Source organism: Actinophytocola algeriensis, assembly GCF_014203735.1.
In the GTDB taxonomy this organism is placed as follows: Bacteria; Actinomycetota; Actinomycetes; order Mycobacteriales; family Pseudonocardiaceae; genus Actinophytocola; species Actinophytocola algeriensis.
The window spans coordinates 1-52,150 of sequence record NZ_JACHJQ010000018.1 but is presented as its reverse complement, the minus strand read 5'-3'; the positions used below and the strand labels follow the sequence as shown (position 1 = coordinate 52,150).

Annotated in this window: 47 protein-coding genes; 18 read left to right on the top strand and 29 right to left on the bottom strand. The window is 71.1% G+C overall.

Features of this window, described 5'->3' with window-relative positions:
* Positions 1-589: 589 nt before the first annotated feature.
* From FHR82_RS45010 to FHR82_RS44995, 4 genes are all read left to right on the top strand, one after another.
* Complete coding sequence (locus FHR82_RS45010; RefSeq protein ID WP_184816846.1) at positions 590-1,288, top strand: GAF and ANTAR domain-containing protein; 699 nt, start codon at positions 590-592, stop codon at positions 1,286-1,288.
* A 47-nt stretch (positions 1,289-1,335) separates the two neighbouring features.
* Positions 1,336-2,115: a GAF and ANTAR domain-containing protein gene (locus FHR82_RS45005; RefSeq protein ID WP_311771604.1), complete on the top strand. Its 780-nt coding sequence runs from the start codon at positions 1,336-1,338 to the stop codon at positions 2,113-2,115.
* 281 nt (positions 2,116-2,396) lie between these two features.
* Complete coding sequence (locus FHR82_RS45000) at positions 2,397-2,552, top strand: DUF6307 family protein (RefSeq protein WP_184816845.1); 156 nt, start codon at positions 2,397-2,399, stop codon at positions 2,550-2,552.
* Positions 2,553-2,656: 104 nt separating this feature from the next.
* On the top strand, positions 2,657-3,175 hold the full coding sequence (locus FHR82_RS44995) for a DUF5994 family protein (RefSeq protein ID WP_184816844.1): 519 nt from the start codon (positions 2,657-2,659) through the stop codon (positions 3,173-3,175).
* A gap of 130 nt (positions 3,176-3,305) precedes the next feature.
* On the opposite strand, the gene FHR82_RS44990 is transcribed toward FHR82_RS44995, so the two are convergent.
* The 9 genes from FHR82_RS44990 to FHR82_RS44950 all read right to left on the bottom strand — a co-directional run bounded on the left by FHR82_RS44990 (position 3,306) and on the right by FHR82_RS44950 (position 7,740).
* A complete protein-coding gene (locus tag FHR82_RS44990; RefSeq protein ID WP_221465121.1) occupies positions 3,306-3,866 on the bottom strand; it encodes an alkaline shock response membrane anchor protein AmaP in 561 nt (186 codons plus the stop codon).
* A gap of 5 nt (positions 3,867-3,871) precedes the next feature.
* Positions 3,872-4,414 (bottom strand): DUF6286 domain-containing protein, encoded by a 543-nt coding sequence (locus FHR82_RS44985; RefSeq protein WP_184816842.1) that lies wholly within the window; start codon positions 4,412-4,414, stop codon positions 3,872-3,874.
* Positions 4,411-4,812, bottom strand: a complete 402-nt coding sequence (locus FHR82_RS44980; RefSeq protein ID WP_184816841.1) for an Asp23/Gls24 family envelope stress response protein — start codon at positions 4,810-4,812, stop codon at positions 4,411-4,413. The genes FHR82_RS44985 and FHR82_RS44980 overlap by 4 nt, the downstream gene beginning before the upstream one ends.
* Before the next feature lie 3 nt (positions 4,813-4,815).
* Positions 4,816-4,998: a hypothetical protein gene (locus FHR82_RS44975; RefSeq protein ID WP_184816840.1), complete on the bottom strand. Its 183-nt coding sequence runs from the start codon at positions 4,996-4,998 to the stop codon at positions 4,816-4,818.
* A 139-nt stretch (positions 4,999-5,137) separates the two neighbouring features.
* Entirely contained in the window at positions 5,138-5,644 is a 507-nt protein-coding gene (locus FHR82_RS44970; protein ID WP_184816839.1) for an Asp23/Gls24 family envelope stress response protein, read from the bottom strand.
* Between the two features lie 123 nt (positions 5,645-5,767).
* Positions 5,768-6,091 (bottom strand): hypothetical protein, encoded by a 324-nt coding sequence (locus tag FHR82_RS44965; RefSeq protein ID WP_184816838.1) that lies wholly within the window; start codon positions 6,089-6,091, stop codon positions 5,768-5,770.
* Positions 6,088-6,543 (bottom strand): Asp23/Gls24 family envelope stress response protein, encoded by a 456-nt coding sequence (locus FHR82_RS44960; RefSeq protein ID WP_311771603.1) that lies wholly within the window; start codon positions 6,541-6,543, stop codon positions 6,088-6,090. Before FHR82_RS44960 ends, FHR82_RS44965 begins: the two co-directional genes overlap by 4 nt.
* A 4-nt stretch (positions 6,544-6,547) precedes the next feature.
* Positions 6,548-7,144: an Asp23/Gls24 family envelope stress response protein gene (locus FHR82_RS44955; RefSeq protein ID WP_184816837.1), complete on the bottom strand. Its 597-nt coding sequence runs from the start codon at positions 7,142-7,144 to the stop codon at positions 6,548-6,550.
* Positions 7,135-7,740: an RNA polymerase sigma factor gene (locus FHR82_RS44950; RefSeq protein WP_184816836.1), complete on the bottom strand. Its 606-nt coding sequence runs from the start codon at positions 7,738-7,740 to the stop codon at positions 7,135-7,137. The genes FHR82_RS44955 and FHR82_RS44950 overlap by 10 nt, the downstream gene beginning before the upstream one ends.
* 466 nt (positions 7,741-8,206) lie before the next feature.
* Here FHR82_RS44950 and FHR82_RS44945 point away from each other — a divergent pair, with 466 nt between their 5' ends.
* Entirely contained in the window at positions 8,207-9,169 is a 963-nt protein-coding gene (locus tag FHR82_RS44945; RefSeq protein WP_225943858.1) for an acyl-CoA desaturase, read from the top strand.
* A 126-nt stretch (positions 9,170-9,295) separates the two neighbouring features.
* On the opposite strand, the gene FHR82_RS44940 is transcribed toward FHR82_RS44945, so the two are convergent.
* Positions 9,296-10,729, bottom strand: coding sequence for a flavin-containing monooxygenase (locus tag FHR82_RS44940; RefSeq protein WP_184816835.1), 1,434 nt, complete (start codon positions 10,727-10,729; stop codon positions 9,296-9,298).
* 322 nt (positions 10,730-11,051) lie between these two features.
* On the opposite strand from FHR82_RS44940, the gene FHR82_RS44935 reads away from it, so the two are divergent.
* Together FHR82_RS44935 and FHR82_RS44930 are read left to right on the top strand one after the other, a co-directional pair.
* Positions 11,052-12,038: a S41 family peptidase gene (locus tag FHR82_RS44935; RefSeq protein ID WP_311771602.1), complete on the top strand. Its 987-nt coding sequence runs from the start codon at positions 11,052-11,054 to the stop codon at positions 12,036-12,038.
* A gap of 547 nt (positions 12,039-12,585) precedes the next feature.
* Positions 12,586-13,020, top strand: coding sequence for an SRPBCC family protein (locus FHR82_RS44930; RefSeq protein WP_184816834.1), 435 nt, complete (start codon positions 12,586-12,588; stop codon positions 13,018-13,020).
* A 299-nt stretch (positions 13,021-13,319) separates the two neighbouring features.
* Here the strand turns inward: FHR82_RS44930 and FHR82_RS44925 are convergent, their stop codons facing one another.
* Positions 13,320-13,628: a hypothetical protein gene (locus FHR82_RS44925; protein WP_184816833.1), complete on the bottom strand. Its 309-nt coding sequence runs from the start codon at positions 13,626-13,628 to the stop codon at positions 13,320-13,322.
* A gap of 242 nt (positions 13,629-13,870) precedes the next feature.
* Between FHR82_RS44925 and FHR82_RS44920 the strand changes: the two genes are divergently transcribed.
* Positions 13,871-14,848, top strand: coding sequence for an alpha/beta fold hydrolase (locus tag FHR82_RS44920; protein WP_311771601.1), 978 nt, complete (start codon positions 13,871-13,873; stop codon positions 14,846-14,848).
* Between the two features lie 119 nt (positions 14,849-14,967).
* On the opposite strand, the gene FHR82_RS44915 is transcribed toward FHR82_RS44920, so the two are convergent.
* The 5 genes from FHR82_RS44915 to FHR82_RS44895 all read right to left on the bottom strand — a co-directional run bounded on the left by FHR82_RS44915 (position 14,968) and on the right by FHR82_RS44895 (position 20,234).
* A complete protein-coding gene (locus FHR82_RS44915; protein ID WP_184816832.1) occupies positions 14,968-15,975 on the bottom strand; it encodes an ArsR/SmtB family transcription factor in 1,008 nt (335 codons plus the stop codon).
* A gap of 198 nt (positions 15,976-16,173) precedes the next feature.
* Complete coding sequence (locus tag FHR82_RS44910; RefSeq protein ID WP_184816831.1) at positions 16,174-18,033, bottom strand: AfsR/SARP family transcriptional regulator; 1,860 nt, start codon at positions 18,031-18,033, stop codon at positions 16,174-16,176.
* 240 nt (positions 18,034-18,273) lie between these two features.
* Positions 18,274-18,420 (bottom strand): hypothetical protein, encoded by a 147-nt coding sequence (locus FHR82_RS44905; protein ID WP_184816830.1) that lies wholly within the window; start codon positions 18,418-18,420, stop codon positions 18,274-18,276.
* Between the two features lie 117 nt (positions 18,421-18,537).
* Positions 18,538-19,110 carry a DUF3558 family protein gene (locus FHR82_RS44900; RefSeq protein ID WP_311771605.1) on the bottom strand — a complete coding sequence of 191 codons (573 nt, stop codon included), beginning with the start codon at positions 19,108-19,110 and terminating at the stop codon, positions 18,538-18,540.
* Between the two features lie 176 nt (positions 19,111-19,286).
* Positions 19,287-20,234 carry a helix-turn-helix transcriptional regulator gene (locus FHR82_RS44895; RefSeq protein ID WP_184816828.1) on the bottom strand — a complete coding sequence of 316 codons (948 nt, stop codon included), beginning with the start codon at positions 20,232-20,234 and terminating at the stop codon, positions 19,287-19,289.
* 60 nt (positions 20,235-20,294) lie between these two features.
* Here FHR82_RS44895 and FHR82_RS44890 point away from each other — a divergent pair, with 60 nt between their 5' ends.
* The gene (locus tag FHR82_RS44890) at positions 20,295-21,428 is read left to right on the top strand and encodes an epoxide hydrolase family protein (protein WP_184816827.1); all 1,134 of its coding nucleotides are present in this window, start codon (positions 20,295-20,297) and stop codon (positions 21,426-21,428) included.
* Positions 21,429-21,475: 47 nt separating this feature from the next.
* Here FHR82_RS44890 and FHR82_RS44885 read toward each other — a convergent pair whose 3' ends face one another.
* From FHR82_RS44885 to FHR82_RS44825, 13 genes are all read right to left on the bottom strand, one after another.
* A complete protein-coding gene (locus FHR82_RS44885; RefSeq protein ID WP_184816826.1) occupies positions 21,476-21,766 on the bottom strand; it encodes a hypothetical protein in 291 nt (96 codons plus the stop codon).
* A 390-nt stretch (positions 21,767-22,156) separates the two neighbouring features.
* The gene (locus FHR82_RS44880; RefSeq protein ID WP_184816825.1) at positions 22,157-23,122 is read right to left on the bottom strand and encodes a GNAT family N-acetyltransferase; all 966 of its coding nucleotides are present in this window, start codon (positions 23,120-23,122) and stop codon (positions 22,157-22,159) included.
* A gap of 12 nt (positions 23,123-23,134) precedes the next feature.
* Positions 23,135-24,070 carry an ATP-grasp domain-containing protein gene (locus FHR82_RS47910; protein ID WP_184816824.1) on the bottom strand — a complete coding sequence of 312 codons (936 nt, stop codon included), beginning with the start codon at positions 24,068-24,070 and terminating at the stop codon, positions 23,135-23,137.
* A gap of 16 nt (positions 24,071-24,086) precedes the next feature.
* Positions 24,087-25,325 (bottom strand): MFS transporter, encoded by a 1,239-nt coding sequence (locus FHR82_RS44870; RefSeq protein ID WP_184816823.1) that lies wholly within the window; start codon positions 25,323-25,325, stop codon positions 24,087-24,089.
* Positions 25,326-25,332: 7 nt separating this feature from the next.
* The gene (locus FHR82_RS44865) at positions 25,333-26,655 is read right to left on the bottom strand and encodes an ATP-grasp domain-containing protein (protein WP_184816822.1); all 1,323 of its coding nucleotides are present in this window, start codon (positions 26,653-26,655) and stop codon (positions 25,333-25,335) included.
* Entirely contained in the window at positions 26,652-27,929 is a 1,278-nt protein-coding gene (locus tag FHR82_RS44860) for an ATP-grasp domain-containing protein (RefSeq protein ID WP_184816821.1), read from the bottom strand. Before FHR82_RS44860 ends, FHR82_RS44865 begins: the two co-directional genes overlap by 4 nt.
* Positions 27,930-27,966: 37 nt before the next feature.
* The gene (locus tag FHR82_RS44855; RefSeq protein WP_184816820.1) at positions 27,967-28,800 is read right to left on the bottom strand and encodes a GNAT family N-acetyltransferase; all 834 of its coding nucleotides are present in this window, start codon (positions 28,798-28,800) and stop codon (positions 27,967-27,969) included.
* 20 nt (positions 28,801-28,820) lie between these two features.
* Positions 28,821-29,573 carry a thioesterase II family protein gene (locus FHR82_RS44850; protein ID WP_184816819.1) on the bottom strand — a complete coding sequence of 251 codons (753 nt, stop codon included), beginning with the start codon at positions 29,571-29,573 and terminating at the stop codon, positions 28,821-28,823.
* 26 nt (positions 29,574-29,599) lie between these two features.
* Positions 29,600-31,384 (bottom strand): non-ribosomal peptide synthetase, encoded by a 1,785-nt coding sequence (locus tag FHR82_RS44845; protein WP_184816818.1) that lies wholly within the window; start codon positions 31,382-31,384, stop codon positions 29,600-29,602.
* Positions 31,381-34,284, bottom strand: coding sequence for a type I polyketide synthase (locus FHR82_RS44840; protein WP_184816817.1), 2,904 nt, complete (start codon positions 34,282-34,284; stop codon positions 31,381-31,383). Before FHR82_RS44840 ends, FHR82_RS44845 begins: the two co-directional genes overlap by 4 nt.
* A complete protein-coding gene (locus FHR82_RS44835) occupies positions 34,281-37,670 on the bottom strand; it encodes a non-ribosomal peptide synthetase (RefSeq protein ID WP_184816816.1) in 3,390 nt (1,129 codons plus the stop codon). Before FHR82_RS44835 ends, FHR82_RS44840 begins: the two co-directional genes overlap by 4 nt.
* A 37-nt stretch (positions 37,671-37,707) precedes the next feature.
* Entirely contained in the window at positions 37,708-38,964 is a 1,257-nt protein-coding gene (locus FHR82_RS44830; RefSeq protein ID WP_221465117.1) for an ATP-grasp domain-containing protein, read from the bottom strand.
* Positions 38,965-38,973: 9 nt separating this feature from the next.
* Positions 38,974-40,605: an MBL fold metallo-hydrolase gene (locus FHR82_RS44825; RefSeq protein ID WP_221465116.1), complete on the bottom strand. Its 1,632-nt coding sequence runs from the start codon at positions 40,603-40,605 to the stop codon at positions 38,974-38,976.
* A 488-nt stretch (positions 40,606-41,093) separates the two neighbouring features.
* On the opposite strand from FHR82_RS44825, the gene FHR82_RS44820 reads away from it, so the two are divergent.
* Genes FHR82_RS44820 through FHR82_RS44780 form a run of 9 tightly spaced genes read left to right on the top strand, consistent with a single transcriptional unit; the run spans position 41,094 to position 52,059 of the window.
* Positions 41,094-42,425 (top strand): ATP-grasp domain-containing protein, encoded by a 1,332-nt coding sequence (locus FHR82_RS44820; protein WP_184816815.1) that lies wholly within the window; start codon positions 41,094-41,096, stop codon positions 42,423-42,425.
* Positions 42,416-43,654 carry an MFS transporter gene (locus FHR82_RS44815; RefSeq protein WP_184816814.1) on the top strand — a complete coding sequence of 413 codons (1,239 nt, stop codon included), beginning with the start codon at positions 42,416-42,418 and terminating at the stop codon, positions 43,652-43,654. Before FHR82_RS44820 ends, FHR82_RS44815 begins: the two co-directional genes overlap by 10 nt.
* Before the next feature lie 36 nt (positions 43,655-43,690).
* Entirely contained in the window at positions 43,691-44,263 is a 573-nt protein-coding gene (locus FHR82_RS44810) for an aspartyl/asparaginyl beta-hydroxylase domain-containing protein (protein WP_184816813.1), read from the top strand.
* Positions 44,264-44,307: 44 nt separating this feature from the next.
* Positions 44,308-45,561: an ATP-grasp domain-containing protein gene (locus tag FHR82_RS44805; RefSeq protein WP_184816812.1), complete on the top strand. Its 1,254-nt coding sequence runs from the start codon at positions 44,308-44,310 to the stop codon at positions 45,559-45,561.
* A 28-nt stretch (positions 45,562-45,589) separates the two neighbouring features.
* Complete coding sequence (locus FHR82_RS44800) at positions 45,590-46,834, top strand: ATP-grasp domain-containing protein (protein ID WP_184816811.1); 1,245 nt, start codon at positions 45,590-45,592, stop codon at positions 46,832-46,834.
* On the top strand, positions 46,831-47,832 hold the full coding sequence (locus tag FHR82_RS44795) for an enolase C-terminal domain-like protein (RefSeq protein ID WP_184816810.1): 1,002 nt from the start codon (positions 46,831-46,833) through the stop codon (positions 47,830-47,832). The genes FHR82_RS44800 and FHR82_RS44795 overlap by 4 nt, the downstream gene beginning before the upstream one ends.
* A 45-nt stretch (positions 47,833-47,877) precedes the next feature.
* Positions 47,878-49,806, top strand: coding sequence for a S9 family peptidase (locus FHR82_RS44790; protein WP_184816809.1), 1,929 nt, complete (start codon positions 47,878-47,880; stop codon positions 49,804-49,806).
* A gap of 49 nt (positions 49,807-49,855) precedes the next feature.
* Positions 49,856-51,100: a fatty acid desaturase family protein gene (locus tag FHR82_RS44785; RefSeq protein WP_184816808.1), complete on the top strand. Its 1,245-nt coding sequence runs from the start codon at positions 49,856-49,858 to the stop codon at positions 51,098-51,100.
* On the top strand, positions 51,100-52,059 hold the full coding sequence (locus FHR82_RS44780) for a proline dehydrogenase family protein (RefSeq protein WP_184816807.1): 960 nt from the start codon (positions 51,100-51,102) through the stop codon (positions 52,057-52,059). Before FHR82_RS44785 ends, FHR82_RS44780 begins: the two co-directional genes overlap by 1 nt.
* Positions 52,060-52,150 lie beyond the last annotated feature (91 nt).

Below are 52,150 nucleotides of genomic sequence, written 5' to 3'. Positions count from 1 at the left end.
CACCTGGTCCATGTCGGGGCTGAGCCAGCGGGTCACCTCGGGGTGCCCGTAGACGTCCAGCGCGGCCTGGGCGTCCTCGACGTGCCAGGGTCTCACCGTCAGCCGCTCGGTGGTGAACGCACCGGTGTTGGATGGGTTCGTGCGCATGTCGGTGCTCTTCAGGACGAACGAGGGCGACACGACCGGCCCGTTGACTGGTAGCGACGACGTACCGGGGTCTCGGGCATCTCCCCATGGTACGCGCACGCTAGGAGCATCCTCCCCGTCTCTCGCGGTGGATTCTCCGGCAGGCCATGACCCCGCGGCCAGTGCTCGGCCGGGCGCTGGAGTTCGACGGCGAGGTCCAGAAAGTGCCGGGCGGGGGGAGTCGGCGGTGTCCGGTAGGCGAGACCGACCCGTGCGCACGGCGCCGGCGTCACGAACCGGCGGTACACGACGCCTCGCGTGACCGGGAGGTTCGCCCGTCGGCGTCGTCGCGCGATCGTGACGTCCGGTCCGGTGTCGGAAAGGTGTCCGGGTGGTACCCGGAGTACGGTGAACGGTCATACCTCGCCGGCGGTGGGGTCGCGTGTGCGGAAGGGGCGGAGAGGTGAGCGCGGACCGGCGCAAGCATCTGCAAACTCTGCTCGCGGAGCACGACAACGCGGCGGATCTGCTGCGGGGCATCTGCGAGCTCTGCGTGATGGAGCTCGCCGTCTCGGGTGCGCGGGTGCGGGTGCTGGGCGGCACGAACGCGGACGGCGGGGGCGCGTTGGTCTACTCGTCTGACGAACTCGGTACGCGGCTGGACGATCTCGCCATCACCGCGGGCTCGGCGCCGTGCATCGACGCCTACGAGTTCGGGCGGCCGGTACTGATCCCGAACCTGACCGCGGACGGCGTGCGCTGGCCCGGGTTCACCGCGGACGCGATCACCGCGGGCGCCGCGGCGGTGTTCTCCTTCCCTCTGCAGGTCGGTGGCGTGCGGCTGGGGGTACTGGAGATGCACCGGCTGTCGGCCGGGTCGCTGACGCCGGCACAGTTGACTGACGCACTTCTGCTCGCGGACGCGGCCACCGAAACGATCTTCGACGACGTGCACGCGGTGGCGCCGTTGACGCTGTCCGGGCTGGTCGACATCCAGGCCGAGGTGCACCAGGCGACGGGTATGGTCGCAGCGGACATACGGGTGAGCCTGGCAGACGCGCTGCTGCGGATCCGAGGGCACGCCTTCGCTCATCACATGACCCTGGCCGAGGTCGCGAAGGACATCATCGAGCGCCGTTTGCGGCTGGACAGCGGAGAGTGAGCAGGTTGGAACGCGAACCACGAGCTAAGCCCATGCTTTCCGACACGGTGCGATCCGTCGATGCCGGCAGCGAGGGTGGTGCGGCCGCGCTGCGGGATCAGCGGATCGGGCAGGCTTTCGTGAACCTCGCCGACACGATGGTCGCCGATTTCGATCTCACCGAGTTCCTGCACATGCTCGTCGACCACTGTGTGGATCTCCTCGACGTGGACGCCGCCGGTGTGCTGCTTTCCGACCAGCGCGGTGGGATCCGGATGGCGGCCGCCTCGTCGGAGAAATCCGAACTGCTCGAAATGTTCGCCGCGGAAACCGACGGCGGTCCCTGCGTGGAGTGCGTGCGGACCGGTGAAGCCGTGGTCAGCACCGACCTGAGCGCCGACACCGATCGGTGGCCACGCTATGTCGCCGCGGCCGAGATCTGCGGGTTCCGCGCCGTGCACGCGCTGCCGATGCGGCTACGCCGCGACGTGATCGGTGCCCTGTCGCTGCTCAACGCCGATGCCGATGGCGTTCGGCCGGTGTCCAGCCAGAGCCAGCTCGGCCAAGCCCTGGCGGACGTCGCCACCATCGGCATCCTGCAGCAACGCACCATCGACCACGCCACCATCGTCACCGAGCAGTTGCAGACCGCCCTCAACTCCCGCGTCATCATCGAACAGGCCAAGGGCATGCTCGCCGCTCACAGCGGCACCCTCACACCCGAGGAGGCATTCACCGCCCTGCGTGGTTACGCACGTACCCACCACCACCGCCTGTCCGACCTCGCGCGGCAGGTCATCGACGGCATCGCCGACGTCGACGCCATCACCGCACACCGCACTCACTGATGCAGCCCGCCGCGGACCACCCGGGAGGCACAGGACGGAAGGGGTATCGGTCCGGGCGGTCGATATCGACACTCATAGCCGATTCTCAGCACTTCGGTGATCAGCAGGCGTAAGATGAAGACATCCGGACCGATGACACCCACATTGTGAGGTGCCGGTTCCGGCAAAGCCTCGAATTCGGTGCGTCTCCAGACCCTTTCGTGCCGCGTCCACAACTCGTCAGCCACGCGCGCGTCACCCTTCTGGTTCGCGAGAAGCGCGGCCGGCACAAGGAGAACGACATGACGGACATCAGTTTCATCTCCCGCTACGACCGGCGAGTCTCTTTCGTGCAGGATGTACTCGCGAAGAACTCGGCGCTCGGTGACCAGGCGGCCCGCGAACTCGCCGTGCAGGTCGTCTACGCGATCGACCACATTCCGGAGCCGACCCGCTGAACTCCCTCAGCGGTCGGGTGCCATCAGGGCACCAGCGTGCGGTACCACCTCCAGGCCGCGGCGCATCGCCGCGGCCGGCCGCCTCTGACGACGGGAACACGGGCATGACATCGAACTCACAGGCACACACCCAGCCCCCTCCGGCACGGCACACGCCGCTCCGGTTGCGGCTCAAGCCGAAGGCTCCGGCCACCGGTTACGTCGACGGTGGCTGGTGGCCGAGGTCCCGCGACCTCACCGCGGAACTGGCCGCACTGGCCGAGGTCCTCGCGGTCCGGCTCGGCCGGATCGAACGAGTCTCCTATGGACTGTCCGCGTGGGACACCGCGCCACGCAGGGTCGATGTGGACGGCGTCCCGGTCCGCCTGGAGGGATTCACCTACCAGGCCCAGAACATCATCCACGTGACCGGCTCCAAGGCGGGCCGCATCAGTCTGCTCGTCGTCCCACCCGGGATGACCGACACCGCCGGCCACGACGCCATGATGACCGCGGGACACCGAGGCAACGCCGACCGGCCAGAGGAAATCCTCGCCGCGGTCACCCTCCCCGCGCCCCGGCAGGCCGAGTACTCCTCGGAACGTGGGGAAAGCGACGGCGGCCACTCGCACCGGCGTGACTGAGACCGCGGTGCGATGAAGTGTGCGATGGACTCGGGTGACATCGGAGTGAGAGCCGGCCGCGTCCGCGACGCGGCCGGTCATGCCCGCAACGAGCGCCGGCGCGACAGGTGTGCGGGCGTTCGGCGAGGAGTCAGACGGTCCGGGCGCCCGGTTTGGTGGTGAAGCGGAACTCGAGGGTCATCGGCAGCGAGGTGAGGTCGAGTGCGCGGCGCAGGCGGGGGAGGCCGTCGGTGTCGAGGCGGTGGCGGATGTCGGACAGGTCGGCATCGTGTTCGGTGGTGACGACCACGGCGAGCGTGGGGGAGTGCTGGGGGCCGGTGAGGTCGGCGTGCGCGGTGTGAATACCCGGGTACGCGGTGACATCGGCGGTAAATGGTGTGGTGGCGACGCGGGCGGCGAGTTCGGTGTGGCCGTGCTCGGGATCGTCCTCGAAGCGCCAGGTGTGGGTCCTGGGTGTCCTGACGAGCTGTGCGGTCAGCCAGCGCAGGCACAACAGGGCCAGCAGTACTGCGACGCCTGCGACGGCGTACAGCACCCACGTGGGCGGAAGGCCGGTACCGGGCACGAGGGTGGTGGCCGGGTCGACCGGCAGCATCCCGAGACTGGTGGCCATGGCGAGACCGCCGCCGGTCACGAGCGCGACACCGATGATCGCGAGCAGGCCACGGTTGAGGCGGGCTGGGCGGTTCATACTGCTCACGAGGTGCTCCTGGGGGCGACGACCCTGACCCGCACTGCCGGGCGAGTGGCCGGGGAGACCTGGTCGAGCCGGCGCTCGATGGCGGCATGGACGGCCTCGGTCAACCCTTCTGGGGTGGTGCGGTGGGTGCGCACCACCGCGGTGACCGTTCTGCGGCGCAACGTCAGCTTGGCAGCGGTGACACCGTCCACGGCGTGCACTGCCGCACGCAGCGTGCTGCGCAGGCTCCGCCGGGACGCACCGGCGTCGATGGCCGCGCCGGTGTCCGTGGCCAGCAGGGGAACGACGGTAGGCCTGCCGGGCAGGACCGCGGTGAACAGCAGGACGAGCCCGACCAGCATGACGACGCCGGCGGCGATCGCGACGCCGAGGCTGTCCCAGCGCGTGGTGTGTGCCAGGCCGGCGATCGCCGCGTAGCTGATCAGCGGACGCGTGCCGGCGAGTAGCTGGATCACGCTGATCGCGGTCAGGACGCACACACTGAGCAGGGCCAGGGCGGTGACCACGGCCGGGGCGGTGCGGCGGGGGCGGCGCATCATCGGACTCTCCTGGGCCCCGGCTGGTTGAGGTAGAGCGTGACGACGGTGATGTCCACTCGCGTCACCACCAGCCCGGTCAGTTCGTGGAGCCGCCGGACCAGGTGGTTGCGAACCTCGCGGGCGGTACCCGCCACCGACGCCGGGTAGGCGATCGAGAGCCGGACCCGCAGCGCCGCGGTCGTGTCGTCGACCGTGGCACTGACCTGCGCGGAGCGTTCCTCGGGTGACCCACCGAGGGCGTCCCCGAACACCCGGTGGCCCGCGCCGCCCACGTCGGCGATCTCGGTGATCGCCTGGGCGGCGGCGCGTTCGACGGCCCGGTCGGCCAGGGTCGTCCGACCGGGAAGGTCGTGGTCCGTTCCGGTGTCCTGGCCGCGGGGAGCGGTGGTGGTGGCCATGTTCTAGCCTCGGTCCCGGCCGACGCCGGTCAGCTGCGACACGTCCAGCTTGCCGTCGAGGACACGTCCGACGAGAAGGCCCAGTGCCGCAAGGACGAGCACGATGAGGAAGGCGCCGAAGCCGCCGAACGCACCGGCGAAGCCCAGCGCCAGTCCGGTCATCAGTCCCAGGGTCGTGGAGTTCATCAGATCTGGTTCTCCTAGCTACGGTCGACGGTGGTCGACCCGGTGTCGACGTTGTGAGGGGCCGCCGTCCAGGCCCGCGATGTCTCGGTGGCCTGGACAGCGGCGGCGATGCGCTCGGCGTCGATCGCGACGCCGAAGGTCACTGCACGCGAGTCGGTTCGGGCGTGCTGTCCTCTTCGCCGGGGATGTGCACGTCGCTGACGTGGATGTTGACCTCGACCACTTCCAGGCCGGTCATCCGCTCGATCGCGGTGATCACGTTGCGGCGTACCGCCTTGGCCAGCTCGGCGATGGAGACGCCGTACTCGACCAGGAGCTGCAGGTCGATCGCGGCCTGGGTCTCGCCGACCTCGACCGCCACGCCCTGCGCGGCACTCGCGGTCGCGCCGGGAATCCGCTCCCGGAGAGCGCCGAACGCGCGGGACGCGCCGCCACCGAGGTCGTACACGCCGTTGATCTCCCTGGTGGCCAGACCGGCGATCTTCTGCACCACGGTGTCGGCCACCGTCGTGGTGCCCTGCTGCGTGGCCAGTGAGGTGCCCTGGGAGGAGCCCGGCGACGTGGTGGGCTTCTCCGTGGACGTGGCGGCCGAGGTGGTGCCGGATGGCGAGGTCGAGTTTGCCGGAGGGCTGTGAGTAGCGGTCATGACGTGCGCGCTCCTGGGTGTCGCAGTGGTTGGTCTCGCGAAGCCGGAGGCTGTTCCCGACTTCGCACACTGGATAGACACCCGTGTGGCGGCAACGTCACGGCCGGATCGCGGAAATCTCCGTCACGGGTGACCACCGAACGCGGTGTTGTCGAGATCGGTGATCTCCAGGCACAGCCGGGTGACGGGCACATGGCTGGCGGCCACGACGGCCAGCAGCGCCTGTTCCGCTCGCCTGACGAGGGGCGGCAGCGGCAGCCGGGTCGCCACGACCCGAACCACCACCGTGTGGCCGCCACCGGTTTCGTCGGTGATGTCGACGGCCAGGGAGTCCCAGTTCGACCCCCACGGTGTCTGCCTGGCTTTCGCCAGCGTGGCGGGGTGTAACCCGGGGACCTCCGCCAGGGCCGCCAACAGGTCGTGGACCAACTCGGAGGAGGTGTTCATGGCCGATCCATGTCCCAGCGGATGTCGATGATGGACACGCGCACCTGGGTCACGATGAGACCGGTGGCCTCGGTGACCGCACTGGCGACCGCGCGCTGTATCGCTTGGCCCACCGCGGTGGCCTGGTCCTGCCCGGAGGTCACCACGTCCACCTCCACCCGCACGGACCGCGCGGCGCCGGTGTCGCCGCCGCTCGCCCGTTCGAACTCGACTCGTGCGCCCTCTGTCGGCGCCGGCTCCAACCCCTTGATCCGCTGGCGCGCGGCGCGGACCACGGATCCCACGAGCCCGACCAGGCCCGGCTCCACCTGTACGACACCCGGCACGGCAGCGGTGGCACGTACCGCGACGGCGGCCACCACGGCCGCGCCGACCACCCATTCGAACAGCGGAGCGTGACCCGGTCCGGTGTCCGGGGCGTCGCTGGAACCCCTGTCTATCGTGTCTTTCACCTGTTCACGCCCCGTAGACGTCCTCGACGATCAAGTCCAGCCGGTGCAACTCGGAGCCGATCCTGGTCACCGCGGCGGCAGCGACCCGCTCCCGCACGAGGTCCAGCGCTCGCCAGGCGAAACTCTGGTAGCTCACCGCGACGCTGAGCTCGACCACGAGAACCGGTCCGCTTTCCTCGCCGCCACCGGGATCCGCTGCCCGCACCCGGAGGTCGTGTACCCGGCAGCGGCGCGCCCGAACCCCTGCGACGCTGTCGGCGGCGAAGCGCAGGACCGCCGCGACGGCGTGCTCACTGATCCGCACCAGGCCCGGTTCGGTCGTCGGTAGCGGGAGCATGTCGTGCCTGCGGCGGACCTCGGCGCGGACCGCGGACATGATGCGGCCGGTCAGGTGCGGCGCGGGTTCGGTGGTGTCGGCGACGAGTTCCCCCGTCACGTCCCGCAAGGCGTTCAGGCTCGCCCGTGCGTCGCGGCAGTCCGGGCACGTCAGGTCGTGCTCGTCGCCACGGCCGGCCGCCACGTCCGCCAGCCGTTCCCACACCGTCTCCACGTCTCGCCCGCAGGGAAGGAGGTAACCCTGGGTCTCGGGGTTCACCGCCATGGCGCCATCATCTCCGTCAGCTGTGCTCTTGCCCGCGCGATCCGTCCGCGCACGGCTGTGGTCGTGACTCCCACCGCTTGGGCGATTTCCTCGTAGGAGCGGCCGTGCACCTCTCGCAGCAACCAGCACGCGCGCTGCTCACCCGTCAACCGCTGCAGCGCCTCCGTCACGGCCGCGAGCTGCTCGCTCACCTCGACGGTGCGTTCCGGGCGGGAGCCGGGGCTCCGCGACTCCCGTTGCGCCAGGTCCACGTCCACGGTGGTGTGCCGGTCACGGATGACGTTCAGGCAGCGGTTGGTGATCATGCGGTACAGCCACGCGACGAACGCGGCCTCCTCGTGCAGGCTCGCGAGGCTGCGCCACGCGGTCAGGAACACCTCCTGCACCACGTCCTCCGCATCGCCCCGGCTGGCCAGCATCCGCACTGCGAGCCGGAACATCGGCCCCTGGTAGCGCCGCACCAACTGCTCGTAGGCGCGCACGTCCCCATCGCGGGCACGGACGACGAGGGTGGTGTCGTCCAGCCTCGAATCGTCCGGAGCCACGTCGGCGGGTGGCGTCTGCGCACCTGACGGGGTCCCCGCTCGCGAGATCATCGGCGGCGGTCGTGAACTGCGCTCAACATCGAGGATGCTCCTCTCCCACAGGACGGCCGCGCTCGTTGTCACCGGTGTTCAGACACGCCGACACCAGCGACGTCACGACGATCGACGATACAATTGTAGTGACGTGGGTCACAGTGATGCGGTCGATCTCGCCCGATCGGGACCATGGACGTGGATGTGGCCGGAACAAATGTTCTACGGACAACGTTGTACGCATTAGGTAGCAGAATTTCTGGTCGGGTTTCGCGCGCTCGCCGACAACGTCCGCGGGCTTGCGCGTTCTTCCTTTGCCGAGGAACTGACACCACGAGTTCGGATCGCGAGTTCGTTCCGCACGCGCACCGACGTCCACGCTGCCTGAGCAACGAAGTTTGAGCCGCAACTGGCCGTCAACTCTTACCGCAGTCGCCCCAGATCCGGTGACGCTTCTATGGACAATTACCGGGAGTAGCGACTAATGACAGACATGCTCGAACGGCCCGTCCAGGGCCGGAATGACGGGCCGGAACCGATGCTGGCGGGTGAGAAGTCCCGAACCCAGCTCAATCTGGTCAGACTGTTCGCGATAGTGCCTCTTCTCGCGTTGGTGGCGGCTGTGCCGTTCGCGTGGGGCTGGGGGCTTGGCTGGGTCGACGTCGGCCTTGCCGCGTTCTTCTACACGCTGACCTGTCTCGGGGTGACCGTCGGCTTCCACCGCTACTTCACCCATGGCGCGTTCAAGGCCCGCCGCGGTCTGCGTATCGCGCTCGCCTCGGTGGGCAGCATGGCCATGCAGGGCCCGGTCGTCGGCTGGGTGGCTGACCACCGCCGCCACCACGCTTATGCCGACAGGGAAGGCGATCCGCACTCACCGTGGCGGTTCGGCACCACCCCGGCCGCGCTGGTCAAGGGTTTCTGGCACGCGCACATGGGCTGGATGTTCGAACGCGAGAAGACCAACGCCGTCCGTTTCGCGCCCGACCTGCTCGCCGACCGCGACATCCAGCGCGTGGACCGGCTCTTCCCGGTGCTGACCGTGGTCACCCTGCTGGCTCCTGCGGTTCTCGGTGGACTGATCACGATGTCCTGGTGGGGTGCGGTCACCGCGTTCTTCTGGGCCAGCCTGGTCCGGGTTGCGCTGCTGCACCACGTCACCTGGTCGGTCAACTCCATCTGCCACATGATCGGTGACCGGCCCTACGAGGCACGCGACAAGTCGGCCAACTTCTGGCCGCTGGCCATCGCCTCCATGGGCGAGTCCTGGCACAACTCCCACCACGCCGACCCGACCTGCGCCCGGCACGGCGTGCGGCGCGGCCAGCTCGACATCTCGGCACGGGTCATCTGGGTGTTCGAGAAGCTCGGTTGGGCCTCGAAGGTCCGCTGGCCCAAGCCGGAACGCTTCGAACGCAAGCTGAAGGCCGCCACAAACCAGGCCTGACACGCGGACGATCGGTGCGCTGAACCTGACGTCGCCGCTCAGATCATCGTGCGTGTTAGCCGCGGTGATCATGGCGGCGGCGTTCGCCGATCTACCGTGTCTCCCTGCCACGGTGAACCAGACCGTTCAGGGCGTCCGGAGCCCCGTGTAGCGGCGCGCGACGCCGCCGGGCAGCAGGTGCTCGGCGAACGGGTTGCCCGCCCGGCGCGACGGCAGGCCCATGTCGTGCATGAGCTCGTCCGCGCTGTGGATGTCGTACGGCCCGAGGTCGTAGCCGCCGGAGCCGGGCAGCACCCGCTCCTGCCAGGCCAGGCGCGCGTCCACGGCGTCCTCGTCCGGGGCGACGCGGAGGGAGCCGCGGAAGTGGGCGGCGATCCAGTGCGCGGTCAGCTCCACACCCAGGATGTTGTTGAAGATCTGCCGGAAACCGGAGAACGCCAGCCGGTCGGCGCCGGGCGCCACGATGCCCCGGAACAGCCGGACCCGCCCGGCGTCGTCGTGGGTGCGCACCCGAGGGTCGAGGAACGGGAAGACCCTGCGGTGCCCGGTGGCGAGGACGACGACGTCGGCCGGGAGCTCCTCGTCCGTCGCCAACCGCACACCGGTACCGGTGAACGCCGTGACGGTGCCGAGCCGCGCGGAGACGAGCCCGCGGCGCACGGCCCGTGCGTAGCCGCGCGGCATCACCCCGGCGTGCGCCAGGTGGTGGGGGAGCGGGTGTGCAGGCCGCAGGTCCTTCGGCAGCCGGTGGAGCCCGGAGGAGATGAGCATGTCACGGGCGACGACCTGCCACAGGACGCGTTTGACGCGTTCACTCATCCGGTCGAGAACCCGGACGCAGGCCTCGTTGTCGTAGTGGGGGAGGAGGGCCTCACCGAGCCGGGTCATCAGGATCCATTTGTAGCCAACGGTTCCCAGGAGCAGCCGCTGCGGGACCATCCAGTTGACCTTGCGCTGCACGAGGGTCGCCGACGAGCCCACGCGTGCGGCGCGCAGGACCAGGTCCAGCGCGGACTTGCCGCCACCCACGACGACCACCCGCCGCCCGTCGAACACGCCGGCCCGCACGTCGTTGGAGTGCAGCACGGTCCCGGGAAAGGCGTCCCGCCCAGGGAGATCCGGCACGTGCGGGTGGTGGTGGGCACCGCTCGCGACCACCACGTGGTCGAACGTCTCCTGCTGTGTGGCCGTGCTGCCGGCGGGCCGGAACCCGACCACCCACCCGCCGGCGCCGAGCCGCTCCGCGCTGTCCACGGCCCGGACCGTGGTCACCTCGGTCTCGAAGCGAACCCGTCGCAACACCCCGAAGGTGGCGGCATACCGTTCCAGGTAACGCTGGCTGTCCACCGCGCTGCCGTAGTGCAGTCCGCTGGGCAGATCCGAGAACTCGAACAGGCGAAGCGACGCCTGGTTCGACAGTCCGTCGTAGTTGCCGCCCGGCGCCCATATCCCGCCGACGCGGGCGTTCTTGTCGAAGACCGTGACGTCGAAACCGTTCTGCAGCAGCACTTTGGCGGCGACGATCCCGGCTGGTCCGGCGCCGACGACACACACGTCCATGGTCCGCCCTCCCCAGTGAGGCTCGTCCATTCTCCCGGTGCTGTCCACCCGCCGGAGCGTGCAACCGGTGCGCGGCTATTCGTCGTCCGCGAGCGCGGTGAGGGTCGCGAGCAGGCCGGGGAAGCGTCGCTCGAACTCGGCGCGGCGGAGCCGGACGAAGGTGCCGTTGCCCGCGTCGCGCTGGACGATCAGTCGCGGGCGCGGCCAGCACGGGGCTGCGGACCGCCTTCGTGGCCCGGGAGGGCCGGGTGCCACTACCCGCCGCCGACGCACCGACGGTGTCCGGTGTGGACCTCGACGAGATCGCGTCCCAACTAGTGCTGTGACCACCGACGTCTGCCGGTCCTTCGGCCCCCGCGGTTCTCCCCATCGCGAAATCGATAGGGCAGACGTGGTGGGGAGTTTAGGGTTCCCGGTGATGATCACCACTGCGCAGGTAGTCGGCCGGGCACTGGACCGGATCGCCACCAACTATGTGTTTCCCGAGCGCGTCGAGGAAATCGACAGCGCGGTCCGCAAGCGGCTCGACGCCGGCGACTACGACACGTTGAGCGGCCCCGTCCTGTGCGAGGTCGTGACCGCTGACATGCAGCGGGCCTGCCCGGACAAGCATTTGCGGCTGCTGTGGGTGGACGAGCCTCAGTCCACGGACCCCGTGGACGAGGATGACGGCCGGGCCGCGTTCCTGGCCAAGAGCAAGGCCGAGAACGAGGGGGTCCGACGGTTCGAGCACCTTGAGGGCAACATCGGCTACCTCGAAGTCATTCGGATCGCCGACGCCGGCGAAGGTGCCCACATGATCGGCGCGGCCATGCGACTGGTCGCGCACACCAGTGCGCTCATCCTCGATCTGCGCCAGTGCAGCGGCGGCGCCCCGACCGGCGCCGCCATGTGGTGCAGCTACTTCTTCCCTGACGACCAGGTACACCTCAACGACATCTACGAGCGCGCCACTGACTCCACCCGGCAGTACTGGACCGCCTCGCACCTGCCGGCGCCGCGCTACCTGAACCGCCCGGTCTACGTGCTCACCAGTGTCGACACGTTCTCAGGCGGGGAGGACGTGGCCTACACGCTGCAGGCGCACGGGCGCGCACTGATCGTCGGCGACACGACCCGGGGTGGTGCCCACCCGACCGCCCGGTACCCGGTCTCCGAACACATCACCGTCGCCGTCCCCACGGGACGCACGATCAACACCGTCACGGGCACCAACTGGGAAGGCGTGGGCGTCGCACCGGACCACGCCGTACCCGCCGAGCAGGCGCTCGAGGCGGCACACCAGCACGCACTGCACCGAGCCACGTGAGTGAGTGAAGCGTGGTGGCTAGTGCTGTGTCCACCCACGTTTGCCGGGCCCTCCGGCGGGTCCGGCCGAGCCGACGATGATCGTCCGTGCCGGGGACGGGCTGGTGTGCCGTGAAAGGCGCGTTCGGGACATGGTCGGTGTTGTGAAAGGCGCGTTGAGGGCGTTGAGTGCCCTGATAGCGCCTTTCGCAGCATGGCCAATGCCGTGAAAGCGCCTTTCACGGCACAACGGACCGTCGTCAGGGTGCAAAGGGCGCCGGGGGCGCATGCCCCACACCACACCCCAGGCAGACCGACCCATGCCAAGAACCGAAGATGCCAACCCGCGAGGCCTTCCCGGAGACCTGCCCCTCCGGCGAGGAGCCGCCGGAGGCGAACCCCGCCCGCCGGAGACAAAGCCGTTCGGCGACGACACCCGTCCGGCGAGGACAAACCACGAACCCACACCGGCCACGTAAGTGGACACAGCACTATTGCGCCACCACCCGACTCGCTGACCTCTCAGCCAGCGGTTAGCCTTCACGGGTACCGTCTTTGAGAGGGATGTCGTGGCGGTCGATGTCAAGCCCAGTGTGGTGGTGCGCCGCTCGCCCACCGAGGTCGCGGCGTTCATGTTCGACCCCGCCAACGACCTGCGGTGGACCGGTGGCATCACGTCCAGCACACCCGCCCAACCCGGTCCGCTGGTGGCGGGCGCGACCGTGGTCCGGACCGCGAAGTTCCTCGGCCGGACGTTCACCTATGGCTATGTCGTCACCCGGCACGAGCCGAACCGGCTCGTGGAGCTGAAGGTCGACCGCCCGTTCCCGATGGTCGTCCGCTACGAGCTCGCGCAACACCCGGACGGCACGTTGGTGACCATCCACGCGTCCGGCTCGCCAGGCCGTTTCTTCGGGTGGGCCACCCCGCTGATGGCCCGCCGGGTGCGCACGAGCATCGTCGCCGACCTGGACCGGCTGCGTGCCTGCATGGAGATCGGCTGAGTCGCGCCGTCACGAGCCGGGGCAGCACTCCACCACCCGCCGCGAGCCGCCGGTAGTGGGATCTCAACGCGGCGAGCCGCAGCTCGCGTGGGTCGCCAACGTCGACGGTCGCACCACGGAAGGGTTGCGGCAGCTGGAGATGGCGAGGACCCTCCTTGGGTCCGGTGCGCGGGCCGAGGAGACGGTGCCGATCGACGTGGTCGTCGCCTACCTGCACATCGACATACCGGGTCCCGACTGGCGTTGCCCGGCACGACCTCCAGATCGGGGAGACGCACGCTGCGTGCCGTGCTCGCCGGTCACCGTGGCCGCGGTGAGGACATGGCCGCCGCCATCGACGAGCTCGGGGCCTGGCCCGGTGACGTGACGCCGTACACGCCCCGGATCCACGGTCTGGCCAAGGCGTTCTGCGCGCTGCTCACCGAGGATCGTCCACTCGCGACACACGAGCTGGCAGAGGCGCTGCGTGCCGACGAGCACAACCCCGCCACCTTCTCGCTGTCCGGGAGGTACTGCCTGCGCCTGTTGCTGTCGGCGTTGTCCGGTGACCTGGACCGGGCGGAGTACGCGGCCGTCGCTTCGGTGCCTGCCGCCAAACCTTTGGCCACCATCCAATTGAAACAGCGGAAACGGCCCGCTCACCGCTCTTCGCCGCGAACCGGCATATCACGCACCGCCGCGCTTATCTTCTTTCTGGTTGCTCTCTTCGGTGTGGACAAAGGGTTGTTTCGGTGCGACCGGTTGGACTACGTTGACGTCGCTTGCTGTCGGATATCCACAACCGACAGTCGCTTTTGTCACAACTCAAAGGGGGACCAGCGTGGTCCGAAGAGACAGTCCTTTTCGGCGTGTGGGCCGTGGCGCCTACGCCGCATTGACGGCCGTCGTGCTGCTCCTGGCCGGATCGGCGGCGAGCGGCGCGGAGCCGCCCGCGGCCGACAAGGCGGAGTCCCGGGTTCTTCCTGGCTTCAGCCACGGAACCGTGGCCGTGGAGGGCACGACGCTGCACTACGTCCGCGGCGGCTCCGGGCCGCCGCTCGTGCTGTTGCACGGCTGGCCGCAGACCTGGTGGGAATGGGCGAAGATCATGCCCGCGCTGGCCGAGCGCCACACCGTGATCGCGTTCGACCTGCCCGGTGCGGGCGAGTCGAGCATCCCGTCCGGCGGCTACGACAAGGTGACCACCGCGAAGCGCATTCGTGAGGGCGTCCACAAACTGGGGTACACCAAGGTTTCGCTTCTCGGCCACGACACCGGTGCGCTCGTGGCGTACCCGTACGCCCGCGACTACCCGGCCGAGGTCGTCCGGCTGGCCGTGCTGGAGACGCCGTTGTCCGGCTTCGGTCTCGAGGACCTCTACGGGGTCAGCTTCCACCTCGGCCTGAACCAGACCGCCGCCCCGGTCCCGGAGCGCATCATCGACAACGACGACGTGCCGACCTTCCTCGGCTGGCTGTTCAGCGGCGCCCGGCACCCCGACCGCATCGACCAGGCGGCCTTCTTCAGCGCCTACTCGAGCCCGGCACGCAGGACCGCGGGCTACGAGTACTACCGGGCCTTCGCGGGCGACGCCGCGAACAACCAGGCCAACGCACACAAACGCCTGCCGATGCCGGTACTGGCGATGGGCGCGGAGTTCGCGTTCGGCCCGCTCGTGGCCAACTCCTTCAGCCAGGTGGGCAACGATGTCCGCGGCGTCGTCGCGCCGGACAGCGGGCACTGGATCGCGGAGGAGAACACCGCGTTCCTTGACGCTTGCGCCGAGCTGTTCTTCGGGCCGCAGGGCGTTCCCGCACCCAGCCCAGAGCTGGCGAACTGCGTGGCCTGACGGCCACTGGCAAAACCTCGGTCCCGCGCGGTTTTCGCGCGGGACCGAGGTGTGTCAGGTAAACCCTGCGCGCGGAGAATGGCGGACCAGTCCGCGATGCCCCGCCTGGCGGCGGTGGATCAACTTCCCCGAGTGGTCGCGAGGGACGGCCGGGCGAGCAGGCTTGTGCCACGAGACGACAGCGTGTGCAGCGCGGATCCGTTGTGGCGACGGGTGACCAGCAGCCCGGCCTCGCGGAGGACGGTCGCGTGCTGGGAGGCGTTGGCGGGTGAGGTGCCGACCGCGCCCGCGAGTTCGGTCGTGTTGAGGTGCGGGCGTTCCGCGATCGTGTGGAGCACTGCCGCGCGGGTGCGGCCCAGCAGGGCGATCAGCGACTCTGGACGCGGTGCCGACTGCGAACCGAGGCCACCGCTCGCCCAGTCGAGGCTGCGCTCCACCGGGTACACCAGCATCGGGCCGCGGTCCGGGTCGGCGAACGTGATGGGGTTCTGCCAGCAGAAGAAGGACGGCACGAGCGTGAGTCCACGACCGTCCAGGTCCAGGTCCTGGTCGACCGGATAGGGCACCTCCAGCAACGAGCCGTGCCATCGTGCTCCGGGGTGCAGCCCGTCCAGCATGTGCTTGAGCCCGCCGCTGACCGCGAGCTCCGCGAGGTGGGCTCGGCTTGCGCGGACGTGCGCCTGGATCGCGGGCCAGTGCGGCGCCAGCACGGCCGCGTGGTAGCGCCGGATGCCGTCGGCGAGGCGCCGCAGCATGTCGACGTTTCCCTCGGCGATGCCGCCCACCCACGGGGGCACGGCCGTTTCCGCCGCGAGCGCACCGATGTCGGCACGCAGCACGCGCTTGCCGGTGCTGAGCATCGTCTCCAGCGCGGTGTCGAGGTCCGGCGTGGTGAGCGACGGGGTCAGGAAGTCCGGTGAGTAACCCTGGGGCCGGGCCAAGGTGGTGAGCGTCCTCATGAGGGGCCGTGGTGTCGCGCGTGCGCCGTGGCGCCAGCCGCCGAACACCGCGGTGCCCTGCTGGGTCTGGAGCAGGTGAAGGCTCAGCAACACCTCCCACAACGGGTGCGGTTCGCCGAGCACCCGGATTCGAGCGAGATCGTCCGGTGTGAAGTAGACGCGCAGCAACGCGCTGCCCCCTTGATATGTCCACGGTCGGTTCGAGGAATACGCGGCGCCCGTGAGCAATGTCAGTTGATGTTTCAACCATGTCTCGACGAAGAGATCATGGCCGACCCGGCTTCAAGTCCGGCGACATCCTGGTTTAAATCCTCTTAAAGGCAACGCCCATGGCCGGGCCCGGCACAGTGCGTCATCGGTGAGTGATCAGCGGATCGGCTGATGCGCCTGGTCCCGGGCGTACTCCCGAACCAGTTCGTGGAGGCGGTACCGGCCTGCCGCGGGCTGCTGAAGCAGACTCGCCGCCGTGAGCCGATCCAGTGCTCGCCGTGCCTCGCCCGGCGCCAGCTCGCTCAGCGAGGCCGCGGTCGGCACGGTGAACTCAGGAGCGGGACTGTCTCCCAGCGTGCGGAGCAGCTGTTGATCAGGAGGGGTCAGTCGCCGGTAGGACAGGTCGAGGACCGCGCTCACCGAAGCCAGGTCGTCCCCCTCGATGGCGAGTTCGGCCAACCGGCTTCGTTCCCGCAGGTTGTGCACGTGCTCGGCCACCCGGCCGTGGGGATCCGCGGCGAGGTTGGCGCCTGCGATGCGCAGCGCCAAGGGCAGGTGCCCGCACAGCTCGGCGAGTGCCGCGAGCTCACCGGGTTCCGCCGCGCCCCGCTTCGCGCCGACCAGGTCGGCGAGCAGTTCCACCGACTGGTCAGTGGTGAGCACGTCGAGCAGGATGTGGTGCGCGCCGTGCGTCACCGTCAGGCCGCGCAGGTCCATGCGGCTGGTCACCAGTACCGCTGTGCCGGGAGCGCCGGGCAGCAGCGGGCGAACCTGACCCGGGCTGGCGGCGTTGTCCAGCACCACCAGGACACGCCGCCCGGTCAGCTCGGCGCGGTACAGCGCGGCTCGCCCCTCCACGTCGGCGGGGATGCGGTCGGGTGGCACGCCGAGAGAGCGGAGGAACCGTTCGAGCGCGTCCGCCGGGGACAGCGGGGGCGCGGTCGAGAACCCCTTCAGGTCCAGGTACAGCTGGCCGTCCGGGTACTGCGTGCGCAACCGGTGCGCCGCATGCACGGTCAACGCTGTCTTGCCCGCTCCCGGCATGCCGCTGACGGTCAGGATCGGCACGGTCGTGTCGTTTGTGGCGCAGGCCCGGACGACCAGGTCCGCGACCTCCCGGCGCCCGACGAAGCCCTGGATCGCAGGCGGCAGCTGGCAGAGCGCGGGGGAGCGCTTCGGCTCGGTGTGCACGGGCTGATCGGCAGGCGCCGAGCCGGTACCGAGCGTCCCGGCGCCGGCCAGGATGTCCTGGTGCAGCCGGTGCAGCCGCTCGCTGAGTTCGACACCCAGCTCCACCCGGAACCGCCGCTGCACCGTTCGATAGGTGTCGAGTGCGTCTGCGACTCGCTCCGAGCGGTGCAGCGCGATGATGAGCTGTTCCCAGAACCGTTCGTGCCACGGATGGTCCTTGGTCAACTGCACGAGCTCGCTGACAACGTCGCGCCACCGGCCGATCTCCAGGTCGATGTCCAGGCGGCGCTCGAGCACGAGCAGCTTGTCCTCCTCGAGCTGGGGAACCACCTCTCGCTGCAGCGAGTCCGACGGGATGTCGCTCAACGAACGGCCTCGCCACAGCTCGATCGCTCGTCTGAGGAGTGTCGCCTCCGCGTTCAGGTCTCCACCGCGCTGCGCGCTCCTGGCTTCCGCGCGGAGTTGCCGGAAGCGCAACAGGTCGAGCTGGTCGGGCGCGACATCGATGCTGTACCCGTCGGAGCGAGTGCGCAGAACCTTCGGGTCGCGATCGTCGCCGAGCAGACGCCGCAGCCGAAGCGCGTGGACCTGGAGCGTGCCACGCGCCCCCCGCGGTACGTGCTCACCCCACAGGCACACCGCCAGCTCGTCCATCGAAACCGGCTGATTGGCGCGGACCAGCAGCGCCGCCAGGAATGCTCGAAGCTTGCCGGCACCGATGTCGATGCCATGCCCGTCGTGAAACACCTCCAGCGGGCCCAGGACTCCGAAGCTCAGCCCAGCGCCCACTTCCACCCCGGAGCCGCTGGGCGCCACCGGAACCATCGTCCCCCCACCACGTCCCCACACGGTTCCGGCTCCCGCCCGAAACGCGCCGCCGACCGCCCCCACCATGCATCTCCACCTGCGACAGTACCGGGGCTGCCACGGGTGCAGCGGAACTCTCGAACAGACCCACGGGGACGAGGACCGGTGAAGTCCGGCTGACAGTGAAGAAAACTCGACGGCAGGTTCGTACGTCGCAGTCGTCCACGATCGGGGTGCGCCGCACGGCCGGGTGCGTTCCTAGAGCTGTGTGAACACGATGCGCTTGCTGCTGTCGGCCGGGCGCGACCATGCGCGTTCGACGTCGCGCAGTGCGATGGGGTCGGGCTCGACGGCGAAGGTGCCACGGGCTACTTCGGCGGCCACGGCGGGGATCTCGGCTGACATGTCGGCACCGCTCAGCGATCCGCGGGGTCGCTACTCAGACAGGTCGTCCACGGCCAGTTCGACGCCGCCCGTAGGCGCTCACGCCCCACGGTCTCGCCGGCACCTGCTGCTGCTGACCTAACCGGTGATGTTTCGCACCATCTGCTCAGCCACCGCCACCGCCAGTGCACAGGCGTGGTCTTTGCCGTCACTGGCCAACACCTCGATGCCCTGACGCTCCGCGAGCCCGACGGTCACCAGGCAGGCCGGCTTGGGATCACTACCGTTCACCACAGCGGGCTGACCCGCCACGTCCACGAGGTATGCGTCGTCACCGCCCTGGCGCCTCCTGTCGCCGAACTGCGCGGCGAACACGTCGGAGTCGGGCCAGAGGTTGTACTCGACGTCCCGCTCTGTGCCGAAACCGTTCCGGCTACACGTCAGCAGGCTGCCATCGCTCGCGTTGTACGGATTCCCGGAACTTTGCAGGCCGAACTCGACGGCCTGGGTGTCAGTCAGCAGATCGCACACCGTGCCCCCGGTGGCGTACCGGCTCGCGTCCAGTGGTCGGCCGATCGGCGGCGGCGCGGGGGGCAGTGCTGTCACCACCGGTTCGGCGAGAGGCGGTGCGGCGGCGGCGGGCGGGGTGGCCGACGCCGTGGTCGGCGCCGTGGTCTCCTCCAGTGGGGCCGGTGTGCATCCCGCCAGCACACCGGCTACGACAACGCAGATCGCCAACTTCGCGGACAAGCCGATATACCCCCGGTTCGCCAACGTCACCAACCGACCGTACTCGACTTTTCGTCTGCCACATAGGGCAAACCAGCTACCGGGCAGAGGGCGAAGTGCCGTGCTCGGCGATCTCGAAACTTCCGGCCCATCCCGGCTCAGGCGCGGGCGTAGCGTTCCGCGAGGGCGCGCAGCAGCGTCCGGAGTTCTATGGGTGACTCGACGGTGAAGTCCATGCCCAGCATGCCGATGTAGGCCGCGATCGTGTCCAGTGAGTCGGCGCCGGTGACCAGGACCGAGGTGGTCTCGGTGATCGCCTCGACCACGCCGACGGCCGGGTTGATCCGGTCGAGGACGGCGTGGGCCGGGGCGTCGATCCGCAGGCGCGCGTGCACCTGCCATCCGCTGGACGCGACGCGGCGCATGGTGAAGGTCGTGTAGTCGTCGTCGGGGAGGGCGGTGGGGGCGAACCGGCGGTGGGTGCGCATGCGCGGGGTGATCCAGTCGGCGCGGTAGACGTCCCACTCGCCGCTGGACGGGTCGCGGGCCACGAGGAACCAGCGTCGCTGCCAGGCGAGCAGGCGATAGGGCTCGACGAGTAGCGAGGTGTCCTGGTAGTCGAAGCGGAACCACTCGACGTCGTGGATCGCGGTTGCGATGGTGCGCAGCACGGCGGGGTCGACCTCGGGGTCCGGGGCGTCGGTGCCGGTGTTCTCCGGTGCGTGCTCGATGACCGAGGCCAGCGCCTCCACTGTCGGCCGCAGGCGTGGCGGCAGGACCTGTTCGAGCTTGTCCAGCGCGCGGGCGCTGGCGGTCTCCAGCCCGGCGATGCCCCGGCCGGCGCGCAACCCGATCGTCACGGCCACCGCCTCCTCGTCGTCCAGGAGCAGTGGAGGGAGTTTGCCGCCCGCTCCGAGCCGGTAGCCGCCCGTCGCGCCGCGGGTGGCCTCGACGGGGTAGTCGAGCGTGCGGAGGCGTTCCACGTCGTTGCGGATGGTGCGGGTCGTGACGCCCAGCCGGTCGGCGAGTTCGGTGCCGCTCCACGACGGGCGCGACTGGAACAGCGCGAGAAGCGCCAGGAGCCGCGCTGATGTGTCCGCTGTCACTTCAACCACTCTCGTCGAATGGGAACGAACCTTTCCTATATGAACTATAGCGTCTGTGTCATGACGAACACGGACATCCGCCCCTTCCGCTTCGAGGTCACCCAGGCCGAGCTGGACGACCTGACCGCCCGCCTCGACCGCACCCGCCTGCCGCAGCCGGCACCGGGAGACACGTGGGAGCACGGCACCCCCAACCACTACCTGCGGGAGGCCGTGGTGGCGTGGCGCGCGTTCGACTGGCGCGCCGCCGAGGAGCGCATCAACTCCTACCCGCACTTCACCACCGAGATCGAGAACCAGCCGATCCACTTCATCCACGTCGAGTCGCAGCACGCCGGCGCGACGCCTCTGCTGCTGGCGCACACCTACCCCGGTTCGTCGGTCGACTACCTCGACCTGATCGACCGGCTCACCAACCCCGTCGCCCACGGTGGGCGCGCCGAGGACGCGTTCCACGTCGTGGTGCCGGACGCGCCCGGCTACGGCTTCTCCAACCCGGTTACCGAACCAGGCTGGACCACCGCCCGGGTGGCCCGCGCCTACGACACCCTGATGCGCAGGCTCGGCTACCAGAGCTACGGCGTCCACGGCTCCGACCACGGCGCGATGGTCGCCCGCGAACTCGGCCTCCTCAACCCCGAGGGTTTCCTGGGGCTGCACGTGTTGCAGCTGTTCTCCTTCCCGTCGGGCGACCCGGCGGAGTTCGAGCGCCTCGAACCGCGGGACTACGCCGGTCTCGAGCACATGCAGTGGTTCCAGAAGGTCGGCGGCTACAACACCATGAACGCCAGCAGGCCGCAGACGGTCGCGGCCGGTCTCAGCGACTCACCGGTCGGGATGCTCGCCTACAGCGAACTGTTCAACTCCTTCGGCAACGGCACTTCGTTGGTGCCACTGGAAACGATCCTCACCGAGGTGTCGGTCAACTGGTTCGCGAACGCGGCCGCGGGCATGGCCCGGTCCTATTTCGACAACGCGGCCGCCGTCACCGAGGAGCCCACGCCCGTCAACGCGGCGCCGACCGGCGTGGCCGTGTTCGCCGCCGACTTCCAGACCATCAAGGTGTTCGCGGAACGGGACAACTCCAACATCGTGCACTGGAGCCGTTTCGAGAAGGGTGGCCACTTCGCCGCACTCGAGGTCCCCGAGACCGTGGCGGACGACATCCGGGCGTTCTTCGCCGCCCTGCGCTGAGATCACGGAACCGCGATCAGGCCGAGCCCGTGCGGGTTCGGCCTGCATCACGTGATCGGCAAAGATCGCGGATCGCGTTGGTCGCATCCGGGTTCGCGGCCGGCTCGGCGCAGCACGGGGACGGCGCAGACCACCATGACCGCGGCGCCGAACAGCGCGCCCACGGCCAGACCGGAGTCGGGGGACGCGTACACGTACACGGTGAGCGCCGTGATCGCCGCCATGTCGCCCGCCTGCGAGATGAACCGCGACACGACGAAGGCGGGAAATCGGGTGCGCCGCGACCAGAGGGCACGGCGCTGCCTCGCGCGGTTCGCCTCGGATCGCGGTTCTGTCATGCGCATTCCTGTCCTGGTCTGCGCTCAGACTTGGTGGTCCCGGCTGTGCGTCGCTACCTCAATGTGCTTACGGGTCTGCCTCCGGCGGCTCCTCGCCGGAGGGCAGGTCTCCGGGATGGCAGGCAGCCTCAGGTGTGGTGTGGGGCTTGCGCCCCGGGCGCCCTGCGCACCCTCACGGCATGCCGTTGTGCTGTGAAAGGCGCGTTCACGGCGTTGGCCATGGTGTGAAAGGCGCTTTCAGGTCTGGGCGCCCTCAACGCGCCTTTCACAGCGTCGGCGATGTCCTGAACGCGCCTTTCGCGGCATACCAGCCCCATCCCGGCACGGGCGATCACCGTCGGGCTTGGCCGGGACCGCCGCAGGACCCGGCAAACGTTGGCGGACACAGCACTAGGTAGTCGCAGTGGGGAGGTGCCAGGGGACCAGTTGGTCGCGGACCACGTAGCCCATCGACTCGTTGAGGGCCTTCATCGGGTGGTTGGTGGCGCTGTTGGTCGTGTCCATGTACCTGGCCGCGGGGTGGTCGCGGCGGGCGTTGGTGGTGTTGGTCAGCTTCAGCGTCCGGCCCAGGCCGTGGCCGCGGTGGGCGTGGTGCACAACCGTCATGCCCTGGTACAGGTGGTCGGGGTTGCCCTCGATCGTGGTGATGTTGGTGTATCCGACCAGCGTTCCGGTGGCCTCGTGGACCGCGCCGATGTGGTACGCGTGCCTGCCGCGGCCCGTGCGCATGCGTTCCAGGGCGCGCAGGTAGCTGGTGTCGACCGGTTCGTCCTGCGGGGCCACGGCGTCGTCGCCAAGGGTGCGTTCCAGCCAGGCGGCGGCGAGGACGTGGTGGTCGGGCGCATGGTTCTCCCAGGCGTCCAGGCGATACCCGGGGGCGGGGGGTGGCGCGGCGGGCAGGTCGTGGGCCAGGTCCAGGCGCATCCGGAGGTACGCGCCGTCGAGTCGGGTCGCGCCGGCGGCCGCGGCGAAGGCCGTGCCGGGGTCGGGCACCAGTGCGGTCAGGTCGACGCGGTCGCGGCATTCGGTGCGGGCCAGCGCGAGCAGGCCGCGCCCGACGCCCCGGCGGCGGTGGGACGGGTGCACCAGCAGGCGGTCGACGCGGGCGCCGGTCGCCCCGGTGTCGAAGGCCAGGCGCAGGGTGCCGACGAGGGCGCCGCCGCGGTACGCCAGCCAATCGGCCAGCTCGATCCCCGGCGGCGGGTACCGCAGCGACCCGGCGACGTCCTTGGGACACGGTGGTGGGTCGTCGGGGCTGTCGCCTGCGCCCTCGGCCACGAGCACCAGCCAGGCCGCCACCGCCTGGCCGTCGCTCGGGTCGAGGAGCCGGTACTCCACCGCAGGGGATCCGGTCACGGCGGCGGCCCCTTACTCGCCCGCGGCGAGGCGGTCGGCGATGGTCGCGAACAACGCGTCGGACACCCTGGTCTTCTCCGGTTCAGGCAGGTTCTCGAACGCCGCGGACACGGTCATCCACTCGTTGAACACCGGGCCCGCGTCCGACAGCAGCCAGTCGATGCACAGGTACGGGCTCTCCAGGTCGCGGGCGAGGCGCTCGCTGTGCTCGCGGATCTCCGAGGGCACCGACATCGCCGAGCCGGACCCGCCCTGGCTCACGTTGGCCAGGTAGCTACCCGCCGCGGGCTTGCGCAGCAGCCCGGCGATCACCTCACCGCGGTGCACGTACACGCGCAGGTCGCCGGAGTTGGCGAAGTACGGCTGTATGACGCACCCGAGCGCGCCCGGGGTGAGCAGGTCGACGGTCGCCGACAGCTGCTCGATGGTGTCGACCTTCAGCACGCCGAAGCCCCTGGCCATCTCCCTCGGCTTCACCACGTAGCCGTCCGCGTCGAGGTGCCGGGTCACCTGTTCCAGCGCCGCGCCGGCGTGCCTGCCGTAGGGCACCGACACCGTCGGCAGCACGGGGACGCCGCGTTCGCCCGCGAAGTGGTACATCGCGAGCTTGTCGCTGCCGAGCCGCTCCGGGTCGAGGATGCCGTCGGTCAGCAACACCGACGAGGACGCGCGGATGGCGCGGGAGATCGCGCTGATGTGCGTGGCCGCCGCGGCGTCCCAGGTCCAGCCGGTGACCATGAACCCGCGACGCTCGTCGAGCAGGTCCTCGTCGCCGACCCACAGGCGCGGTCCGCCTGCCCAGCCGGGGACGATCAGGTGCGACTGCACGACGCGCAGGGTGTGCCCGTGCTCGGCGAACAGGTCGAGCCGTTCCTGCGCACCCGCGCCGATGCCTTGCAGCGTCGCCGGACGGTAGTTGTCCGGGTGGGAGATCCAGACGATGTCCACCGGAGGTCCTTTCGGGTCAGGGTGTGCCTGCGGGCACCGGGAGATGGCGCAGGGTGCGGAGCGGAGAGAGGTAGAGCCAGAGCGCGGAGAGGGAGGTGCCGGCCGCACCGACCCACACCGCGCAGCGGATGCCGAGGACGGCGGCGATGAGCCCGCCGCACAGCGCGCCGAGCGGCCGGGCGCCCCACGCGAAGAACCGGATGGTCGCGTTGACCCGGCCGAGCAGGTCGGCGGGCACGGTTCGCTGCCGGTAGCTGACCTGGGCGACGTTGTAGACCACCAGACCGGCGCTGAGCGCGAACGACGCCGCCGCGATCAACCACACCCGCCACCCTGGTCCGGCCAGCGGTGCCAGCAGCGTGCACGGGCCGCACACCGCGATGCTCCACCGGATCGCCACGCCGTCGCCGACCCGGTCGATCAGCCTGCGCACCACCAGCGTCGCCGCTATCCCGCCCGCGTTGCCGACGGCGAACACCACGCCGATCGTCGTCGCCGTCGCGCCGAGTGTGCCCGCCATGAGCACGATCAGCATGGTCCCGGCGACCGCCCAGAAGAAGGTGAGCGTGGTGGAGCACAGCGCGATCGGCCTCAGCAGCGGGTCGGTCACGATCGCGCGCACCCCGTCGGCGATGTCGCGGCGCAGGTGGGTGTCGGCGCGCCGTTCCGGTTTGGGGTCGTCGTCGCGGATGCGCGAGACGCACAGCGCCGACCACAGCCACCCGGCGACGCCGAGCACCGTGGCGAACGGCGCGGTCAGCCGCTCGATGAGCAGACCGCCCGCACCGGGGCCGAGCGTGCCGGCCACCGAGTCGATCACCACGAGCCTGGAGTTCGCCGCGACCAGTTGGTCCGGTCCGACCAGCCTGGGCAGGTAGGTCTGGTTGGCGACGTCGAAGAACACCGTGCAGACGCCGAGCGCGATCGACGCGACGCACAGGTACGGCACCGACATCCCGCCGGAGAGCCACATCAGCGGCAGCGTGACCAGGACCGCGGCGCGAACCAGATCGCTGACGACCATGACCCGCCTGCGGCGCAACCGGTCCACGATCGCGCCCGAGGGCAGCCCGACGAGCAGGAACGCCCCGGTCTGGCAGGCGGCGATCACACTGATCTGCAACGGCGTCGCGTGCAGCTCCGTCACCGCGATCAGCGGGATCGCCAGCACCATGATCCGGAAGCCGAACTCGCTGAACAACAGCGCGAGCAGGAGTCGCCGCAGCCCGTCACGTGCGGGCGTGGGGACGTTCACGGGTCGCCTAACGCCACAGCGGGTCCCGGAAGTCGTCCTTCGGCCAGGTGGCCCGCTGCCACGCCCGCTGCTCGCGCATCGGCACGCCGTAGGGCGCGATGATCAGCCGCTCGTCGAACCACGCGATCACCTCGGCGAGCCTGCGTTCGAGGGCGTCCTCGGAGTCGGCGGCCACGAGCACCTGCCCGATCCGGTCGTTGGTGCTGCCCACCTCGTCGCCGAGCTGGGTGCCGAACGCGAACTCGATGCGCACGTACTCGACCCCGGGCAGCTCCAGCATCTCGGCCGGGGAGGGGCAGTGGATGAACGTTCCCGGCCGGCCGAGCAGGTACGCGCCGCCGACCGCGCCGGGGCGGATCTTGACGTCGATCGCGGGGCGGCGGCCGAGGCCGCTGAGCAACGTGGCCTCACCCATGTGCACGTTGAACTTGGCCTGCATCTCCTCGTGGATCAGCGCCCCGCCGCGGCGGGCGGCGCACTCACCGAAGGTCAGCACCCCCGTGGCCGGGTCGTGGAACATCTCCAGGTGGAACGCGCCGTCGCGCAGGCCGAGCGCGGCGATGGCGGCACGCACGGTCGGCTCGCCACGCTCGTAGGCCCAGCTCTCGCGCTCCGGGTCGAACCGCCGCAGCCGCAGTGGCAACCCGTTGTCCACCGCGGTCAGGCACGGCGTGGCGTAGGTCCCCAGCGCGAAGAACACGACCTCGCCGTCGAAGACGATGCCGTCGGCGACCCATTCGTCGCCGTCGACGTACTCCTCCAGCACGAAGGTGCGCTCCGCGATCCGCTCCCGGCGGAACCGCGTGCTCTTGGCCCGCAACGCGTCCACGCTGGTGATCACCGAGGTCTGGAGGGTCGCCAGCCCGGCCACGGGCTTGAGGACCGCGCGGGCGTAGGGCAGCTCGGTGACCGCCGAGACGTCGTAGATGTCGTCGATGACCGTGGCGCGCGCGGTGGGCAGGCCCGCCGCCGCGATCCGGACCTTCTGGAGGTACTTGTCCCGGAACAGCAGGCCGGTCCCCGGGTCGATCGCCCTGGCGCCGAGGTGGCCGCCGAGGACGCCCGCGCTGACCACCGCCTGCTCGTCGCTGGTGAGCACCGCGGCGAAGGCGTGGTCGCCGAGGCCCGCGCGGTGCAGCGCGCCCAGGACGGACTCCGGGTTGACGACGTCAGCGGCCCGGAGCACCCGGACGCCGTCCGGGACGTGCATCAGGCCGAAGTCGTACATGCCGTTGCCCATGACGACGACCGGTTCGACGTCGTGCCGCTCGCACACCTCCAGGACGTACTTGTCGGCGTTGAGGCACAGGACCGGGACGCGTCGGCTCATGGCTGCTCCTCGAGCCGGTAGACCTGGTCCTTCAGGGTCTGGATCGTCTTGTAGTCGACGTCCAGGTCGGTGGTGTCCGGTGCGGTCATGAAGATCCGCAGCGGGCTGGTCAGCAGGTCCTCGGTCGGCCGGATCCGCTTGCCGGGCGCCAGCTTCACCCCGACCAGGTACACGCTCGGCAACTCGGCGATGGCGGCGACCACGGCCTGGTCGACCTCGGCCACCACACCGTCGAACGTGGTGGTGGTGCTGTGCACGACGGCGGGCGCGCGGCGGGTGTAGACGCGGCCGGCGTAGCGCTCGGTGAACTCGTCCGGTCGCGCGTAGGCCAGGGCGATCAGGTCGGCCTGGTTCGCACCGAGGCACACGTCGTGGAAGCCGGGGTTCATGTTCCCGTTGAGCCGCGCGCCGATCTCGACCAGCGCCGGGCCGTCCGGGGTGACGATCACCTCGGCGTGCGCGGGACCGTTGACGATGCCGAGCGCGGCGAGCACCGTGTCGAGGTAGGCGACGAGGTCGGGGACCGGGGGCTCGTCCGGGTCGAGCAGGATGTCGCGGTCGTAGATCCGCTTGCCCTCGGGCGTGGTGGTCTTGTCGTACTCCCACACGCCGCAGACGAAACGCGCGCCGTCGACCGAGACGGAGTCCACGATGTACTCCGTGCCGGACAGGAACGACTGGACGACGACCTCGGTGTTGGGCCGGTCGAAGATGTCGACCGCGGCGAGCACCGCCGCCGCGCCCGCGGCCACCTCGGCGGCGTCGCGGCACACGCTGACGCAGTCCGACGACGCCGAGCTCAGCGGCTTGACCACCACCGGGTAGTCGCCTCGGCCCTCCGCCCAGGTCACCGCGTCGGCCGCGCTGGTCACGAGCACCTGCTCCGCGCAGTGGATGCCCGCCGCGCGCAGGGTCTCGATCATCGCGTACTTCTCGCGGCGAGCCCGCGACAGCGCGGATCCGTTGGTGGCCAGGCCGAGCCGTTCGCTGATCGCGTCGGCCAGCGGCACGCCGGGTTCCTGACCCGCGAGCACCGCGACCGGTCCCAGTGCGGACAACTCGGCGCAGACCCGTTCGAACGCGTCGTCGCCGGCGCAGACGTACTCGGCGTCGTAGTCGGCCATCGCCGGCGGCAGCATCGAGGCCATCAGTTCGGCGGTGCTGCGCACGTGCACGACGCGGACGCCCAGCCGGGCGAACGCCGCGGGAAGGAAGTTGCCCGTGGAGTAGCCGTCGACGATCACGGCGGTGGGCTGGGGGGTGGCACCGGTCATCAGGTCATCGCTTTCGCTGGGTGGGACGGGAACGGGGTCAGCCCAGGGCGAGCATGACCGGGGTGAACGAACGCGCCGGGTCACCGGGGATGTCCGGTCCGAGAACCATGATCGCCGTGGTGAACCGGTGCTGGAGGCCGTGCGCCTCGGCCCAGGCCAGGACCCGCGGCTGCCGGTGGTCGATGTCCAGCCGCACCTCGCCGGGAGCGGTGGCGGCCAGGTCGGACAGCAGGCCCAGTCCGTCCTCGGCGTCCTCGGCGGTCACCGGGCCGAGGACCGTCTGGTCGATGTTCGGCCATGCCGCGCCGAACCCCGTGATCCCGCCCGGGGCGTCGACCACCCGCAGCGCGCTCGCGAAGCCGGGCAGCGCGGCCGTCAACTCCTTGCGAGCGGCGCCGAACACCTCGGTGTCCACAATGGACACAGCGGCCGCGTCGGTGTCGGTGTACGGGCGGGAGATCCCGGCCGCCCGCACCCCGGTTGGCGTGCCGCTGTAGGTCGAGCACCGGCCGATCGTGCGGAACCCCACCGACTCGTACAGGGGCTTGCCCATCGGGGTGGCGGTGAGCAGCGCGCTCTCGGTGCCCGTCTGCGCCAGCGTGTGCGCCAGCACCCGCTTGCCAAGACCGGTCCGCTCGTGCTTGCGGGCGACGAGCATCATGCTGATCGCCGTGACCGCCGTGCCGTAGGGCGCGCCGACGACCACCGCGGCGAGCCCGCCTTCCGGGTCGTCGATGCCGTTGACCTGGCCCACGGCGAACAGCAACCGCCACTTGTGCTCCTCGCGCGGCCAGCCGCGGTCCGCGCCGAGGTCCAGGCACGCGGTCAGGTCGCCGACATCGAGCCGGCGCACCGGCGCGGTGATCCTCACGTTTCCTCCGGGGTCGCCGATCAGGTGGACGGGGCGGCCTGGCCGCGCACGCCGGTGCCGAGCGCGGCGCGGATGATCCCGAACGGGGGATGCTGGATCAGGTAGAAGTGCTCACCGGGGAACACGTGCTGGGCGAACCCGGCCGAGGTCAGCTCGCTCCACCGGCGGGTCCGGTCCTCGGTGCAGTGGGAGTCCTCGTCGCCGTTGATCGCGGTCACCGGGCAGGTCAGGCTCGCGCCGGGCACGTACTGGTACCGCTCGAACATGACGAAGTCCGCGCGCACGTAGGGCATCACCAGCTCGGCCAGCAGCGGGTCGTCGAGCAGTTCGGCGTGCGTGCCGCCGAGCTTGGCCAGCGACCGCATGATGCTCTCGTCACCGCGCTGCGCGGCCCCGGCCGGTGCGTGGTCCGGGTCGTGCGCGGCCCGCGCGCCCGAGACGAACAGGTGCGGCACCCGCGCGCCGTCGGCCGCCAGCATGCGCGCGACCTCGAACGCCACGATCGCGCCCATGCTGTGGCCGAACAGCGCGATCGGCCGCTCCAGCAACGGTTCCAGCGACTCGCGCACCCCCCTGGCCATCTCGACCAGGTCGGTCGGCAGCGGGTCGGCCATCCGGTCGGCCCGGCCGGGGTACTGGACCGAGTGCAGGTCGACGTCGGGCAGGTCCCCGGCCCAGTCGCGGAAGAACGAGGCCGACCCGGCCGCGTGCGGGAAGCACACGAGGACGGTCTCGGCGCCGGGCCTGGGGTCGATGCCGCGCAGCCAGGTCACGGGTGCGCCTTTCACGGGTTGGGCGCTCATGCGTTGGCGTGCGCGGGGAACGCGGGCCGGACGAGGTCGAGCAGTTCGTCGAACGAGCGCATGCCGTAGACCGCCGCGAAGTCGAGCTCGACGCCGAAGCGGGTGCTGACCTCCTCGATCAGCTGGATCAGCCCGAGCGAGCTCCCGCCGCAGTGGAAGAAGTCCTTGCCGGGCGCGGGCGGCTGGCCTGCCAGGGTCGTCCACAGCCCGGCGAGCACCGCCGCGTACCCGGCGGCGTTGTCGGTCGCGGGATCGGCCGCCGGGGCGACGGGATGCCGCTCGTCCCACAGCGCCACCAGGGCGCGCTTGTCGACCTTGCCGGTGGGGCCGGTCGGGTAGGTGTCGACCACGAGGATCTTGTCGGGCACGACGTGGCGGGGCGCGCGTTCCCAGGACCGCTCGCGCAGCGCGTCCGCGTCGAGCCCGGCGGTACCCGGGCGGACGAACCCGATCAACGACCGGGCGCCGGGGTCGCCCACGGCGACCACGACCGCCTCGGCGACCTCGGGGTCGGCGGCGAGCACGACCTGCGACTCGGTCAGGTTGACCCGGTAGCCGCGGATCTTCACCTCGGCGTCGGTGCGGCCGAGGAACTCCAGCGCGCCGCTGGGCAGCGTGCGGACCCGGTCACCGGTCCGGTACATGCGCGCGCCGGGGACCTCGGAGAACGGGTCGTCGAGGAACCGGCTCGCGGTCAGTTCGGGGTCGTTGTGGTAGCCGATGGCGAGCCGGTCGCCGCCGACGAACAGCTCACCGGGCACGCCGTCGGCGACCGGGCGCAGGTCCTCGCCGAGCACGTAGCAACGCGCCCCGGACAGGGGAACGCCGATCGGCACGGTCGCCGACTCGGTCTCGTCCCACGTGGACACCTCGCACACGGTGCTGGCCACACAGGCTTCGGTGGGGCCGTAGCTGTTGATCAGGCGCAGGCCGGGGTGCTCGGTCCGGACCCGGGTGGTCTGCGTCGTCGGCATGACGTCGCCGCCGCAGCCCACCATCCGCAGGCCGCCGAACACGTCCGGGTAGTTGTCGACCAGCAGCGCGAACAGCGCCGGGCTCAGGTGCGCCGCGGTGATCCGCGGCTCGGCCAGGATCGCGGCCAGGTCCCCGAGGGTGGTGCTCGACCCGCGTGCGCAGACGATCGACGCGCCGACCAGCAGCGAGGACCAGATCTCCAGGACCGACGTGTCGAAGGCGAGCGTCGCGCCGGCCAGCATGCCGTCGGTGGCCTCGGTCCGCAGTGGACTCGGTCGCAGCAGCAACGCGGTGATGCCGCCGTGCGGGACCGCCACCGGCTTGGGGGTGCCGGTGGACCCGGAGGTGAACATCATGTAGATCACCGACTCCGGCGACCCGGTCGGCGCGACCGCGTCGGCACCGGGCTCCACGTCGGCGACCCGGCGCAGGGGCACGCCCATGTCGCTCGCGGGGCGGTGGTCGTCGGCGCACAGCAGGAGCTTCGCGCCGGAGGCCGCCACCTGCCAGCGGGTCCGCTCGTCGGGGAACGTGGGGTCGATCGGCACGTAGAACGCGCCCGCGACCAGCACGCCCAGCATCGCCGTGATCGCCTCGCGGCTGCTCTGCGCGTACAGCGCGACCGCGTCACCGGGCTCGACGCCCCAGGCGCGCAGCGACGCGGCGAGGTCGCCTGCCCCGGCCCACAACTCGCCGTAGGTGAGGTCGCCACCCGCGTCGGACACCGCCACCTTGTCGGGGTTCGCCGTGGCGACCCGCCCGACGATCGTGTCGACGCGGTCGTAGTGGGGGAGTGTGTCGGTCATCGTTCGTCGTCCTCCTGCGCGGCCAGGCGTTCCACCAGGGCGATCTGGTCGCCCAGGGTGCGCGCGGTCGCGAATTCGCGGATCGGGATGGTCAGGTCGAGGTCCTTGCCGAGCCTGCGGACCAGCCGGATCAGAACCAGCGAGTCGCCGCCCACGGCGAAGAAGTCGGTGTCGTCGGCGAGGTCCTGGTAGCCCAGCAGGTCGGCCCAGCCCGAGGTGACCAGCACCCGGGGGGAGTCCGGTGCCGGTGGTGAGACGGCGGCGTCCGGCTCCTGGACGGGCAGCGGGACCGCCTCCGGCGCGATCCACTGTGGACCGTGGAACGGGTAGGCCGGGATCCGGGTGCGCCGGCCGGTGCCGTTGATCGCGGTGAGGTCGACCGGCTGGCCAAGGGTCCACAGCGCGGCGAGCCCGTTGAGCGGTTCCGCCTCGCCACCGCGGCCGGCGGCCATGGTGACCGAGGTGATGCCCTCGGCCTCCGCCATGCCGCTCAGCGCGCGACCGGGTCCGACCTCGACGGCGACCGCGCCGGGGAACCGGTCCGCGAGTGCGGCCACGCCGTCGGCGAACCGCACCGCCCGGCGGGCGGACTCGGCGAACGCGCGCGCGTCCACCGCGGTCCCGGGGCCGACGAGCGTCCCGGTCGCGTTGGCCACGTAGGGGATGGTCGGCGCGGCGGTGGCGGTCCTCGCCAGCACCGCCTCCAGCCCGGCCACCGCGGGCTCCATGAGCGCGGTGTGGAAGGCGTGCGAGGTGGCGAGGTGGCGGTGGCGCACGCGGTCGCCGAGCCACGCGGCGAACGCGTCGACGGCCGCACCCGGGCCGGCCACGACGCAACTGTCGGCGGTGTTCACCGCGGCGATCTCCAGCACCGAGGTGTCCACGGTGTCGGCGGCGTCGCCGAGGAGCTTGACCGCCTCGTCCTCCGCGCAGCCGACCGCGAGCATCGTGCCGGCCGGGCACGCCCGCATCAGCCGCCCGCGCTCGGTCACCAGCCGCACCGCGTCCGCGCGGGTGAGCACCCCCGCCAGGCAGGCCGAGGTGATCTCGCCGAGGCTGTGCCCCGCCACGGCGGCGGGGACCAGCCCGAGGCCCTTGAGCGCGTGCGCGGCGGCGTACTCCAGCACGAACAGCGCGGGCTGGGCGAGGTCCGTGTGCTCGGCGCGGTCGCGCGGGAAGTCCGGGTCGTACAGCAGGGCCCGCACGTCGTCGGCCAGGTCGCCCGGGAGGTCCGCCAGGCACTCGGCCGAGGCGGCGGCGAACCCGGGCAGGTGCGTCCGCCACGGCAGACCCATCCCGGGACGCTGCGCGCCCTGTCCCGGGAAGAGGAACACCAGCGGCGCGGGACCGGTCGCCGGCCGGGTGCCGACGACGTGCTCGGACTCGGTCCGCAGCCGGCGCGCGACGTCCTCGGGCGTGTGCCCGACGACGGCCACCCGGTGCTGGAGCGGCGCGCGACCGTGCACGAGGGTGTGCGCGACGTCGGTGAGGTCGGCGGCGGAGGCCACGCGGTCGGCCAACCGGGTCGCGGCCCGCGTCACCACGGTCGGGTCGGCGGCCGAGAGCACGACGATGGTGTCCCTGGCGGGGGCCGCGGCCGGTGGGGCGACCGAGGGCGGCTGCTCGATGACGACGTGGGCGTTGGTGCCGCCGATGCCGAAGGAGCTGATACCCGCGCGCCGCGGGGTGGGGCCGCTCCACCCGGCGAGTTCGGTCGGCACCGTCAGCGGGGCGCCCGCCGCGCTGAGCAGCGGGTTGAGCTCGGTGAAGCCCGCCACCGGCGGCACCACACCGTCCTTGACCACGTGCAGGGTCTTGACCAGCGACGCCAACCCGGACGCGGCGTCGAGGTGGCCGATGTTGGCCTTCACCGCGCCGAGCGCGATCTGGCGGCTGGGCACCCGGGCGAGCGCAGCGCACATCGCCGTCCACTCGATCGGGTCACCCACGTAGGTGCCGGTCGCGTGCGCTTCGAGGTAGCCGAGGGAGTCGGCGGGCACGTCGGCGGCCCGCAGTGCCGCCCGGATCACCGATTCCTGCCCCAGCGCGGACGGCGCGTTGTAACCCGCCTTCGCGTCGCCGTCGTTGTTGACCGCGGTGCCGAGGATGACACCGTGCGGTGTCGCGCCGTCGGCGTGGGCGTCGGCGAGCCTGCGCAGCACGACCGCCGCGACGCCTGATCCCGCGAGAGTGCCGTCCGCGCCCGCGTCGAACGGCCTGCACGCGCCGCCCGCCGACATGATCCCGCCGCGCACCCGCAGGTGCCCCTCCTGCGGGAAGCCGACCGACGCCGCGACGACCAACGCCTGGTCGCACTCACCGTTGAGCAGTGCCTGCACGGCCGTGTGCACGGCCACCAGGGACGACGAGCACGCGGTCTGCACGCTCAGGGCAGGCCCGCGCAGACCGAGTTTGTACGCGATCCGCGTGGCCATGTAGTCCTGGCCGGTGCCGACCTCCAGCCGGTCGTGCTGGTCGTGCGGCAGCCTGCCACCCACCAGGATGCGGCGGTGGTAGGCGCTGCTGGTGGCACTGGCGTAGACGCCGGTGCGCACCGAGTCGTCGTACGGATCGCGACCCGCGTCCTCCAGCGCGGCCCACGCGGCCTCCAGCATCAGCCGGTGCTGCGGGTCGGTCAGCTCGGCGTCGCGCGGGCTGAGGCCGAACAGGGTGTTGTCGAACCGGTCGGCGTCCTCGAGGTAGCCGCACACGGGGACGTAGTCGGGGTCGGTGACGTGCGCCCGCGGTACCCCGGCCGCGATCAGCTCCGCTGCCGGACGGCGGGTGGTCAGCACCTCGCCGCGCTGGATCGCGGCCCACCAGTCCGCCAGGTCCGCGTACCCGGGGAAGCGGGCCGACAGCCCGGTGACCGCGACGTCGAACGCGTCGTCCCGGCTCACCGCGCCGCCCCGGCCGACCGCCGCGACCGCGCGGCCATCCTGGCCCGCCGGTCATCGGTCTCCTCCGGCGCCGCCGCGGGTGCGGCCGCCGCGCGCACCAGCTCGGTCTGCGCGGTGACGGTGGTGGCGGTGAAGAGGTCCACAATGGACACCGAGGTGCCAGTCTCGTTCTCCAGTGCGACCTGGAGCGCGGGAACGAGCAGCGAGTGCCCGCCGACGTCGAAGAAGTTCGCGTCGACGGGGAGGTCGGTCTTGCCCAGGATCTTCGACCACGCGGCCGCGACCTGGGTGGCGGTGTCGTCGGCCGGGACCGCGGCGGCGCGAACCAGTTCGATCTGGGCGGCGATCGTCGTGGCGGTGAACAGGTCCACGATGGAGACGTTCGTGCCGGTCTCGGCCTGGATCGCGACCTGGAGCGCCGGGACGAGCAGCGAGTGTCCGCCGACGTCGAAGAAGTTCGCGTCGACCGGGAGGTCGGTCTTGCCGAGGATCTTCGACCACGCCGCGGCCACCTGGGAAGCGTCGTCGGTGACCGCGGCCGCTGCCGGAGCCGCGACCGATGTCGGGGTCGGGGCCGGGGCCGCGTCGATCAGGTCGCCGAGTGCCGCGCGGTCGACCTTGCCGTTGGGGGTGCACGGGAACTCGGCCAGCACGTGCAGGGTGCGCGGCGCCATCGGGTCGGGGAACCGCTCGGCCAGGCGGCGCTGGGCGGCGGCGGTGTCGAAAGCCGGGTCGGCGACGACGAACCCGACCAACCGCGCACCGGCGGCGTCCGGGAGCACGGCGGCGGCGCGTACCCCGTCGAGGCCGCCGAGCGCGGTCTCGACCGCACCCAGCTCGACCCGGTGGCCGCGGATCTTGACCTGCTGGTCGGCCCGGCCGAGGAACTCCAGCGTGCCCGCGTCGCTCCACCGCACGCGGTCGCCGGTGCGGTAGACCCGCTCACCTGTGCGGCGGTCGGTGACGAAGGCCCGCGCGGTGTCGGCGTCGCGACCGAGGTAGCCCCGGCTCACCCCGGCCCCGCCGATGCGCAGTTCGCCGATCGCGCCGTGCGGCGAGAGGGCGCCGCGACTGTCCACAACGGACAGTCGAGTGCCGGGGACCGGGCCGCCGATGTCGATCGGGCCCGGTTCGGTGTAGCGGCGGTAGCTCGCCCACACGGTCGTCTCGGTCGGGCCGTACTCGTTGACCAGTGCCGCGTTCGGCGCCACGGCGAAGTGCTCGCGCGGCAGGGCCTCCGGCAGCGCCTCGCCCGCCACGATGGCGCGGCGCAGCGACCGCAGCGCGGTGCCGTCGCCTGCCCGCGACAGCACCAGCGCGTACAGCGTCGGTACGCACAGCAGATCGGTGACCTGGTGGCGGCGGACGAGGGCGAGCAGGCGCTCGGGATCGCGCACGTCGTCGCCATCGGCGACCACCACGGTGCCACCGGCGGTCAGGGTGCCCCACAGGCCCGCCATGGACGAGTCGAACGCCAGCGGTGACACGTGCAGGAACACCGGCGCGCCCGGGTACACCGCCCGCCGGGCCGCGGTGGACGCCGCGAGCTGGCCGTGTTCCACGACGACGCCCTTCGGCTCACCGGTGGTGCCCGAGGTGTAGATCACGTACGCCGCGTCGGACCGGTCGGGCGCGGGGAGGTCGAGCGGCTCGGCCGGGGCGCCGCGCTCCTTGTCGGCACGCACGGTCGGCAGACCGGTGGCGACCGACGCGGTGGCCTCGGTGACCAGGACGCAGCTCGCGGCGGCGTCGGCGAGGGTGGCGGCGAGGCGCTCGTCCGGGTGCGCCGGGTCCAGCGGCACGTACGCCGCCCCCGCCCGCAGCACGCCGAGTGCGGCGGCCACCATCGCGGGGGAGCGGTCGGTGAGGACGCCGACCGTCGACCCCGCGCCGACGCCCTGCCCGCGCAGGCGCTGGGCGATGACCGCGGACCAGCCGTCCAGCTCGCGGTAGTCGACGATCTCCTCGGCGTGGACGACCGCGGCCCGATCCGGGTGCGTGGCGGCGACCGAGGTGATCAGGTCGGCCACGAGCGCGTCGGCGTCGGCGACCTCGCCGCCGTCGCCCAGCGCGACCAGCCGCTCGACCTCGGCCGCGGCCAGCATGGCGATGTCGTCCAGCCGGCCGGTGGGGTCGGTGACCAGGCTCGTGAGCACCGCCCGCAGGTGCGTGGTGAACTGCTCGATCCGCGCCTCGGTGTACTGCTCGGCCCGGTAGACCGCGGCGAGTTCGGCGGTGTCACCCAGCCCGCGCAGCCACATGGTCATGTCGTACTTCGACACCTCGACCGGGAAGTCGACCTCGGTGATGTCCAGTCCCGCCGCCGTGAGGTGGGACGGGCCGGCGACGTAGTTGAACAGGACCTGGAACACCGGCGAACGGCCGCTCGCCGGGGCGCTGCCCAGGCCGCGCACCAGTTCCTCGAACGGCAGGTGCCGGAAGAGAAAGGCCCGCAGCAGCGCGCGGTGCGCCGAACCCAGGTAGTCCGCGGCGGTCTGGTCGTCCTCGACGCGCAGCCGCACGGGCGTCGGGTTGATGAACATGCCCACCGTGTCGGCGTAGGCGGCGGTCCTGGTGTCCATGGTGCCGCCGAGCACGATGTCCCGCGTGTCGGTGTAGCGGCGCAGCGTCAGGCCAAGCGCGGCCATGCCGATCACCTGCGGGGTGGTCCGCAGGTCGCTCGCGGCGCCGCGCACCGCGGCCCACAGGCCGGCGTCGAGCGGCACCCGGACCACGGCGCCGCGCTTGCCCTCGACCGGGCGCGGCTCGCCGAGGCCCAGCGGGCGGTCGGCGATCGGCACCCGCAATTCCTCGATCCGGGCCTCGAGCTTGTCCGCGGCCGGTCGCGACGACGTCGCCTCCCAGGCCGCGTAGTCGACGTAGCTCGGCGCCGACCCGAGGTCGGTCCTGCCCTCGTAGGCGCGGAACAGGCCGGTGGTGATCAGGTGCACCGACCGGCCATCGGTGACGATGTGGTGCGCGGTCAGCAGCACCAGGTGCTCCAGTGGCCCGATCCGGAGGATCTCCAGCTCGGCCAGGGGCTCCTCGGCCAGGTCGAACACGCGCGACGCCGCGAGCCGCAGCTCCTCGTCGACGTCCTTGCGGTCGATCACCCGGACCCGGGCCGCGAGCCGCTCGACCGGCCACTCCGCCCTGCCCGGCTCACCGGCGTGCTCGGTCACGCGCAGCCGCAGCTCCGCGTGCCTGCGCACGACCGCGGTCCACGCCGCGGCCAGCGCGCCGGTGTCGAGCGCGCCGTGCACGCGCGCCGCCCACGGCACGGTGAACTCGAAGCTGTCGGGTTCGACGCGCGCCGCGAGCCAGAGCCTGTGCTGGGCCGCGGACAGTGCCGGGCTCGCCGCGGCCGTGGGTCTGCCGTGCACCATTTCGATGACTCCTCTGACCGATCCGGATTTCCGGGGACTAGGTGGGCCGACCCGTGGTGAAGGTCGGGTGGAACGTGTCTTCGATGCCGCGGACCAGGTCCGCCAGCGCCGCGTGGTCCGGCACGCGGCCGTACGCCTTGCCCAACCGGCCGAACGCGCCGTCGCGCCAGTCGACCCGCTGGCCCGGTCGCACCCGGACGTCGAGCAGGTCGATCCCGTCGAGCGCACGAAGCTCGGCGAGCCGCTCGGCGGCCACGACGGTCTCGGCGTCGCGCGGGGGCAGGAACACGTACTGGAAGGTGACCGCGTCACCGGACCCGTCCGGTGCCGAGGGCCGCTCACCGAGCGCGAGCCGCATCGCCGTCTCGACCACGGAATAGCCGAACGCGCGCTCGAACAGGTCCGGGACGTGCCCGCCAGCGCGGCCGTTGACCTCAAGCACCCTGGGGCCTGCCGCGGTCAGCTTGAGTTCGGTGTGGACGATCCCGTCGCGCACCCCGAGCGCGCGCACCGCCGCGTCGGCCACCTCCAGGACCCGCGCGGTGGTGGCCGCGTCGAGCGTGGCGGGCAGGAAGAACCCGCGCTCCCGGAACGGCGGCACGAGCGGCAGCTTGCCCACCACACCGAGCGGCAGGCATTCGCCGTCGTGCACCGCGGCCTCGACCGAGACGTAGTCGCCGAACGCTTCCCCGGCCACGTCCGGGTCACCGACCAGCAACTCCTCGGCCACCATCGCGGTGCCGCGGGGCGCGTCGGCGAAGAAGCGGCGGGCGGCGTCCAGCGCCTCGTCGAGGTCGTCCACCCGGCTGACGTGCTGCCCCGCGGTCCCACCGCGGGGCTTGAGCACGGCGGGCAGGCCGACCGAGGCCAACGCGGCGGCCACCTCGGTCTCCGCGTCGACCGCGGCGTGCCTGGTGGTGTCCAGGCCCGCCGCCGCCCACGCGGTGCGCTGCGCGCTCTTGTCGAGGAGCACGGCCGTCACCGCGGGGGAGTGCCACCGCTTCAGCCCCAGCCGGTCGGCGATGCCCGCCGTGGTCGACAGGCAGAGGTCGCTGAAGGTGAGCACGCCGTCGACCCGGTGCCGCGCGACCTCGCCCGCGGCATCCACAGTGGACAGACCGGCGATGTCGACCACCTCGAACCGCCTGCGCAGCACCGGGAGCACGCTCGCGACGTGGGCGCACGTGGAGTCGACCACGAGCACCACGTCCACACCGCACGCCCGGCCCGCCGCGGCCAGTTCGGTGGGACCGACCGAGCCGAGGTCGTAGCCGACGGCCAGCACCTGGTTCACCGGGGACCGCTACTTCGCGCGGGTCGGGGTGACCGCCTCGGAGCCCGAGGGCCAGCTGCGCTGGTCGGTGATGTAGAGCAGCTCCGAGGACACGCCTCGGCGGGCGCACAGCTCGGTGAGCAGCTCGGACTGCTTGATCTGCTCGGCCTCCGGGTCGTACCAGCAGCCGGACAGGTGCTTGAGCCACGGCTCCATGCCCAGCGCGTAGACGAACACGTTGCGCGCGCCGACCTGCTGGGCCACCTTGTCGGCCGGACCGGCGAACGAGCCCTTCAGGCCGCGGTCGTTGTCGTGGTCGCGGCCGATGGGGGTGTCCAGGAACGGGCCGTAGAGCCAGCTCATGGGCGCGCCGACGCACTCCAGGCCGATGAACAGCGCGTCGATGGTGCCGATCTCGCGGCCGACGAGCTCGTAGATCGACGGGTCGATCGGCGAGGTGTCGGTGGCGAACAGGAAGCCTCGGCCGCCGATGCGGACCATCGGGACCATCTTCGCGCGGATGTCCATGTCGCCGTGCTCGCCGAGGAACGGCAGCGCGGTGATCCGGGCGTGGCCGAGGTCGAGGGACTGCACCTCGCCGAGCTCCACCACGTTCCGGAAGCCGAAGTTCTCCAGGAACACGCGCAGGTTGAAGTCCGGGAGGGTGCCGCCGGAGGTCTGCGGGACCACGATCGTCCCGATCCGGTCGCGGAGCTGGAGCAGCGTCTCCAGCGAGAAGTGGTCGGAATGGCCGTGGCTGATCACCACGACGTCGATGCGCTCAGGCAGGTCGGCGAAGGTGTAGTGCGAGTGGCCGTCGTCGTCGTAGCCGAGGGTCGGGTCGGTCATCACGGTGAAGCCCTCGAACTCCAGCAGGACGCTGGCGTGTCCGAAGTAGCGCATCCGGACCTCGCCCGGGGCGGCGTAGGTGTACGGGCGGGGCTCGCGGTCGGTGAACAGGCCGCGGAAGATCTCCTGCTGCGCACCCGCCAGCTCGAACAGTTCGACCAGCTGCTCGACGTCGACCTGCCGGCGGTGGCCCGCGAACAGCTCGCCCAGCTCCGGCGCGGAGAACGGCACGTTCAGCTCGGCCCGGCCGTGCGGGAGCACGGGGGAGCCGTAGACGAACGGCTGGTTCGGGTCGTGGCGGGGCAGCAGCGAGATCGTCTGGGCCTCGGGCTGCAGCGCCGCCGTCCGGTACAGCAGTGACTCGAAGAACCGCAGCGACGCGTTGCCGGCGGTGTCGTAGACCAGCTCGGACACCCCGTGCAGGCTGGGCGGCAGCTCGGCGTAGAGCGGGGCGAGCGAGCCACCGTCCGCCTTGGCCTTGAGCACCGCGCGCATGGTGTCGATGTCCTCGGCGAGCCGCAGCCGGGGCTGGCCCTCCTTGAGCGTGCGCTCGACCAGTTCCTCGATGGCGGCCGGTCCGCCCTCCCGCGCGTTGACGAATGGCGCGCCGAACATGTCGGGGTTGGTCAGCGCCAACGCGTGCGCCTCTGGTGCGGCGAGGTAGCTGCGCAACGCGGGGAGCTGCCGCTTCGCGAGGTTCATCGCGCCGGTGTGGGGAGCCGCGAAGTAGGGAACGGCGTACCACCGGTGGATCAGCGGCTGCACCACGGTGGACGTGGCGAGATAGCGCATGGCGGCTTTGCTCGAACTCATCGAGATTCCTTCGATAGGTGGTGGCGAGGCAGCCGGTGCCTGAAATTCGTGTGATCGTCAGTGACGCGGTTGTCCCCGTCACGTCGGGAGGGCGTGATGTCCCCGTGTCGGCTAACGCCCGCGGCATCGACCTTGGTGGACTGTTCAAGATTATTTTGTTGCGGTCTGAAAGGTGTTCCCCAGTCGCCGGACGGCGCTACCTCGTGATTTCGCGCCGATCCCCACTTGAGCACGTCGGCTTCGTATATGCGGTGGTCAAAGCTCTGAATCCGTGCCCGGCCGTAGTGTACGCAAGTCGGCGGCCCGGATGTCAATACGCGATATTGCTCTTCGCCTGGATTGTCGATGGATTCTTGCGGCGCATTACTTGCGCGCGCCATCGGTTAATGGATATACCTTGTGGCGGCTCCGCTTATATTCGACAAAAGATTGACATCGTCCGACGATCGGGCTCGTCGCCCGGCTGCACCCGAAATGCGATGGATCAGATGACCGCTGCACCCCGACCACTGGTGCTGATGCTGGGCGTGGACAAGTACGTCCTGGAGGCCTGCCAGCAACACGACGTCGAGGGCGTCGTCGCCTGGGGCGCCGGTGCGCACGACTACGGCCTGCAGCTCGTGCCAGACGGCATGACGGTGCTCCGCGTCGACCAGGCGTCCAGTCCGGAGGCCGTGCTCAGCGCGCTGCACCGGGCCGGGCTCGGTGATCGCCGGTTCGACGCCGTGCAGACCAGCGACGAGTGGGCCATGGTCACCGCGGGTGTTCTCGCCGGGCACCTCGGCGCCCGCGCGATCGACCCGGTCACGGCGGTGTACTTCCGCGACAAGACCCTCCAGAAGCGACGGGTGCGCGACGCGGGCATCCCGGCCGCGCTGACCACGGTGATCGATGACGTCCACGACGTCGGCGACATCACCGAGCTGCCCTACGAGCGTGCGGTCCTCAAGCCCATCGCGGGCGCGGCCACCGCCATGACATCCGTGGTGGACAGCGTCGAGCAGCTGCGCGCGCTGAGCGCGAAGTACCGCGCCGAGCGGACCGGCCAGCGCACGTTCGTTCTCGAGGAGTTCATCGACGGCGCCGAGGAGTGGGTCGCCGACGGCGTCGTCTTCGACGGTGAAATGATCTTCTGCGCGCTCGGCCGTTACGGCGTGCCGTGCCTGAGCACGGTCGACCAGGCGCTGCCGCTGTGGCTGCGCCGGTTCGACCCGACTACCGAGGCGTGGGCCTACGAGCGCGGCCAGCCCCTGGTGGCCCGTGCGCTCAAAGCGCTCGACCTGCGTGACGGCGTGTTCCACATGGAGCTGTTCCACGACCCGGCGACCGGGACGCTGACCTTCGGCGAGTGCGCGGCCCGGCGTGGCGGTGCACTGGTACACGAGGAAGTCCAGGCGAAGTTCAACGTCCACCTCGGGGCGGCCGCGCTGCTCGGCGCCCTGGGGCGCAAGCCGGAACTGGACATCCAGGTGCGTCCGGAAACCATCGGCGGCACCTACCTGATGGGCAGGTCGGGCACGTTGTTCCGGTGCCCGTCGCCCGCGGAGATGAAGGCGCTGCCGGGTGTCGAGCACGTGCGCGTCGAGTACGCCTTCGGCAGCCAGATCTCCTCGGGGGTCGGCAGCACGAACGCGCGCATCGCCCAGGTGCTGGTGTCGGCGGAGTCGGAGGACGCGATGCTGCGCCGCTTCGAGGAGCTGCGGGCGTGGTTCGACGAGCGCCTGCTGATCGCCCCGTCCGGCGGCGCCATGCGCGAACTGCGCGCCTGGCAGCAGGCCACCTGGCCCGACGAGGACTACAAGGACCAGCTGTGGCGCTGACGCAGAGCCCCGGCAAGCCCGGCCTGGTGGCGAGGCTCCTGCCGGAGACCCCGCCGCAGCGCGCGCTGGCCGTGGCGTCGTTCGTCAACGCGGTCGGCAGCGGCATGTTCATGGCGAGCAGCGCGCTGTACTTCACCCGCATCGTCAAGCTCCCGATGACCCACGTCGCGCTCGGCCTGTTCCTCGGCGCCATGGTCGGCCTCGTGGCAGGCGTGCTCGCCGGCCGTGTCGCCGACCGGTTCGGCGCGCGCGAGACCCAGGTCGTGGTCATGATCGCGGGCGCGGGCGCGATGACGTGCTACATGTTCGTCAGCTCGCTGTTGCCGTACATCATCGTCTCGGTGCTGGTCGGCCTGGTGTTCGCGGCGGACAAGTCGAGCAAGGCGCCGCTCATCCGCGGGTTCGCCGGGGACAACCCCGCCACCTTCCGCGCGTACCTGCGCTCGGTGGTGAACCTCGCCGTCGCGCTGGGGTCGCTCGCCGCGGGCGTCGCGATCCAGCTCGACACCGAGGCCGCCTACCTGGCGCTGATCGGCGGCCGGGTGCTGGCCTTCGCGGGCGGCGCGATCATGCTGACCCGGCTGCCGCACCTCGCGCCGACGACCGGCCCCGAGGTCAAGGACCGCTGGGCCGCCATGCGCGACCGGCCGTACCTGACGGCGACCATCCTCAACTGCCTCATGTCCCTGCACTTCGCCGTCCCGACCTTCCTGATGCCGCTGTGGATCGTCGACCACACCGACGCGCCGAGGTGGATGGTCTCGGTCGCACTGGCCCTGAACACCGCCATGATCATCACCTTGCAGGTGGTGGTCAGCCGCAACGTCGCCGACCACGACTCCGCGGGCAGGCGCATGCTCTGGGCGGGGGTCGCGGTGGCCGCGGGCATGGTCTGCATGGCCTTCGCCGCCGACCAGCCTCCCGGCGTGGCCATCGCGCTGCTGCTGGTGGCCATGGCGATCTACACCCTGGGCGAGCTGTGGCACGCCGCGGCGTCGATGGAGTACTCCTTCGGCCTCGCCGCGCCGCACGCCCAGGGGCAGTACTCCGGCGTGTTCGGCCTCGGCGGCGGGGTCGCCGAGGCGGTGGCCCCTGCGGTTCTCGGGCTGGCCGTGACCTACGGCCTGCCCGCCTGGCTCACGATCGCCGCCGGGTTCCTCGTGATCGGTGCCGCGAGCAGGCCACTGGTCGATTGGTCCTTGCGCAGGTGGCGTCCCGCGCACCTGTGATGTCAACCGCGTAGCAACCGTCCAAAGGGGTGGATCTTGTCCCAGTCCGTTGTCGAGTCCGTGAACACCGAGATGATCGAGCTGGTGCCCGGACTGCAGTTCGAGCACGACGAAATCCTCAGGGCCTACCAGCAGGTCGTCGACCGCGTGCCGGTCACCGACCCGGAGAACCCCGACCACCGCCTGCGCAGGCTCGGCCTGACGCACCGCGCAGGCGCCGAGGACCCGTGGCACGACGCGGGCAACGGCCAGTTCAACCAGGCCACCGGCGAGAAGAACTTCGAGGAGAGCGACTTCAGCTTCTTCAACGAGGAGCTGAAGGACACCTACTTCTACGAGATCTACAAGAGCCTGCCGTTCCGGATCGGCCGCATGCGCCTGGTCGCGCTGCACCCGTCGGAGATCTACCACATGCACACCGACGCCTCCCGCGTCGCGCACATGGCCATCATCACCAATGAGGACTGCAGGCTCCTGCTGCGGACCGGCCAGACCTACCACGTGCCCACCGACGGCCGCATCCACATCCTCAACACCAAGCTGCACCACTCGGCCTACAACGCGGGTGGCACCTCGCGCATCCACCTGACCATGACCAAGGTCGAGTGACCAGCCCGCGCCAGCACACCATCGACCAACCCGTGAGTAGGAACATGTCTGGACAACCGCGCCCGGTCGCCGTGATCGTCGACGGGTACACCTCGGGCAACCACCTGCCTCCCGCGTTCGCGCGAGCAGGCGCGGATGTGGTCCACGTGCAGAGCAGCATCGAGATGATGACCTCGATGATGTTGCCGGACCTGAGCGCCTACCGGGCCAACGTCGTGTGCGCGACCCCGGAGGAGGCCGCGGCCGAGCTCGCCGCGTTCGCGCCGGTCGCCGTCGTCACCGGGCAGGAGCCCGGGGTCGAGTGGACCGACCGGCTCAACGAGCTGCTCGGGCTGCCCGGCAACGGCAGCGACAAGTCGCGGGCGCGGCGGGACAAGTACGAGATGATCGAGGCGCTGCGCCAGGCGGGCGTGCGGTGCGCCGACCAGTTCAAGAGCGGTGCCGCCGAGGACATCGTGGCCTGGGCCGAGACCAGGGGCGCCTACCCGGTCGTGGTGAAGCCGCTCGCCTCGGCCGCGACCGACGGCGTGGCGATCTGCACCTCCCCGGAGCAGGTCCGCAAGGCCGCCGAGGCCGTGCTCGGCGCGTCCACCATCTTCGAGGACCCCAACCGCGAGGTGCTCGTCCAGTCCTACCTGGCCGGCGACGAGTACTCGGTGGACATGGTGTCGCACGGGGGGCGCCGCTACACGAGCGCGGTGTGGAAGTACCGCAAGCGCCTGGTGGACGTGCACAACATCTACGACCGCGACGACATCCAGGACCCGGACTCGCCCGAGGTCGCGGAGCTGATCGCCTACACCTCCTCCGCGCTGGACGCGCTGGGCATCGACTACGGCCCGACCCACGCCGAGGTCATCCGCACCGAGCACGGCCCCACGCTGGTGGAGGTCGGCGCCCGGATGACCGGTGGTGTGGTGCCCGCGTACAACGACGCGTGCTGCGGGGCGAACCAGGCCGACCTGACCGCCCTCGCCGCGGTCCGCCCGCAGGAGTTCCTCGACCGCTACGCGGACCGGCGCTACCAGCGGCTCCTGTACGGCTGCATGGTGATCACCCCGACCGAGCTGGACGGCGTGGTCGACAGCATCGACGAGGACGTGGTCGCCGACATCGAAGCCCTGCCCTCGGTGCGGCACCTGCGGGTCAAGCTCAAGCCGGGCAGCCGGATCAAGCCGACCATCGACCTCTACACCAGCACCCTGGCGGTGCACCTGGGCACCGACTCGGCCGAGCAGCTCGAGCGCGACTACGAGCGCGTGCAGGAGCTCAAGGACCGCGTCTACCGGCTGCGCTGACCGCGCTCGAGCACCGAGGAGGTCGAGCATGACCACCGAACGCGAACCCGGCCGCCTGCTGCTGGTCGGCGGGGCGGGAGACATGTCGCTGAGCGTGGACGTCGCGATCGCGGCGTTGCGGCAGGCGGCCGACCGCGGCCTCGCCACGCACGTGACCAACCAGGAGACCACTTTCGCGGCCACGCCCTCGGTGGCGGCCGCCGCGAACGAGGGGTCGGTCGTGGACCACGGGACCGCCGGCGCGGTGGCGGCGTGGGCCGCCGAGCGACCCGGTGGGTTCGACGTCGTGTTCGGCGTGCGGGAGATGGCCCAGGTCGCCGTCGCCGAGACCGCGCACGTCCTCGGCCTGCCGGGCAACCCACCGCACGCCGTGCGGCGGGTGCGCACCAAGGACGACGGCCGTGCGGCGTTGGCCGCCGCCGGGTTCCCGCAGCCCGCGGTGCGCCTGTGCGCCTGCCTGGCCGACGCGGAGGAGTTCACCCTCGGCACCGACGGCCCCTGGGTCGTCAAGCCCCGCGACGGGTCCGGCAGCGACGGTGTCCGCAAGGTGACCGCGGTCGCCGAGCTGCGCGACGCCGTCGAGGCGCTGCCGAACCCCGAGGAGTTCCTCATCGAGGAGTTCGTGGACGGTCCGGAGTTCAGCGTGGAGGGCGTCTTCCTCCGCGGCGAGCCGAGGGTCTTCGCGGTCACCGCCAAGGAGAAGCTCCCGCCGCCGTACTTCGTGGAGATCGGGCACGTCCTGCCCGCCGACCTTCCGGCGGCCGACACCGAGCGCATCGAGCGGGAGGTGCTGGCGGCGCTGCGCGCGCTGGAGCTGACCTTCGGGCTCTTCCACGTCGAGCTGTGGCTGACCGAGCGCGGCGTGGTGATCGGCGAGGTCCACGTGCGCGTCGGCGGCGGGTGGATCCACAAGATGCTCGAACACGCCATCCCCGGCCTGGAGCTCTACGGCCTGGTGTACGACGACGTCCTCGGCGCCACCGAGCCCGGTCCCGTCATCGTGGCCCGCGCCGCCGCCGCGCGCTACTTCGCGCCGCCACCGGGCCGGGTGCTGTCGGTGACCGGCTGGGAGTCGGCCAGCTCGCACCCGGCGGTCGTGCACGCCGAGCTGTCGGTGGGGGAGGGTGACGAGATCCGCCCGTTCCACAACGGGGAGGACCGGGTCGGCGTGATCGTCGTCGGCGCGGACACCCCGGCCGAGGCCCGCGCGCTCGCCGCGAAGCTCGTCGACGCGGTGCGCTTCACCATCGCCCCGGCGGTGGACGTGCGATGACGACCACCACACCGGCCGACGGGACCGTCGACCTCACCGTCGAGCCGCTGCCGCTACCGCGCTCGTTCGAGATCTCGCACATGACCATCGAGACGGTCGACATCGTCCGGCTCTCCCTCGGCGACACCGGGGACGGGCACGTCGGCGACGGCGAGATCGCCGCCGACCTCGGCTACGGCCAGGACGCCACCGTGATCGGCACCGAGGCGGCCGCCATGGCCCGCGCGGTGGCCGACCGCGGTCAGCTGACCCCGGCCGAGCTCGTCGCCGCGCTGGACCAGGTGGGCGAACACGCGTCCGGACCGGCCAGGATGCTGGTCGAGATGGCGTTCCTCGACCGCGCCGCCCGGCGCGCGGGCGTGCCGGTCTGGCGGCTGCTCGACCTGCCGGCACCGGGGACGGTGCGCCTGCTGCACACCGTGCCGATCGGCGAGGAGATCCCGGCGGGCACCCGCCCGGTGAAGATCAAGCTCGGCGGCCCCGACGACGACGTGGTCCTGCGCGGGCTCGTCGGCGTCCCGGGTCCGATCATCCTCGACGTCAACCGCGGCTGGGACGCGCGGGACTGGGGGCGCCTGCGCGACCTGGTCACCGAGATCGCGCCCGCGGTGCTGGAGGACCCGGTGCACGACCGGGACCTGCTCGCCGAGGTCCGCGCCGCGCTCCCGGACACCAAGGTCATCCTGGACGAGGGCGTCAACACCGTCGCCGACGTCGAGGCCGCCGTGGCCGTCGCGGACGGCGCCAACACCAAGCTCATGCGGCTGGGCGGGCTGCTGCCAGGACACCGGGTCCTCACCGACCTCGGCGCCCGCGGCGCGACCAGGATGCTCGGCTGCTTCCTCGAACCACCCCGCGCCATCGCCTACGCCGCGCAGTTGGTCGGCCTGTGCGAGTGGACCGACCTCGACGGGCACTTCTGGCTGACCGGCGACCCGTCGGTCATGTCCTACCGGCTCGACAGCTCCGCCCCCGGCGTGCCGCGCATCGCCTACTGACACCGCCTCCAGCGGGCTATCGACAGCGAAAGGGACCGGCCACCGATGAACCACGTCCGCAACACGGCCCCCTATGGCAGCTGGCCATCGCCGGTGGGCGCCGACGACGTCGCCGCGGGCGAGGCCCTCGTGGAATGGCTGGGCTTCGTCGGCGACGAGGTCTGGTGGACCGAGGTCCGCCCCGGCGAGGGCGGCCGCAACGCGCTGATGCGCCACACCGGTGAGGGCATCGTCGACGCGCTGCCCGGCTGGGACGTGCGCACACGGGTGATCGAGTACGGCGGCAGGCCGTGGGCGCCCGCAGGCGACGGCGTCGTCTTCGTGCACTACGCCGACCAGCGCGTGTACCGGTGGACTCCCGGCGCCGAGCCGGTCCCGCTGAGCCCGGTCGGCGACGGGGCGTCCCTGCGCCACGCGGACCTCTCCGTGCGGGACACCGAGGTGTGGTGCCTGCGGGAGACCGTGCTCGACCCGGAGTGCACCAAGGTCACCCGGCACCTGGTCGCGCTACCGCTGGACGGCACCGGCGCGACCGACCCGTCGGCCGTGCGCGTGCTGGCCGCCACCCACGACTTCATGACCGGCCCGCGCCTGGCGCCCAGCGGCACCCAGGTCGCGTGGCTCGGGTGGAACCACCCCGCGATGCCCTGGGACAGCACGGACCTGGTCGTCGCCGGGATCAATCCGGACGGCACCCTCGGTGAACCCCGCCGGACGCACGGCGGCGATGGCGTCTCGGTGACCCAGGTGGACTGGGCGGTGGGGACCGACACCCTCTACGCGATCAGCGACCCGGCGGGCTGGTGGAACCTCCACGAGGTCGACCCGGCCACCGGGGCCGCGCGGGTCCTGTGCGCGCGGGAGGAGGAGTTCGGCGAGGCGCTGTGGCGCATCGGGCTGCGCTGGGCACTGCCGTTGGCCGATGGTTCCGTCGCCGTCATCCACGGCACCAGCGGTCGCTCGCTCGGCGTGCTGTCCCCGGACGGCTCGCTGCGTGACATCGACAGCCCGTACACCGAGTGGGCCTACCCGGCGACGGACGGCACGAGGGTCGCCGTCGTCGCCGCCGGGCCGCGCCACCGCAGGGCCGTCGTGCTCGTGGATCTCGCCGAGGGCACGACCCGCGTACTGCGACCCGCGACCGCCGGCCACGACGACTTCGCCTCGGTCCCGGTGCACCGCACCGACCGAGGCGCCGACGGCGTCGAGGTGCACTCACACGTGTATCCGCCGCACAGCCCGGACTTCACCGCACCGGACGGCGAACCGCCGCCGTTCCTGGTGTTCGTCCACGGTGGACCGACCAGCCGCAGCCACCGCGTCCGCAACCAGGAGATCACCTACTTCACCAGCCGCGGCATCGGTGTGGTCGACGTGCAGTACCGGGGGTCCACCGGCTTCGGCCGCGCCTACCGGGACGGGCTGCGCGGCGAGTGGGGCGTGGTCGACGTCGCCGACTGCGCGACCGTCACCCGCGGCCTGATCGCCGACGGCACCGCCACGCCGAACCGGATCGCGATCCGCGGCGGCAGCGCGGGCGGCTGGACCGCGGTGGTCTCGCTGACCACCGAACCCGACCTCTACCACGCCGCCGCCATCTACTACCCGGTTCTCGACCTGGAGGGCTGGCGCACCAGGGGCACCCACGACTTCGAGTCCCGCTACCTCGAAAGCCTGGTCGGCCCGTGGCCGGACCGGCGCGAGGTCTACCGCGACCGCTCACCGGTGCACCACGTCGAGCGCATCACCGCACCGTTGGTGCTCTTCCAGGGGCTCGACGACACGGTGTGCCCGCCCGCACAGGCCGAACGGCTCCTGGCGGGCCTGACCGCCTCCTCCGTCGACCACGAGTACCTGACCTTCGAAGGCGAAGGGCACGGCTTCCGCCGGGCCGCGACCACCGCCCGTTGCCTGCGGGCCGAGCTGCACCTCTACGGCCGGGCCCTCGGGTTCGCGCCGGCCGACGATTTGTGACCGCGTCCCCCGCGGTGGCGGGGCCACATGTCTGGGAAGGACATCGAGAATGCCGTTACGGGAGTTCTCCACGGGGCCGGATGGCCCGGGCCACCCCGAGCAACTCAGCTTCGACCGGTTGGCGCCACAGGTCCGGCGCGGCCTGAAGGAACTGTGCAAACTGGACAACTTCCACGGCCTGCTCGCCATCGCGTTCGAGTACGCCGTGATCGCGTTGTCCGTGGCGCTGTGCGTCGGTGTGTCCTACTGGTTCTACCCGGTGGCGCTGGTCCTGATCGGGTCGACGCACCGCTTCCTCGCGCACCTGCTGCACGAGTCCTCGCACAAGACCTTCGCGCGCAACTCCGTGCTGAACGTCATCGGTGGGACAGTGCTGAGCGGGTACCTGATCTTTCACTTACAGGGCCCCTACCGCAACACACACGTCGGCCTGCACCACCGCAACCTCGGTGACGCCGACCTCGACCCGGACTACAGGTTCCACATCGAGTGCGGCCTCTACGACCACAACCGCTCCAGCCGGGCCTTCGTGATCCGCGAGGTGTTCCTGTCGGCGATCGGACTGCGGACCTTCTCCTACCTGAAGTACCTGTTCCGCGAGCGCTTCTGGTCGAACTCGTCGATGCCGCAGATCTCCACCCCGGTGCCGCTGCGGATCGAGCGGCTGATCCTGGTCGCCGAGTGGGCGCTGATCATCGGCCTGTGCGCGTGGTTCGGTTGGCTGCCCGAGCTGCTGCTGTTCTGGTTCGTCCCGCTGTGCACCTCGGGCGTCGCGATCGGGTGGCTCTCGGAGTTGGCCGAGCACTACCCGATGCCGGAGGGCGAGTCCAAGCGCGTCCTCCTGACCCGCAACCGGCACGGCAGGCGCTGGGAGCAGTTCCTGCTGAGCAGGCACGCCGACCGCTTCCACCTGGTACACCACCTCAACACCGGGGTGCCGTTCTGGAACCTGCGCCACGCGCACAAGGTCCTGCTGGACGACCCCGGGTACGCGATGTGGGACGGGATGTGGGCGGGCGTGTTCAGCCGCCCCGCCGCCCGCAAGGACAAGGAGACGGTGATCAGCTACGCCGCCAAGTACCGCGAGTGGCGGTCCGCGGGCGGCGAACCCGACGTCGGACCGAGCTTCGCCACACTGATGATGATCACCGCGAGGAGCGGCGAGCAGCCGTCCGCCGCGCAGCAGTCCGACGAGCAGGCTTCCGGCGTGCAGCCGTCCAGTGTGCTGCCGTTCGGCAAGCAGCCGTCCGACGAGCAGCCGCCCGACGACATCGACTACCGGAAGGCAGCCTGATGACCCACTCCGCCGCCGAACTCGCCCTGGCGGGCCGGGGCCTGCGCGGCCTGGCCGCCGACCCGGCCTGCCGCGCGGCCTTCGCCCAGCCGGACTCGCTGCTGCGCGCGCTGCTGGCCCCCGCCGCCCGGCGCTATGTCGCCGCCGCCACCGAGGACGAACTGCTCGACCGCGCCGCCACCCTGCGCGCCAAGGGTTACCGGATCTCGGTCGAGGCGGTCGGCGAGGAGATCACCGACCCCGCCGAGGTCGAGGCCGTCGTCACCGGCTACATAGGACTGGTCCGGCGCTCGCCCGCCCCGGTGCAGCTCGGGTTCGACCTGTCGAACGTCGGCATGCTGCTGTCCACCGAGCTGGCGCTGGAGAACACGGGCCGCATCCTCGACGCCGCCGCCGAGCACGGCAGCGACGCCATCATCAGCATGGAGCGGTCGTCGTTCGTCGACGACGTCCTCGGTGTGTTCACCAAGCTGGCCGGAGACCACCGCAACGTCGGCATCACCCTCCAGGCGCACCTGCACCGCACGGCGGACGACCTGCCCGCCGTCCTGGCCACCGGCGCGAAGATCCGGCTGGTCAAGGGCGTCTACGCCGAACCGGCGGAGATCGCGCTGCCGCGCGGGTCCGAACTCGACACCCGCTACCTCGACCTGGCCGCCCGCGCGATCGCGGGTGGCGCCAGGGTCGCGCTGGCCACCCACGACGCCGGCCTGCTCGCACAGGCCGCGCGGACGGGTGTCCTGGCGGGAGCCGAGGAGATCGAGATGCTGCACGGGGTGCGGCCGGAACTGCTCCGCGCGCACCGCGAACAGGGCCACTCCTGCCGGGTCTACCTGACCTACGGGGAGAACTGGTGGCTGCACCTGCTGCACCGGGTCGCCGAGCACCCGCCGATGGCGATCACCGCGCTGGCCGACGTCGCCGAACCCGACCGCGTGGTTTTCGGCGCCGACTACTAGGGCCTGTATCGAAGTCGGTCATAGCCATTCGTTGATGGCGGCGATGTGGACGGTGGCTTCGTAGCGGACGGCGAGTTTGTCGAACCGGGTA

What these genes read in the sequence shown, in the direction of transcription:
- FHR82_RS45000 (WP_184816845.1), top strand. Translation starts at nt 2,397, where the DNA reads ATGACGGACATCAGTTTCATCTCCCGCTACGACCGGCGAGTCTCTTTC.
- FHR82_RS44995 (WP_184816844.1), top strand. Translation starts at nt 2,657, where the DNA reads ATGACATCGAACTCACAGGCACACACCCAGCCCCCTCCGGCACGGCAC.
- FHR82_RS44990 (WP_221465121.1), bottom strand. Translation starts at nt 3,866, where the DNA reads ATGAACCGCCCAGCCCGCCTCAACCGTGGCCTGCTCGCGATCATCGGT.
- FHR82_RS44985 (WP_184816842.1), bottom strand. Translation starts at nt 4,414, where the DNA reads ATGATGCGCCGCCCCCGCCGCACCGCCCCGGCCGTGGTCACCGCCCTG.
- FHR82_RS44980 (WP_184816841.1), bottom strand. Translation starts at nt 4,812, where the DNA reads ATGGCCACCACCACCGCTCCCCGCGGCCAGGACACCGGAACGGACCAC.
- FHR82_RS44975 (WP_184816840.1), bottom strand. Translation starts at nt 4,998, where the DNA reads ATGAACTCCACGACCCTGGGACTGATGACCGGACTGGCGCTGGGCTTC.
- FHR82_RS44970 (WP_184816839.1), bottom strand. Translation starts at nt 5,644, where the DNA reads ATGACCGCTACTCACAGCCCTCCGGCAAACTCGACCTCGCCATCCGGC.
- FHR82_RS44965 (WP_184816838.1), bottom strand. Translation starts at nt 6,091, where the DNA reads ATGAACACCTCCTCCGAGTTGGTCCACGACCTGTTGGCGGCCCTGGCG.
- FHR82_RS44955 (WP_184816837.1), bottom strand. Translation starts at nt 7,144, where the DNA reads ATGGCGGTGAACCCCGAGACCCAGGGTTACCTCCTTCCCTGCGGGCGA.
- FHR82_RS44950 (WP_184816836.1), bottom strand. Translation starts at nt 7,740, where the DNA reads ATGATCTCGCGAGCGGGGACCCCGTCAGGTGCGCAGACGCCACCCGCC.
- FHR82_RS44945 (WP_225943858.1), top strand. Translation starts at nt 8,207, where the DNA reads ATGACAGACATGCTCGAACGGCCCGTCCAGGGCCGGAATGACGGGCCG.
- FHR82_RS44940 (WP_184816835.1), bottom strand. Translation starts at nt 10,729, where the DNA reads ATGGACGTGTGTGTCGTCGGCGCCGGACCAGCCGGGATCGTCGCCGCC.
- FHR82_RS44910 (WP_184816831.1), bottom strand. Translation starts at nt 18,033, where the DNA reads ATGGTTCCGGTGGCGCCCAGCGGCTCCGGGGTGGAAGTGGGCGCTGGG.
- FHR82_RS44905 (WP_184816830.1), bottom strand. Translation starts at nt 18,420, where the DNA reads ATGTCAGCCGAGATCCCCGCCGTGGCCGCCGAAGTAGCCCGTGGCACC.
- FHR82_RS44890 (WP_184816827.1), top strand. Translation starts at nt 20,295, where the DNA reads ATGACGAACACGGACATCCGCCCCTTCCGCTTCGAGGTCACCCAGGCC.
- FHR82_RS44885 (WP_184816826.1), bottom strand. Translation starts at nt 21,766, where the DNA reads ATGACAGAACCGCGATCCGAGGCGAACCGCGCGAGGCAGCGCCGTGCC.
- FHR82_RS44865 (WP_184816822.1), bottom strand. Translation starts at nt 26,655, where the DNA reads ATGAGCCGACGCGTCCCGGTCCTGTGCCTCAACGCCGACAAGTACGTC.
- FHR82_RS44860 (WP_184816821.1), bottom strand. Translation starts at nt 27,929, where the DNA reads ATGACCGGTGCCACCCCCCAGCCCACCGCCGTGATCGTCGACGGCTAC.
- FHR82_RS44845 (WP_184816818.1), bottom strand. Translation starts at nt 31,384, where the DNA reads ATGACCGACACACTCCCCCACTACGACCGCGTCGACACGATCGTCGGG.
- FHR82_RS44835 (WP_184816816.1), bottom strand. Translation starts at nt 37,670, where the DNA reads ATGGTGCACGGCAGACCCACGGCCGCGGCGAGCCCGGCACTGTCCGCG.
- FHR82_RS44825 (WP_221465116.1), bottom strand. Translation starts at nt 40,605, where the DNA reads ATGAGTTCGAGCAAAGCCGCCATGCGCTATCTCGCCACGTCCACCGTG.
- FHR82_RS44820 (WP_184816815.1), top strand. Translation starts at nt 41,094, where the DNA reads ATGACCGCTGCACCCCGACCACTGGTGCTGATGCTGGGCGTGGACAAG.
- FHR82_RS44805 (WP_184816812.1), top strand. Translation starts at nt 44,308, where the DNA reads ATGTCTGGACAACCGCGCCCGGTCGCCGTGATCGTCGACGGGTACACC.
- FHR82_RS44800 (WP_184816811.1), top strand. Translation starts at nt 45,590, where the DNA reads ATGACCACCGAACGCGAACCCGGCCGCCTGCTGCTGGTCGGCGGGGCG.
- FHR82_RS44795 (WP_184816810.1), top strand. Translation starts at nt 46,831, where the DNA reads ATGACGACCACCACACCGGCCGACGGGACCGTCGACCTCACCGTCGAG.
- FHR82_RS44790 (WP_184816809.1), top strand. Translation starts at nt 47,878, where the DNA reads ATGAACCACGTCCGCAACACGGCCCCCTATGGCAGCTGGCCATCGCCG.
- FHR82_RS44785 (WP_184816808.1), top strand. Translation starts at nt 49,856, where the DNA reads ATGCCGTTACGGGAGTTCTCCACGGGGCCGGATGGCCCGGGCCACCCC.
- FHR82_RS44780 (WP_184816807.1), top strand. Translation starts at nt 51,100, where the DNA reads ATGACCCACTCCGCCGCCGAACTCGCCCTGGCGGGCCGGGGCCTGCGC.